33 protein-coding genes and 1 pseudogene are annotated in these 48,047 nt (G+C 65.3%); 16 read left to right on the forward strand and 18 right to left on the reverse strand.

Features of this window, described 5'->3' with window-relative positions; translation table 11 throughout:
• Window positions 1–72 precede the first annotated feature (72 nt).
• From RMO95_RS11275 to RMO95_RS11310, 8 genes and pseudogenes are all read right to left on the reverse strand, one after another.
• Window positions 73–1,866, reverse strand: a complete 1,794-nt coding sequence (locus tag RMO95_RS11275) for an ATP-binding protein (RefSeq protein WP_310450731.1) — start codon at window positions 1,864–1,866, stop codon at window positions 73–75.
• The gene (locus tag RMO95_RS11280) at window positions 1,863–4,457 is read right to left on the reverse strand and encodes a chemotaxis protein CheB (protein ID WP_310450732.1); all 2,595 of its coding nucleotides are present in this window, start codon (window positions 4,455–4,457) and stop codon (window positions 1,863–1,865) included. The genes RMO95_RS11275 and RMO95_RS11280 overlap by 4 nt, the downstream gene beginning before the upstream one ends.
• Window positions 4,458–4,653: 196 nt before the next feature.
• A pseudogene (locus RMO95_RS11285) lies at window positions 4,654–5,396 on the reverse strand (Crp/Fnr family transcriptional regulator).
• A complete protein-coding gene (locus RMO95_RS11290; RefSeq protein ID WP_310450733.1) occupies window positions 5,380–6,243 on the reverse strand; it encodes a response regulator in 864 nt (287 codons plus the stop codon). Before RMO95_RS11290 ends, RMO95_RS11285 begins: the two are co-directional and overlap by 17 nt.
• On the reverse strand, window positions 6,240–9,398 hold the full coding sequence (locus tag RMO95_RS11295; RefSeq protein WP_310450734.1) for a PAS domain S-box protein: 3,159 nt from the start codon (window positions 9,396–9,398) through the stop codon (window positions 6,240–6,242). Before RMO95_RS11295 ends, RMO95_RS11290 begins: the two co-directional genes overlap by 4 nt.
• Window positions 9,399–9,785: 387 nt before the next feature.
• On the reverse strand, window positions 9,786–10,613 hold the full coding sequence (locus tag RMO95_RS11300) for a M48 family metalloprotease (protein ID WP_310450735.1): 828 nt from the start codon (window positions 10,611–10,613) through the stop codon (window positions 9,786–9,788).
• Window positions 10,614–10,844: 231 nt separating this feature from the next.
• Window positions 10,845–12,266: a class II fumarate hydratase gene (fumC, locus tag RMO95_RS11305; RefSeq protein ID WP_310450736.1), complete on the reverse strand. Its 1,422-nt coding sequence runs from the start codon at window positions 12,264–12,266 to the stop codon at window positions 10,845–10,847.
• Between the two features lie 164 nt (window positions 12,267–12,430).
• Entirely contained in the window at window positions 12,431–12,625 is a 195-nt protein-coding gene (locus tag RMO95_RS11310; protein ID WP_310450737.1) for a hypothetical protein, read from the reverse strand.
• Between the two features lie 89 nt (window positions 12,626–12,714).
• On the opposite strand from RMO95_RS11310, the gene RMO95_RS11315 reads away from it, so the two are divergent.
• From RMO95_RS11315 to RMO95_RS11360, 10 genes are all read left to right on the forward strand, one after another.
• The gene (locus tag RMO95_RS11315) at window positions 12,715–13,689 is read left to right on the forward strand and encodes a cysteine synthase A (protein ID WP_310450738.1); all 975 of its coding nucleotides are present in this window, start codon (window positions 12,715–12,717) and stop codon (window positions 13,687–13,689) included.
• A 237-nt stretch (window positions 13,690–13,926) separates the two neighbouring features.
• Window positions 13,927–16,767 carry an aconitate hydratase gene (locus tag RMO95_RS11320; protein ID WP_310450739.1) on the forward strand — a complete coding sequence of 947 codons (2,841 nt, stop codon included), beginning with the start codon at window positions 13,927–13,929 and terminating at the stop codon, window positions 16,765–16,767.
• A gap of 698 nt (window positions 16,768–17,465) precedes the next feature.
• The gene (locus tag RMO95_RS11325) at window positions 17,466–18,143 is read left to right on the forward strand and encodes an esterase/lipase family protein (protein WP_310450740.1); all 678 of its coding nucleotides are present in this window, start codon (window positions 17,466–17,468) and stop codon (window positions 18,141–18,143) included.
• Window positions 18,130–19,209, forward strand: coding sequence for an aminopeptidase (locus tag RMO95_RS11330; protein ID WP_310450741.1), 1,080 nt, complete (start codon window positions 18,130–18,132; stop codon window positions 19,207–19,209). The genes RMO95_RS11325 and RMO95_RS11330 overlap by 14 nt, the downstream gene beginning before the upstream one ends.
• Window positions 19,210–19,417: 208 nt before the next feature.
• Window positions 19,418–20,602 (forward strand): ATP-dependent 6-phosphofructokinase, encoded by a 1,185-nt coding sequence (locus tag RMO95_RS11335; protein ID WP_310450742.1) that lies wholly within the window; start codon window positions 19,418–19,420, stop codon window positions 20,600–20,602.
• Window positions 20,603–20,858: 256 nt separating this feature from the next.
• Window positions 20,859–21,689, forward strand: coding sequence for a CAP domain-containing protein (locus tag RMO95_RS11340; protein ID WP_310450743.1), 831 nt, complete (start codon window positions 20,859–20,861; stop codon window positions 21,687–21,689).
• A gap of 122 nt (window positions 21,690–21,811) precedes the next feature.
• On the forward strand, window positions 21,812–23,176 hold the full coding sequence (locus tag RMO95_RS11345) for an AsmA-like C-terminal region-containing protein (RefSeq protein ID WP_310450744.1): 1,365 nt from the start codon (window positions 21,812–21,814) through the stop codon (window positions 23,174–23,176).
• Window positions 23,177–23,356: 180 nt separating this feature from the next.
• Complete coding sequence (locus RMO95_RS11350; RefSeq protein ID WP_310450745.1) at window positions 23,357–23,554, forward strand: type II toxin-antitoxin system VapB family antitoxin; 198 nt, start codon at window positions 23,357–23,359, stop codon at window positions 23,552–23,554.
• Entirely contained in the window at window positions 23,551–23,922 is a 372-nt protein-coding gene (locus RMO95_RS11355; protein ID WP_310450746.1) for a type II toxin-antitoxin system VapC family toxin, read from the forward strand. The genes RMO95_RS11350 and RMO95_RS11355 overlap by 4 nt, the downstream gene beginning before the upstream one ends.
• Before the next feature lie 56 nt (window positions 23,923–23,978).
• A complete protein-coding gene (locus tag RMO95_RS11360; protein WP_310450747.1) occupies window positions 23,979–24,227 on the forward strand; it encodes a transposase domain-containing protein in 249 nt (82 codons plus the stop codon).
• 126 nt (window positions 24,228–24,353) lie between these two features.
• On the opposite strand, the gene RMO95_RS11365 is transcribed toward RMO95_RS11360, so the two are convergent.
• The 7 genes from RMO95_RS11365 to RMO95_RS11395 all read right to left on the reverse strand — a co-directional run bounded on the left by RMO95_RS11365 (window position 24,354) and on the right by RMO95_RS11395 (window position 30,640).
• Window positions 24,354–25,721: a B12-binding domain-containing radical SAM protein gene (locus tag RMO95_RS11365; RefSeq protein WP_310450748.1), complete on the reverse strand. Its 1,368-nt coding sequence runs from the start codon at window positions 25,719–25,721 to the stop codon at window positions 24,354–24,356.
• Window positions 25,697–27,010 carry a B12-binding domain-containing radical SAM protein gene (locus tag RMO95_RS11370; RefSeq protein WP_310450749.1) on the reverse strand — a complete coding sequence of 438 codons (1,314 nt, stop codon included), beginning with the start codon at window positions 27,008–27,010 and terminating at the stop codon, window positions 25,697–25,699. Before RMO95_RS11370 ends, RMO95_RS11365 begins: the two co-directional genes overlap by 25 nt.
• 109 nt (window positions 27,011–27,119) lie before the next feature.
• On the reverse strand, window positions 27,120–27,956 hold the full coding sequence (locus tag RMO95_RS11375; protein ID WP_310450750.1) for a class I SAM-dependent methyltransferase: 837 nt from the start codon (window positions 27,954–27,956) through the stop codon (window positions 27,120–27,122).
• Complete coding sequence (locus RMO95_RS11380) at window positions 27,953–28,801, reverse strand: 2OG-Fe(II) oxygenase (protein WP_310450751.1); 849 nt, start codon at window positions 28,799–28,801, stop codon at window positions 27,953–27,955. The genes RMO95_RS11375 and RMO95_RS11380 overlap by 4 nt, the downstream gene beginning before the upstream one ends.
• Window positions 28,798–29,418 carry an AAA family ATPase gene (locus tag RMO95_RS11385; RefSeq protein ID WP_310450752.1) on the reverse strand — a complete coding sequence of 207 codons (621 nt, stop codon included), beginning with the start codon at window positions 29,416–29,418 and terminating at the stop codon, window positions 28,798–28,800. The genes RMO95_RS11380 and RMO95_RS11385 overlap by 4 nt, the downstream gene beginning before the upstream one ends.
• Window positions 29,418–29,684: a hypothetical protein gene (locus tag RMO95_RS11390; protein ID WP_310450753.1), complete on the reverse strand. Its 267-nt coding sequence runs from the start codon at window positions 29,682–29,684 to the stop codon at window positions 29,418–29,420. Before RMO95_RS11390 ends, RMO95_RS11385 begins: the two co-directional genes overlap by 1 nt.
• A 419-nt stretch (window positions 29,685–30,103) precedes the next feature.
• A complete protein-coding gene (locus RMO95_RS11395) occupies window positions 30,104–30,640 on the reverse strand; it encodes a cbb3-type cytochrome c oxidase subunit I (RefSeq protein ID WP_310450754.1) in 537 nt (178 codons plus the stop codon).
• On the opposite strand from RMO95_RS11395, the gene RMO95_RS11400 reads away from it, so the two are divergent.
• The 3 genes from RMO95_RS11400 to RMO95_RS11410 all read left to right on the forward strand — a co-directional run bounded on the left by RMO95_RS11400 (window position 30,627) and on the right by RMO95_RS11410 (window position 33,435).
• Complete coding sequence (locus RMO95_RS11400; protein WP_310450755.1) at window positions 30,627–31,286, forward strand: hypothetical protein; 660 nt, start codon at window positions 30,627–30,629, stop codon at window positions 31,284–31,286. The two genes, RMO95_RS11395 and RMO95_RS11400, sit on opposite strands and share 14 nt — an antisense overlap.
• A gap of 201 nt (window positions 31,287–31,487) precedes the next feature.
• Window positions 31,488–31,769 (forward strand): hypothetical protein, encoded by a 282-nt coding sequence (locus RMO95_RS11405; protein ID WP_310450756.1) that lies wholly within the window; start codon window positions 31,488–31,490, stop codon window positions 31,767–31,769.
• Between the two features lie 10 nt (window positions 31,770–31,779).
• Complete coding sequence (locus RMO95_RS11410; RefSeq protein ID WP_310450757.1) at window positions 31,780–33,435, forward strand: diguanylate cyclase; 1,656 nt, start codon at window positions 31,780–31,782, stop codon at window positions 33,433–33,435.
• 203 nt (window positions 33,436–33,638) lie between these two features.
• Here RMO95_RS11410 and RMO95_RS11415 read toward each other — a convergent pair whose 3' ends face one another.
• Together RMO95_RS11415 and RMO95_RS11420 are read right to left on the reverse strand one after the other, a co-directional pair.
• Complete coding sequence (locus RMO95_RS11415; protein WP_310450758.1) at window positions 33,639–34,535, reverse strand: amino acid ABC transporter substrate-binding protein; 897 nt, start codon at window positions 34,533–34,535, stop codon at window positions 33,639–33,641.
• Window positions 34,532–36,553, reverse strand: a complete 2,022-nt coding sequence (locus RMO95_RS11420) for a TolC family outer membrane protein (RefSeq protein ID WP_310450759.1) — start codon at window positions 36,551–36,553, stop codon at window positions 34,532–34,534. The genes RMO95_RS11415 and RMO95_RS11420 overlap by 4 nt, the downstream gene beginning before the upstream one ends.
• Window positions 36,554–36,757: 204 nt before the next feature.
• Between RMO95_RS11420 and RMO95_RS11425 the strand changes: the two genes are divergently transcribed.
• The 3 genes from RMO95_RS11425 to RMO95_RS11435 are packed head-to-tail and all read left to right on the forward strand — an operon-like array spanning window position 36,758 to window position 39,932.
• On the forward strand, window positions 36,758–37,429 hold the full coding sequence (locus tag RMO95_RS11425; protein WP_310450760.1) for a transglutaminase-like cysteine peptidase: 672 nt from the start codon (window positions 36,758–36,760) through the stop codon (window positions 37,427–37,429).
• A gap of 35 nt (window positions 37,430–37,464) precedes the next feature.
• On the forward strand, window positions 37,465–39,399 hold the full coding sequence (locus RMO95_RS11430) for an EAL domain-containing protein (protein ID WP_310450761.1): 1,935 nt from the start codon (window positions 37,465–37,467) through the stop codon (window positions 39,397–39,399).
• Window positions 39,396–39,932 carry a hypothetical protein gene (locus RMO95_RS11435; RefSeq protein WP_310450762.1) on the forward strand — a complete coding sequence of 179 codons (537 nt, stop codon included), beginning with the start codon at window positions 39,396–39,398 and terminating at the stop codon, window positions 39,930–39,932. Before RMO95_RS11430 ends, RMO95_RS11435 begins: the two co-directional genes overlap by 4 nt.
• 75 nt (window positions 39,933–40,007) lie before the next feature.
• Here RMO95_RS11435 and RMO95_RS11440 read toward each other — a convergent pair whose 3' ends face one another.
• Window positions 40,008–48,032, reverse strand: coding sequence for a tandem-95 repeat protein (locus tag RMO95_RS11440; RefSeq protein WP_409574945.1), 8,025 nt, complete (start codon window positions 48,030–48,032; stop codon window positions 40,008–40,010).
• Window positions 48,033–48,047 lie beyond the last annotated feature (15 nt).

The following is a 48,047-nucleotide window of genomic DNA, read 5'->3' on the forward strand; positions in this document are numbered from 1 at the left end:
CTATCGCGAGCAAGCTCGCTCCTACATCCATCGGTTTCAACATGTCTGCTTACTACTGTGGAGCGGCATGACTCATGCACGACGGGCGTCGCTGGCTGCTCGCGTCGCGGCGAACTTGAATGCCGTGTCCAGCGCATCCATGAATTCCTCGATCTTGATCGGTTTGGTGAGGTAGCGGTAGAACCCGGCTTGCAGCGCATATGCAATGTCGCCGGGCAGGGCGTTGGCGCTCAGCGCGATGATCGGGATATGCGCCGTCGACGGATCGGCGCGCAGGGACTTCATGACATCGAGCCCGCTGATGTCGGGCAGGTTGATGTCCATCACGATCACCTGTGGCTGATAGGCGAGGGCGAACTCCATCCCGAGTTTGCCGTCCGCCGCAGACAGCAGGCGCAGTTCCGGACGGCGTGCCACGAGTTGCTCGACCAGCTCCAGATTGGCCGGATTGTCTTCGACATACAGCAGGGTGCCGGCCAGCGCCCTCTGCGCAAGCTCCGGCGTCGATGCCGCCGCGTCAGCCGGGGCAAACGCCGGCGCGCTGGCCAGGCGCAATTCAACCCAGAACTCGCTGCCCACGCCGACGCTGCTGTTCACGCCGATACTGCCGCCCATCAGTTCCACCAGGCGCTTGGTCACCACCAGGCCGATGCCCGTGCCCTCCTCCGCGCCGGCTTCCTTGCCCAGGCGATTGAAGGGCTGGAACAACTGCCCCAACTGATCCGCAGTCAGGCCCTCGCCGCTGTCCCGGATGCCGATGCGCAGCGTATCCGTCGAGGCCGGCCGACACTCGACGGTAACCGTGCCGTCCGGCCGGTTGTACTTGATGGCGTTGAACAGCAGGTTGATCAGAACCTGCTTGAGCCGGGTGCGGTCGGCATCGACGAACCAGGCGCTGTCGCGCAATGTAAATGCCATGGTGATGCCGCGCTGTTGGGCCTGAGGCTCGACCATGGCGCGACACTCGAGCATGACGTCGACCAGCGAGACCGACTCCTGCGACAGCATCGCCTTGCCCGATTCGATCAGCGCCAGGTCGAGAATCTCGTTGATCAGCTCCAGCAGGTACCAGCCCGCTTTCAGGATCCGTCCCAGATCGCGTTGCTGGCCAGCCGTCGGCGGCGGTGCGGAGGATTCCATGAGCTGGGCGAAGCCGAGAATCGCATTGAGCGGCGTGCGCAATTCGTGACTCATGCTGGACAGGAAATCGGTCTTGGCGCGATTGGCTTTCTCGGCGGCGGCCATGGCTTCCTGCAGCCTGGCTTCGATGCCCTTGCGCACCGAAATGTCGGTCAGGGCGATGATCACTTCGAGGGGATTTCCCACGCTGGGAATCACCGCGGGATTCGCCGCATTGTCAGCACCAACTCTGTGGCGTATGCAATCCATCAGGGCGTAAAACTCGGTGCCGTCGGCGCGCTGCAATGCCAGTTCCATATTGCGTTTTCCGTCCTGCGTTTTCACGTTGGCGAGAAACCCGGCCCAGCGCTCGCGGTCCCCGGGCACGACGAAGGCGGCGAAACGCTTCAGCAGCAGATCCCGCCGCGCCACCCCCAGCAGCGTGGCGCCGGTAAGATTGACTTCCGCAATCAGGCCGTCGTAGGTGAGAGCCAGGTAGCCGACCGGGGCGAAGTCGTAGAGTTCGGTGTAGCGGGCCAGCGCCGCCTCGCGCTCGGCACGCGACTCGCGCAACTCGCTGTTCTGCATTTCCAGCTCGATCTTGTGTACCTGCAGTTCATGCACCAGCCGCAGCAGATCGGCATCGGCCCGCGCCGCCGGCGCCGCACCGGCCGCACCGGACGTAGTGGCCGCCTGCAGACGCGCTTCGGCGGCTTCACGCAGGGTGGCCGGGTCCTTTCCTGTCATGTCGTCTCCTTGTGCTTGACGGCCAGCGCCCGCAGTTCGGCCTCCAGATTCTTGGCCACACCGATGTCGTTGAAGGTGATGACGACGCCATCGATGACGTTCTCCATGGTGCGGTAGGGCATGATCTTGACCTGGTACCAGCGCGCGTCGCCGGTGGCGATCTCGCGCTCGACGAAGGCCAGCGTGCGCAGCACTTCCCCGGCATCCGTGGCCAGGCCCGGATAGGCCAGGTCGGAAACGATGTCCGACAGCGGCCGTCCGACGTCGCCGGCCTTGAGGCGGAAGATCCGCGTCGCCTGGTTGGTGAAGCGCCGCAGGTGCAGCGCGTTGTCGAGGAACACGGTGGCCATGTCGGTGCTGTTGAGCAGGTTTTCCATGTCGTTGCTGGCCAGCGACAAATCGTCCACCTTCGATTGCAGCTCGACATTCACCGTCTGCAGTTCCTCGTTGAGCGACTGCATTTCCTCCTTCGAGGTGGTCAGTTCCTCGTTGGTCGACTGCAGTTCCTCGTTGGTCGACTGCATTTCCTCGTTGGACGATTTGAGCTCTTCCTGCGTGGTCTGCATTTCCTCGCGCAGGGCCTGCGCTTCCTGCCGCGCATGATCGAGCGCATGCTCCAGCTCCCGCACGCGCGGGCTGCCCCGCGCCGCACGCTTGCCGGGGGCGACCGGCTCGACCGGCGGCGCCTCGATATCCTTGAACACCACCATCGCCATGCCGCGCAGGGCTGCCGGCTTTTCGATCGGCTGCACCGTGACATCGACAATCTGGGTGCCGCCGTTGGTGCCGACCCGAAGATTGGCGCAGGTCACCGGCTCGCCGCTGCGCAGCGCCTTGGGCAGCGCCAGGGCCAGCTCGTAGGCGAGGCCTTCGCGGGCCATGACATGAATGTTCCAGTTGGCCTTGCCGGCCGCCGGCTCCAGGTACTTGCCGGTGCGCCCACTGGTATAGAGCACATCGCCGGCCGCGGTGACCAGCACGGCGGCCGGCGAAAACTGCTGCAGCAACAGGTGGTCGGCGAGGCTCTGCAGGTTGGCGGAACCCGGCTCGGGCTCGGCCGGATTGAGCGCTTCGATTTTCGCCGGCGCATGGCGGCTGGGAAATTCCAGATCGGCGATGCGCAGCGAATTGTCGCGGCGCCGATACAGGCGCGCCGCGGCGTCCTGCGGCTCGAACAGCTCGGTGTTGTTGCCGATCGACTCGGCGCTGCCCAGCATCAGGATGCCGCCCGACTTGAGGCTGTAGTGGAACAGCGGCAGCAGCCGCTGTTGCAGTTCGGGACCGAGGTAGATCAGCAGGTTGCGGCAGGTCAGGATGTCCAGATTGGTGAAGGGCGGGTCCATGACGGCGTTCTGCGTGGCGAATACCACGGTCTCGCGGATTTCCTTGCCGACCCGATAGCCCTCGCCGTCCTCGACGAAGTAGCGCTTGAGGCGTTCGGCCGTGACGTCGGCCACGATATTGGCCGGGTAGACCGCGCGCCGCGCCTTGGCAATCGCGTCCGGGTCGAGGTCGGTGGCGAAGATCTGCAGCGCAAAACGGCCGGCCGGCTTCTGCTTCTGCTGCATTTCGCGGAAGGCCATGGCCAGCGTATAGGCCTCCTCGCCGGTGGAGCAGCCCGCCACCCAGGCACGCAGCGTGGCGCCCGCCGGGTAGGCCGCCAGCAGTTGCGGCAGCACCTGCGTCTGCAGGGCGTCCCAGGACGCCGGGTCGCGGAAGAAGCTGGTGACGCCGATCAGCAGTTCCTTGAACAGCAGCTCGATTTCCTGCGGGTTCTCGCGCAGGTAGTGCACGTAGTGCGCGATGCCGTCGATCTGGTGCAGGCCCATGCGGCGCTCGACGCGGCGATACACGGTGCTTTTCTTGTACAGCGAAAAATCGTTGCCGGTGCGCTCGCGCAGCAGGATGCAGATCTTGTCGAAGGCGCTTTTCTGCGCCAGGGTCTCTACGGCCTGTCGCATCGCGCCGGCGCCGCCCCGCGAGACATGATGCAGGGTGTCGGCAATGCGTTGCGGCAGCTCTGTCGCGGGGGCGACGATGTCGACCAGGCCGGTATCGATCGCGCTTTGCGGCATGCCGTTGAACTTGGCCGAAGCCGGCTCCTGCACCGCGACCAGGCCGCCGCGTTCCTTGATCGCACGCAGGCCCAGCGCCCCGTCCGACCCCATGCCGGACAGGATCACGCACACGGCCTGGTCCTGGCGGTCGTCGGCCAGGGCGCGGAAGAAGGAGTCGATCGGCAGCCGCAGGCCGCGCGCGGCCACCGGTTCCAGCAGATAGAGGCAGTCGTGCAGGATGGACAGATCCCATTTCGGCGGAATCACATAGACGCAGCCGGGCTCGACCTTCATGCGGTTCCTGGCCTGCGTCACCGGCATGGTCGTGGCCCGCTGCAGCAGCTCGGGCATCATGCCCTTGTGGTCGGGATCGAGATGCTGGATGACGACGAAGGCCATGTCGCTGCCGGCCGGCACATTGCCGAGGAATTGCTCGAGGGCTTCCAGCCCGCCGGCCGAAGCGCCGATCGCGACGATGGGGAAAGGCGCGGCCGGGCGCCCGACGCCGGGCGGTTTGGCCGACGCGCTCGGCACGGCTGAACTTTTTGTTTTGCGCCGTTTCGTTGCGGAGAGCTTGTTCGCTTGCGCCTGGCTGGCCATGGGTTTCCTTGCAGATCAGGGATGAAGACGGGATAGTGCCCGAGCCGGGTCGATTCGGGGGCGGGCTGCAAACATCATGAACGCCGTGCCGCCAGCGCCAACTCTTGAGCCACGCGCCCTGGCCGCGCAATCAACGAGCGGCGGCCGCGGCCTCCTGGCGATACTGCCCATCCGACAGCAGGCGCCCCAGTTCCTTCCTGACCAGGGCGTAGCACTCGCAGCTGCGGGTCTCCAGTCCGGCGCGATCGAGCACGGCGATATGGCCGCGGCGGTAACTGATGCATCCGGCGCGCTGCAGGTTTCCGGCGGCTTCGGTGACGCCTTCGCGGCGCACGCCGAGCATGCCGGCGATCAGTTCCTGGGGATGACCAGTTCGCGCTGCGCGACGCGGTCCTGGGTCAGCAACAGCCAGCGGCACAGTTGCTGCTCCACCGAATGGTGCCGGTTGCAGGCCGCGGTCTGCGACATCTGCGTCATCAGCGCCTGGGTATAGCGCAGCAACAGGCGCTGCAGCAGGCCGGAGCGATTGAATTCCTGCAGCAGCCAGCGGCGGTCGAGCCGATAGGCGTGTCCCGCGGTCTGCACCACGGCCGAGCTGGTGGTGGTCTCGCCGCCCATGAACAGCGAAACGCCGACCACGCCTTCATTGCCCACCCCGGCCGATTCGGCCGATGCGCCCGACTCCATGACATGCAACAGGGAAACAATCGCCGTGGTCGGGAAATAGGCATGCTGCAATTGCCGGTCGGGCTCGTAGAGCATCTCGCCGAGCGGCAAGGCGACCAGCTCCAGGTGCGGCGCCAACAGCTCGAATTCCGCCGTCGGCAGCGCCGCGAGCAGATGGTTCTGATTCGGGCTAGGCGCTGCCGGCATGGCTATCCTCCCTGGCGGTGAGTTCGATGCCGATGCCGCGGTAGCCGATGAAGCGCAGCGACTTGTTGAACATCGGCTCGCCGCTGACCTGGTATTTCTGTTGCGTGCCGTTGGGATTGCTGCGGCTGAAGATCAGGTCGAGGAAGGGCTCGCGTGCCGCGATGGCGGCCTGCAATGCCGCCCGTTCCGTCTGGTTCCAGCCCTCGCTGCGCACATCGCGCACTTCGCGCCCATCACCCACTTCGCCCAGCAGGGGACCGACCTGGATGCCGAGCATCTCCAGCACCGGGCCGGAAACCTTGGTGAAATTTCCGTTCTCGTCCTGCTCCCAGTACCAGTCGGAGGCGAGTTCGGTCAGGCTGCGGTAACGGGCTTCGCTTTCGCGCAATTCGGCGGTGCGCTCCAGCACCGTCTGCTCCAGTTCCTTGCTGTAATTCTCCAGCTTCCGGTACAGCAGCCGCACTTCCAGCGTGTTGCGGATGCGCGTCCTGAGCTCGAGCAGGTCGAAGGGCTTGCTGATGAAATCCCGCGCGCCGGCCTGCAGGGCGCGCAGCTTGTGGCCGGGTTGCGCGGTGATCACCAGAACCGGCAGATAGACGTCGGCGTCGTTGGTCTTGAGCCCTTCGATGACCTGGAAACCATCCATGCCGGGCATCTGCAGGTCGAGCAGGATCAGGTCGTAGTGGTTCTTGCGATGCAGCGCGCAGACCTCTTCCGGATTCATGGTCGAGCTGACGCGGGTATAGCCGGATTCGCCCAGCAAACGTTCGAGCAGGGCGATATTCGATTCCTGATCGTCGACGATCAGGATGCTGGCATCGAGGATGTCGGCTTCGGCAAGCTTCATAGGAGCTCCTTTTGTGCCATGCGACTGTTGGCAGTTTGCGCAATGTTGAGGGCCACGTCCAGCGTATCCATGAACAGCTTGACCTTGATCGGCTTGGTCAGATAGTCGAAGAATCCCGCCTGGAGTGCCTTCTCGATGTCATGCGGCACCGCGTTGGCGCTCAGCGCGATAATCGGAATATGCGACGTCGACGGGTCGGCGCGCAGGACTTTCATGGCTTCGAGGCCGCTGATGCCGGGCAGGTTGATGTCCATCAGGATCACCTGCGGCTGATAGGCGCGGGCAAACTCGATGCCGGTCTTGCCATCGGCGGCGGAAAGCAGGCGCAGCTCGGGGCGGCGCGCAATGAGCTGCTCGACCAGTTCCAGGTTGGCCGGATTGTCCTCCACATATAGCACCGTGCGCTGCGGCGCGCCGGCCGGCTCCGGCGGCCGCACCCATGCCGCCTGCTCGGCCTCTGCAGTGGAAAGCAGCGGCGCCGCGGTCAGGCCCAGCTCGAACCAGAACTCGCTGCCCACCCCGGCACTGCTGTTCACGCCTATGCTGCCGCCCATCAGCTCGACCAGGCGCTTGGTCACCACCAGGCCGATGCCGGTGCCCTCCTCGGCGCTGGCTTCCTTGCCCAGGCGATTGAAGGACTGGAACAACTGGGCGACCTGCTCCAGCGTCAGGCCGGCGCCGGTGTCGCGCACGCTGATGCGTATTGAATTGGGCGGACTCAGGATGTACTCGACGGCGACCGAGCCTTCGGCCCGGTTGTACTTGATGGCATTGAACAGCAGGTTGATCAGGACCTGTTTCACCCGGGTCCGGTCGGCGCTGACGAAATAGGGCAATTCGAAACGCGGAAAGCTCATGACGATGCCGCGCTTGTGGGCCTGCGGCTCGACCATGGCGCGGCACTCGGTCATCACCTCGACCAGCGATACCGGCTCATGCGACAGCGTCGCCTTGCCCGACTCGATCAGCGCCAGATCGAGAATCTCGTTGATCAGCTCGAGCAGATACCAGCCGGCCTTGAGTATCTGGTCGAGATTGCGCTGCTGGGCCGGCGTCGGCGGCGGAGCGCCGGATTCCATGAGCTGGGCAAAGCCGAGGATGGCATTGAGCGGCGTGCGCAATTCATGGCTCATGCTGGAGAGGAAGTCCGATTTCGCGAGGTTGGCCTTGTCGGCGACCAGCCGGGCGCTCTCCAGCTCGACGTTGCGATCCTGCAGCGCCTGATCGAGCTGGGTGCGCTCGGCTTCGATCTGCTTGCGTGCCGTGTTGTCGGTACCGATCAGCAGGTAGCCGATGATGGCGTCCTGCTCGTCGCGCAGCGCGGTGACCGAGACCACCGCCGGGAAGCGGCTGCCGTCCTTGCGGATATAGGTCAGCTCGTAGATGTCCTCGATGCCGCGCGAGGCCTTGAACACCAGGGCCTCGAAACCCGGCGCGATCGGCGTGTCCAACTCGAGGGTCAGCGCCCTGGCGCGCACGATGACTTCCTGCGGATCGGAAATGTCGGCTGGGGTGATCTTGTTCATCACCTCGGCCGCCGTGTAGCCCAGCATGCGCTCGGCGCCGACGTTGAAAATCTGGATCACGCCCTTGGCGTCGGTGGCGATGCTGGAAAAATTGGCGCTGTTGAAAATCGCGCTTTGCAGCGCACCGGCCTTCTGCAGCGCCTCCTCGGCCTGCTTGCGCGCGGTGATGTCGCGCAGGATGCCGGTGAAGTAGCGCTGGCCGCCCAGCCACATCTCGCTGACCGCGATCTCCAGCGGAAAAATGCTGCCATCCTTGCGCCGGCCGACCACCTCGCGGCCAAGGCCGCTGGCACGCGCTTCATCGCTCGGACTGTAGTACTCCAGCGAACCCTCGCGCTGGTCCGGATCGAGCTCGGGTATCAGCAGGCTGAAGTTTTGTCCGGCGAGTTCCGCCGCGCTATAGCCGAACATGCGTTCGGCGGACGGATTCATGGTCTCCACCATGCCGCCCCTGGCATGGATGGTGACGATGCCATCCACCACGGTATTCAGAATCGTCTGGATCTGCGCGGCACTGTCGCGCAGGGTTTGCTGCGCGGCATATTCCTCGGACACGTCGCGGAACACCAGCACGGCACCCACCACCTGGTTGTCGCGATTGCGGATCGGTGCGCAACTGTCGGCAATCGCGCGTTCATTGCCATCGCGGGAAATCAACAGGATGTGATTGGCGAGTCCCTGCACCGTGCCGTTGGCCAGGGTATCCATGACCGGGATAGTGGCCGGTTCCCGGGTTTCCTGGTTGATGATGCAAAAAATCTCCTGCACCGGGCGGCCGGCAGCATCCGCCTGCAGCCAGCCGGTGAGCTGTTCGGCAACGGGATTGATGCGCGTCACCCGCGCCTCGGCATCGGTCGCGATCACTGCGTCGCCGATCGAGTTGAGCGTCACGGCAAGCTTTTCCTCGCTGTCGCGCAGGGTGTTGTTGGATTGCTGCAGTTGTCTGTTGGTCTGGTCCTGAAGCTCGAGCAAATGCTGGGTTTCGACATGGACAAGATTCTTCAGCTGCTGCCGGGTTTCGCGGAAAATCAGATAGGCGAAGCCAAGCGCCAGCAGCAGCGCCAGCAGGGTGGTGGTGATGACGATGAAGAACAGTCGGCGCATGCTGGCCTGGAACTCCGCTTCGCGCTGCTTCAGGACAGCCACCTCGATGCTGCCGAAGCTGCCGATCTCGGCGCGAATCGAATCCATCAGACGCTTGCCCTCGCCGCCGCGATCAAGCGCCAGTGCCTCTGCCCCCCCCCGGCTGCGACGCAGTTCGATGACGTCCGACATGAAGGCCAGCTTGGCGTCGATCAACGGCGCCAGGGCGTCCAGGTGTTGCCGGGCCGCAGCGACCAGGGTGATCTCTTGCAGGCTTTTCAGGACATCGCGAATGCGCTCGTGCTGGACGCCATAGGGCTGCGCCAGACCGCCATCGCCCGTGGCCGAATAGCCATGCTGGTCGGACTCGGCATCTTTAAGTGCCGACAGCAAATCGTCGGCGCTGTTGATCACGGCGTTGGTGTGCGTGCGCACGGCAGCTGACTCCTCGACCTGGCGCAAGGTCCAGAACGATGCAATCACCACCAGCGCGCTCAGCAGGATCGCGGCGGAAAAGCCGCCAACCAGCCCACGAGAAGTTTTCAAGGGGCTCTCCCGGGTTTACTGCCAGTTGCGCGGCTGCCGAGCGGAAAACCCATTGTTGCGGACATGCAGAACCTCACTTTGGCCTCAAATTTGCAGGGCGACGCGGAACCGCCGGTGATCCCAGCCCCTGGTTTTCCTCTTTTCCCCTCCGGCATGACTGCGCAAGCCTTTGAATGCATGGGCCGCCGCAGTGCTTTCGAACCCCTGGAACAATTCAGAATCCGATGGTCCGATGATGATGCCTGGCGCGTCGTGCGTATGTGCGCTGCCGCACATACGCGCGCGAGAAGCCGACATTCCGTTGCCCATGACCTTCCTTGGGAACATGGCCTGTGGGTAGCGGCGAACACGCCAAGTCCGTGGCTGATCCCGAAGTGACCGGCTTTGCTATCTCGCCGCCGCCACGGCGAAACTCGGGCTCCGCTCGGCGACATCCGAGCGACGGACTTCGGCAATGAGATAGCGCGAAGAATTCCTGAAACTCGTCGACCAAGGGCCGTCGTCAAGCTGCACGGGGTCGAGCAGCAGGGTCAGGTAGATATCGCGCATGCGAAAGCCGGCTTCCTGCAGCAGTTCCAGCGCGATGAGGTCGGCCTCCAGGGCCTGCACTTCCTGCTTGCTCCTCGCGGCAATTTCCGCTCCGCCCGCGGACAGCAGGCTTTTCAGCAGGCTGCTGCCCGGAATCAGGATGTTCATGAGCACCGAGGTAACGATGCTTGAAGCGGAATTCTCTTCGTGGTGGCGCGCGATCACATGCCCCATTTCGCGTGCGATGACGAAAGCCATCCAGTCGTCGTAGGGCATATGGGCGCCCAGTGCGGCGGTGAGCGCAATTCGTCCATTGGCGCTGGAAGCGCTGCCGGGCTGGTCGCCCTCGACGACATGGACGTCGAACTGGCTGCCGACCATTCCCGGGACGCGCTGCGCCAGATTCGGGAACAGGCGCTGTGCCCCATTCTGCAAGACGGCGGCGACCCGCGCCACCTGCAGCGCAAAGCGCTGTGCGGCGTCCCGGTCCGCCGCCGTCGGGCAGCCGCTGTCGCCTTCGCAGGCGGCGTATTGCCTCGCCCCGGTGCTCATGCTGAAGCTGAGGTCGGCGTGGGTCGAGGCCAGCGGCATGTCCAGCATTCGCGTCCGCTCCTGGTTGGGAGCCGTCGCACAGCCCGACATGCCGAGCAAGGCGGCAGCGACGAACAGCAAGGAGGCGCACGACATGGACAGCCGCCGCGAGAACCAACGATCGATTCTTGCAACATCGGCTTGCGGCCGGCGACGACAGTGCTGTGACATGCGAGTCCCTCGAATTGCGTTCCTACCGCCCAAGGCAGCGACAATGCCCCCAAACGCGCCCGCGCTCCGTTCGCTGGCGTACATAAAGCAGCTCCGCCAGCCATGGTCGGATGTCGCCCGCGATCGGGATGCGGGTGTCCATCCGCCGGGGAAATCTCAAGGCGCGTCGACGGCGCCCTCAGGCGGCGTCCTTGCCCCGACCATGTCGACCGGCCTCACCCAGCGGTCGAATTCCGCCCCCGTGAGGTGCCCCAGTGCCAGCGCCGCCTCACGCAGCGTGCTGCCGTCGTGATGCGCGCGCTTGGCGATCTCGGCCGCGCGGTCGTAGCCGATGTGCGGCGTCAGCGCGGTCACCAGCATCAGCGAGCGCTCCAGCAGTTCGGCGATGCGGCCGTGGTTGGCGACGATGCCGCGCACGCAGTGGGCCTCGAAACTGCTCATGGCGTCGGCAAGCAGGCGCACGCTTTGCAGGAAATTGTGAGCGATCAGCGGCTTGAAGACATTGAGTTCGAAGTTGCCGGATGCGCCGCCGATGCCGATCGCGACGTCGTTGGCCATGACCTGGCAGCAGACCATGGTCAGCGCCTCGCACTGCGTCGGATTGACCTTGCCCGGCATGATCGAGCTGCCGGGCTCGTTTTCCGGGATGCTGAGTTCGCCGAGCCCCGAGCGCGGCCCCGAGGCCAGCCAGCGGATGTCGTTGGCGATTTTCATCAGCGCCACGGCCAGCGTCTTGAGGCCGCCATGCGCGGCGACCAGGCCGTCATGGGCAGCCAGGGCGGCGAACTTGTTGGCGGCGCTGACGAAGGGCAGCCCGCTGCTGCCGGCGAGTTCCGCCGCGACGCGCGTGCCGAATTCCGCATGGGCATTGAGGCCGGTGCCGACAGCGGTGCCGCCGAGCGCCAGCGGATAGAGCGAAGCCATGCTGCCGGCGATCACCGCCTCGGCATGGTCGAGCTGGGCAACGTAACCGGAGAACTCCTGGCCCAGCGTGAGCGGCGTGGCGTCCTGCAAATGGGTGCGGCCGATCTTGACGATGCCGGCAAACGCCGCCGCCTGCGTCGCCAGCGTGGCGCGCAGGCAGGCCAGCGCCGGCAGCAGGCCGCGCACGATGCCGAGGGCGGCGGCCAGGTGCATCGCGGTGGGGAACACGTCGTTCGACGACTGGCCCAGATTGACCTCGTCGTTGGGATGCACGCGACGACCGGCGCCGCGCTCGCCGCCGAGCAATTCCGAGGCGCGGTTGGCCAGCACCTCATTCATGTTCATGTTGCTCTGGGTGCCGGAGCCGGTCTGCCAGAGCGACAGCGGAAACTCCTGGTCGTGGCGGCCGAACAGCACTTCCTCGGCCGCCGTGGCAATCGCCTGCGCCTTGTCCGCGGGCAGCAGGCCCAGTTCGCAATTGACCCCCGCGCAGGCGGCCTTGACGGTGGCCAGCGCAAGCATGATTTCTTCCGGCATGCGTTCGCAGGAGATGTCGAAGTGCGCCAGCGAGCGCTGCGTCTGCGCCCCCCAGAGTCGGTCGGCGGGAACTTCGATGGGGCCGAAGGAGTCGCTTTCGATACGCGTTGCGCTCATGGTGTGCTCCGTCATGGTGGTTGCCGTCAAAGCCGGCGCTGCCTGCCGCTGCCATCATAGGCCCAATGCCGGCTACTTCAGGCGGGGCCGGCAACGCGGCGCTTCCGGGAGGAACTATCGAACTGAAAAATCGTCGAATTGAAAGCTTCAAGAAGGTGTGATTGTCATGAAAGACAAGCGATGGCAAGGCATGTCGAGAGGAGGTGATCAGGATGCAACTTGAACTCGACGTTCAGGAACAGCAAACGCTGGCGGAAGTCTTGCGCTGCTATCTGACCGAGCTGAAAACCGAGATCAGTCACACTGACCAAAAGGTCTTTCGAGATCAGCTCAGGCTTCAGGATCAGCAGCTCAGGCATATCCTGAGCCAGGTGGATAGAGAATAAACCGCTCCCGGCTCGCGCCGGCCGGTGCCCGTCCCGCCCTGCCTTTTACGATGAGGTCCGAAATGAAATTTGCGGACGGTTTCGTCGGCTTGATCGGCAACACGCCGCTCATCCGCTTGGGCAGACTAAGTGCCGAGACCGGCTGCGATATCCTGGGCAAGGCCGAGTTCCTCAACCCCGGCGGTTCGGTCAAGGACCGCGCCGCGCTCTACATCGTTCGCGATGCCGAGCGGCGCGGCCAGCTCAAGCCGGGCGGCACGGTGGTCGAGGGCACGGCCGGCAATACCGGCATCGGCCTGGCGCACATCTGCGCAACGCGCGGCTATCGCTGCATCATCGTGATTCCCGAGACCCAGTCGCCGGAAAAGATGGAACTGCTGCGCGTGCTCGGCGCCGAGGTGCGGACGGTGCCCGCGAAACCCTATCGCGATCCCGACAACTACCAGAAGATCGCCGGGCGGCTGGCGGCCGAGTTGCCAGGCGCAATCTGGGCCAACCAGTTCGACAACATCGTCAACCGCCAGGCGCACTTCGAAACCACGGGGCCGGAAATCTGGCGCGACACGCAGGGCGGCGTCGACGCCTTCGTCTGCGCCACCGGCACCGGCGGCACGCTGGCCGGCGTCGCGCGCTACCTCAAGCAGTGCAATCCGCACCTGCGCATCGTGCTCGCCGACCCGCGGGGCAGTGCGCTCTACAGCTGGGTCAAGACCGGCGAACTTGCATCCTCCGGCAGCTCGATCACCGAGGGCATCGGCACCACGCGCGTCACGGCCAACCTGGAAGGCACGCCGATCGACGACGCCGTGCAGGTCGACGACCAGAGCTGCGTCACCATGGTCTATCGCCTGCTGCGCGAAGAAGGCCTGTTCCTCGGCAGTTCCAGCGGCATCAACGTCGCGGCGGCGGTGCAGGTCGCCCGCCAGCTGGGGCCCGGGCACACGGTGGTGACCCTGCTCTGCGACCGCGGCGGCCTATACTTCAAGCGCCTGTTCAATCCGGACTGGCTGCGTGAGAAAGGACTCGTAGCCGGATAACGCAACCCGAAACAGCCGTTCCGACGTGGGGCGGATGGTTGGGCGGACTGTAGGGCGGACTTCAGTCCGCCATCCACCGCCGGTCGACTGAAGTCGGCCCTACAAGGCCATCCACCTTTGGCCGACTGAAGTCGGCCCTACAAGGCCAATCACCGCCGGCCGACTGAAGCCGGCCCCAGAGAAATCACAGCGGTGGTCACAAGCAGGCCACCGGCAAGCTTCAAGACGGAGGTCACCATGGTCCAGGATACATTCGGCGCACTGCAGGATTTCCGTCTCGCCTCGGGCAAATCATCCCGCTTCTATTCGCTGGCCGCGCTCGAAGCGGCGGGGCTCGGCAGGATATCGCGGCTGCCGGTGTCGCTGCGCATCGTGCTCGAAGCCGTGCTGCGCAATTGCGACGGCCGCAAGCTCACCGCCGAACATGTGCACCAGCTTGCCGCCTGGCAACCGAACGCACCGCGCACGGCCGAGATTCCCTTCGTCGTCGCCCGCATCGTGCTGCAGGATTTCACCGGCGTGCCGCTGCTGTGCGACCTGGCGGCGATGCGCGGCGTCGCGCAGCGCTTCGGCAGGAACCCGAAGATCGTCGAGCCGCTGGTGCCGGTGGACCTGGTGGTCGATCACTCGGTGCAGGTCGACCACTATGGCGTCGCCGATGCGCTCGACCTCAACATGCGCCTGGAATTTCGCCGCAATGCCGAGCGCTATCGCTTCATCAAATGGGGCATGCAGGCCTTCGACAGCTTCCGCGTGGTGCCGCCCGGCATCGGCATCGTGCACCAGGTCAACCTCGAATACCTGGCGCGCGGCGTGCTGCACAAGGACGGCATCACCTATCCCGACACGCTGGTCGGCACCGATTCGCACACCACCATGATCAACGCGCTGGGCGTGGTCGGCTGGGGCGTCGGCGGCATCGAGGCGGAAGCCGGCATGCTCGGCCAGCCGCTGGTGTTCCTCACGCCCGACGTGGTCGGCGTGCATCTGCACGGCCGCCTGGCGGAGGGCGCCACCGCCACCGACCTGGTGCTGCATGTCACCGAACGCCTGCGCCAGGCCCAGGTGGTGGGCAAGTTCGTCGAGTTTTTCGGCGCCGGCGCCGCCTCGCTGAGCCTGCCGGATCGCGCCACCATCGCCAACATGGCGCCCGAGTACGGCGCGACCATGGGCTTCTTCCCGCCCGACGCCGAGACCGTGAAATATCTGGCCGCCACCGGGCGCAGCGCCGAGGAGATCGACGCCTTCCAGTCCTACTTCACGGCGCAGGGCCTGTTCGGCATGCCGGCGGCCGGCGCGATCGACTACAGCGCGGAAATCGACTTCGACCTGGCCGCCGTCCGGCCCGGCGTCGCCGGCCCCAAGCGGCCGCAGGACCGTATCGACCTGGAGCAACTCGGCCGCCGCTTCGCCGAACTTTTCACCCTGCCCGTGGCGCAGAACGGCTATGGCCGCAGCGCCGACGAAATGGAGCGGCGCCATGCGCTGGGCGCGCCGGCGGCCGCGGTCGTCGCGCCCGAAGCCGCACCCGCTGCCGGGCGCACGCTGCGCAACGAAGTCGAAATGGCCGACCACCCGCGCGCCGCCGTGTCGCCAGCGCCAACTCTTGAACCGCCGCCGACGCCCGCCGCGGCCGACATCGGCCACGGCGACGTGCTGATCGCCGCGATCACCTCCTGCACCAACACGTCGAATCCCGGCGTCATGCTCGCCGCCGGCCTGCTGGCGCAGAAGGCGGTGGCGCTCGGGCTCGCGGTCGGGCCGCGGGTCAAGACCTCGCTCGCGCCGGGTTCGCGCGTGGTCACCAACTACCTGGCCAAGGCCGGATTGCTGGGCGACCTCGAAGCGCTGGGTTTTCGCGTCGTCGCCTACGGCTGCACCACTTGCATCGGCAACGCCGGCCCGCTGGCGGCGCCGCTCGAAGAGGCCATCGCCGCGCACGACCTGGTCTGCGCCGCGGTGCTCTCGGGCAACCGCAATTTCGAGGCGCGCATCCATCCGGCGCTGAAGGCCAACTTCCTGATGAGCCCGCCGCTGGTCGTGGCCTTCGCCATCGCCGGCCGCGTCGACCTCGACCTGACGCGGGAGTCGCTGGGCACGGGCCGCGACGGCCGGCCGGTGATGCTCAGGGACATCTGGCCGAGCACGCAGGAAATCGCCGCGGCCATGCATCACGCCACCGATCCGGCCACCTACCGGGCGCTCTACGCCGATTTCGCGCGCGGCAACCCGCTGTGGAACGAGATCCCGGTCGATGCCGGCCAGGTCTACGTCTGGGAGCCGTCGAGCTACATCGCCGAGCCGCCTTTCTTCAAGGACTTCGCGCTGACGCCGGGCCGGGTGGCGACGATCCGCGGCGCCCGTGCGCTGGCGATTTTCGGCGACTCGGTGACCACCGACCACATCAGCCCGGCCGGCTCGATCAAACCGGATTCACCGGCCGGCCAATACCTGCTGGCCCAGAGCGTCGCGGTCGGCGACTTCAACAGCTACGGCTCGCGCCGCGGCAACCATGAAGTGATGATGCGCGGCACTTTCGCCAACGTGCGCATCCGCAACCTGATGCTGGCGGCCAATGCCGACGGCTCGCGCGTCGAGGGCGGGCTGACGCGCTTCCAGCCCGGCGGCGAAGCGATGGCTATCTACGCCGCGGCGATGAAATACCAGGCCGCCGGCACGCCGACCCTGGTCTTCGCCGGCGCCGAATACGGCACCGGCTCCAGCCGCGACTGGGCCGCCAAGGGCCCACGCCTGCTCGGCGTGCGCGCCGTGGTGGCGCAGAGCTTCGAGCGCATCCATCGCTCCAACCTGGTCGGCATGGGCGTGCTGCCGCTGCAGTTCCGCGCCGGCGACAGCGTGGCGACGCTGGGCATCGTCGGCGACGAGGAATTCGACCTGATCGGCATCGACGGCGAACTGCGGCCGCGGCAGGAAGTCGTGCTGGCGATCCGCCGGCCGGGAGGCGGGCGGCAGAAGCTGATGCTGGAATTGCGCGTGGACACGCCGGTCGAAGTGGACTACCTGCGTCACGGCGGTATCCTGCCCTATGTCCTGCGCGGGCTGCTGACGGCGAGCTGAAGCAAGAGGAATCTGCCGACCGATCCATGCGCGCCAGCACACGGAGTTGCAGGCGGCCTTCGTCCAGTAGTCAGTCAACAAGGAAAAGGCGCAAGGAAAAGGCGCATTCCCTGTAGGAGCGAGCTTGCTCGCGATAAGCCGTTGTCGCGAGCAAGCTCGCTCCTGCATCGATCGGTTTCAACATGTCTGCGTACCAGTGTCGTGGCGAACGGTGATGTGCCGAGCCGCCGAGCCCCGATCGGGTCTTTGCCAATCGAATACGGAAGCGTTGATGCAGTGGCAATGGCCTGATCTGCCGACGCCGCCTATTTGCGCCAGAAGCTGATCGACTCTGGGGAGTTGCTCACATCGACGTGGGTGGTTCCGGTACCGCACATAGAAGGAATCATCATGAAATACACGAAGCTGACTATTGCAGCTTTGATGGCGCTCTCCTTGAGCGCCTGCTTTTCGCTTCCGGCCGGGCCGCCCGGACCGCAAGGCGCAACCGGGAACACGGGCGCCAGGGGAAGTACCGCCGACACCGCGGTAATCGTTCCGGCGCGTTAAGCACGACTGAAGCGAGTCATGGCTTGCACCCGCCAGGATTCGCTGCTGCGGGCCAGGTCGCGATCGGGTAGGCTTGAAAGCTCTGCATTTCCGGGGCTTGGTCGGTGAGCGACGCAAAGGCGGATTCTCCCGCCGCACAGGAACAAAACTTGAAACGCAGCGTGCCGCAATCGCCGCAGGACACCGCAGCGACCGTGGTCCTGGTGCATGGCTTGTGGACCCCGGCGACGGTATTCCTGCCGCATGGCCGCTGGCTGCAGGGCCGCGGCTACCGCACGCTGCGCTTCGCTTACCCGAGCGTGCGCGCCACGCTCTCGCAGAACGCGCAGACCCTGCGCCGCTACATCGCAGCGGCCGACGGGAGCGAGATCCATCTGGTCGGCCACAGTCTCGGCGGCCTCATCATCCTCGACATGCTGAAGCAGGAATCCGATCCGCGCCTGCGCCGGGTGGTCCTGCTCGGCACCCCCTGCATCGACAGCCACTGCGCGCGGCAACTGGCCGGCCTGCGCGGCATGCCGGCCCTGCTCGGGCGCTCCATCGGCGAATGGCTGGGGCGCGGGCCCGCGGCCGCGCTGGCGCCCTCGCCCGCCGTCGCGGTTGGGGTACTGGCCGGCACCCGCAGCCTGGGCCTGGGCCGCGTCGTGCCCGATCTGCCGCGCCCCAACGACGGCGTGGTGAGCGTGGCGGAGACGCGCCTGCCCGGCGCCGCGGACTTCATCGCGCTGCCCGTGGCGCACTCGGAAATGCTCGCCTCGCGGCGCTGCGCCGAGCAGATCGCGGCCTTCCTCGCAACCGGGCGTTTCCGGCACCATGCAGCGGCTTAGAAATTTTCTGCTATCGCTGCTGCTGACCATGGCGCTGGCCGGCTGCAGCAACATCGCCTACTACGCCCAGGCGATGGGCGGCCATATCGAGCTCATGCGCGCGGCGCAGCCGATCGGCGAGCTGGTCGAGCGGCCCGCCGGCGATCCGCAACTGGGCAAGCAACTGGCGGAGGTGGCGGCGATACGCGACTTCGCCAGCCGCGAGCTGGGCCTGCCCGACAACAACAGCTATCGCAGCTACGCCGACATCGGCCGCCCCTACGTGGTGTGGAACGTCTTCGCCGCGCCCGAGTTGTCGCTGGAAGCCAAGCAATGGTGCGTGCTGCTGGTCGGCTGCGTGAACTACCGCGGCTACTACGATCAAAAGGATGCCGAGCGCCTCGCCGCGGAACTGCGCGAGGAAGCTTACGACACCTTCGTCGGCGGCGTTGCGGCCTATTCCACGCTCGGCTACTTCGACGATCCGGTACTCAACACCTTCATGCGCCGCGGCACGCTGGAAGTCGCGCGCATCGTGTTTCACGAACTCGCGCACCAGGTGGTATACGTCAGGGACGATACCGCCTTCAACGAGTCTTTCGCCACGGTGGTCGAGAACGAAGGCCTGCGGCGCTGGACCGCGGCCCAGGCCACGCCCGCGCAAAGCGCCGCCTTCGCGGCGCAGCGGCAGCGCAGGGCGGATTTCGGCCGGCTGCTGCAGGATTACCGCCAGCGGGCGCGCGCCCTGTATGAAACCGGAGGCGCCGCGGAACGGCAGCGCAGCGCCAAGGCCGAGCTGTTCGCCGCCCTGCGCCGCGACTACGCCGCATTGAAGGCGAGCTGGGGCGGCTATGCCGGCTACGACAGGATCATCGGCGCGGATTTCAACAACGCCGGGCTGATCGCCTTCGGGCTCTACAGCGAACTGGTGCCGGCCTTCGCCGCCCTGCTCGCAGCGGAGCAGCACGATCTGCCGCGCTTCTACCGGCGCGTGAGCGCGCTGGCCGAACTGCCCAAGGATGCCCGGCGCTGCGCGCTGGCCCGGTTGCTGCCGGCCGCCGATGGCAGACCGGCGCAGTGCTTGTGAGAGCCGTTCAACCGCAGGGCAGGCCGCAGGGCGGACTTCAGTCCGCCATCCACCGCCGGCCGACTGAAGTCGGCCCTACAACGCCATCCACCCCCGGCCGACTGAAGTCGGCCCTACAACGCCATCCACTCCTGGCCGACTGAAGTCGGCCCTACAGGAACCGATTTCTCCCCATTCATCGTCCTGACCAGCTGAAGCCGGTCCTACAATGTTTGCGGCGCATGCGCAGCACACCACCAACGACACCACTTTCCAGCGAGCGACGACCATGAGCAAATACATCGGCATTCTTACCGCGGGCGGCGACAGCCCGGGGCTCAACGCCGCGATCCGCGGCGTCGGCAAGGCCTTGCTGGGCCATTACGGCATGCACGTCGTGGGGTTTCGCGACGGCTTTCGCGGCCTGATGGAAAACCGCACGGCGACGCTCGACGGCGGCCAGCTCTCGGGCATCCTGACCGTCGGCGGCACCATCCTCGGCACCAGCCGCGACAAGCCGCACAAGATGCCGGTGGGCGGCAAGATCCTGAACATGCTCGACACCATCGCCGACAACTACCGCGCCAACCGGCTCGACTGCCTGGTCTGCCTGGGTGGCGGCGGCACCGTGAAGAATGCCCTGCGCCTCAAGCAGATGGGCTTGAACGTCATCACGCTGCCCAAGACCATAGACAACGACGTGGCCGGGACCGACGTCACCTTCGGCTTCGATACCGCGCTGGGCATTGCCACCGAGGCCATCGACCGCCTGCACAGCACGGCGCACAGCCACCACCGCATCATCGTGGTCGAGATCATGGGCCACCGCGCCGGCTGGCTGGCGCTGGGCGCCGGCATCGCCGGCGGCGCCGACGTGATCCTGATTCCGGAAATCCCCTACGACGTCGACAGCGTGGCCGAAGCCATCCGCGCGCGGGCCCGCGGCGGCAAGCCCTTCTCCATCGTCGCCGTGGCCGAAGGCGCCATCTCGAAGCAGGATCTGGCCGCGATCGCCGCCGCGCGGGCAGCGGGCAGGAAATCGGCGAAGCAGAAGGACGCCCGCAAGGCCGACGATCAGGAGGCCGATGCCGCGGAACTGCTCTATGCCGATCGCACGCTGCGGCTGGCCAAGCGCCTGGAGGCGCTGACCGGCCTCGAAGCCCGCGTCACCATTCTCGGCCACGTGCAGCGCGGCGGCGCACCCTCGGCCGCCGACCGCCTGCTGGCGACGCGCCTGGGAACGGCCTGCGCCGACCTGATCGCCAAGGGCACTCACGGCGTCATGGTGGCGGCCAAAGGCGAGGACACGCAGCCGGTCAGGCTCGAAGACGTCGCCGGCAAGGTCAAGACCGTGCCGCTCAAGCACTCGTGGATCGGCAGCGCGCGCCGGGTGGGCACGAACTTCGGCGACTGAGCGACGAACACCTGTCGTGTGTCTGCTGCCGCACAGACCCGGCGCGGCGCGAGGATAAGCTGGGGCAAGCGCTACCCGAGCGATGAATCTGCAAAAAGCATTTGATCCGCAGATTTCGCCGATTGACGCAGATGGATCAGGGCGTTACCTGGTCAAGTCGTACTACGAGCCGGGTGAGCCGTGGGCACCGACCACTTGGCGGTTCGCTCTGCGTAATCTGCGTCATCCGCGGATTGAACTGAGGTAATTTTTGATCATGCGCCTGCCTATTCTTTCCTGTCTGCTGTTGCTTGCCATCGCTTTCGACGCGACGGCGAGCGATGTTTACGGCACGATCAACCGCTTGCGCCAGGGTGAGGGCAGTTGCGAGGCGAAAGGCCTGGCTCCGCTCAAACGGCAGGCGGCGCTGGACCGCGTCGGCCGCGATCTGGCGCGCGGCAGCGAACTGGAACACAGCCTGGAGGCGGCCCGCTATCGGGCGACGCGGGCCAAATCCATAAAATTCGGCGGCAAGGGTATCGCGGCGCGGGTGGCGGGGCTGCTGGCAAGACCCGACTACTGCGAGAAATGGCAGGATGCCGCGATGACCGAGGTCGGCATTTACCAGGATGCGCGGCAGGTCTGGATCGTGCTCGCAGCGCCGTTTGCGCCTGCGGCGGCGATGGACGAGGACGCCGGAGAGCGCGTGCTCGACTTGGTCAATCAGGCGCGCGGCACGCGGCGCCACTGCGGCAACACGGCCTTCGCGGCAGCACCGCCGCTGCGCTGGAACCGGACGCTGGCGAAGGCCGCGCAGCGCCATTCCGACGATATGGCGCGCCTCGACTTCCTCAGCCACGACGGGCGCGACGGCTCCACCGCGGCGCGGCGCATCGAGCGCGCGGGCTACCGCTACCGGGCCATGGGCGAAAACATCGCGGGCGGCCAAACCCAGCCCGAGGATGCGGTGACGGGCTGGATAGACAGCCCCGGGCATTGCGCCAACCTGATGAATCCGGCATTCACCGAAATGGGCGTCGCGGTCGCGGTGAATCGCAAGAGCCGGATGGGCGTGTACTGGACGCTGGAGTTCGGCACGCCGCGCTGAGTCATGGGATACGCCGGGCAGCGGCGGCTGCTGCGGGTGCAGCGGGTGCAGCGGCGAAGATCGCGCGAGCTCTGCAATAATGTCGGGCACTTCATCAATGATTCCGAGCGCCGGCAATCGATATGACATGGCTAAAGCGCACCCTGCTCGCCCTGGCGGTACTGATCGCACTGGCAGCGGCATTGCCGTTTTTCATCCCGCTCGACGACTACATCCCGCGCATCGAGGCTGAAGCCTCGGCCAGGCTCAGGCAGCCGGTGTCGGTCGAGAGCATCCGCTTTGCGGCGCTGCCGCTGCCGCATGTCACGATCGGCGGCATCGCGATCGGCAAGGGCGACGACCTCAGGCTGGGAAGCGTGAGCGTGACTCCGGCGCTGCTGTCCTTGCTGCAATCGACCCGGGTCATCGACAGTATCGAGATCGATTCCCCGGTCGTGACGCGGCAGGCGATCGACTTGCTGCTGGCCCTGGCCAAATCCGACCCCGCCAGGCCGCCGCAGGCAGCGACGGTGCGCGTCCTGCGCATCCGTGTCGACAACGCCGTGGTCCGGCTCGACAAGACCGACTTCGGTCCCTTCGATGCGCAGCTGGGCCTGGACGACGAGGGCAGACCCGCCGACGCGACGGTGAGCACCCGCGACGGCAAGCTCAAGGTGCTGATCAAACCCGACGGCGCGAACTATCTGATCGACGTCGGCGCCCGGGCCTGGACCCTGCCGGCCGCACCGGCGCTGCTGTTCGACGAACTGGAGATCAAGGGCGTGGCCAGCCGCAAGGACTTGCGGCTGGATGCCATCAGCGCACGCCTGTATGGCGGCACGGCCACCGGGAAGATGAGCGTCGACTGGCAAAAAGGCCTGCGCGTGAACGGCGATCTCGACATCAGCGAACTGGAGCTGCGCCAGGTCGCCGCCATGCTTTCGCCGGGCGCCCGCGTCAGCGGCAGGCTCAGTGCGAAGCCGACCTTCTCCGCCGCAGCGCCTGCCGCCGGCCAACTGGCGAACGCCTTGCGCCTGGAAAGCGATTTCAGGGTGCGCGACGGCGTGCTGCACGGCGTCGATATCCAGCAGGCCGCGACGCGCCTGCTCAAACAGGGTAGCAGCGGCGGCGAAACGCGTTTCGAGCACTTGTCCGGGCATCTGCAGGTCGCGCAGGGCAGCCGCCACTTCACGCAGCTGAAAATCGCCTCGGGCGTGCTGGCCGCCGACGGCAAGCTCAGCATCACACCGGAAAAGGCGCTGTCGGGGCGCATCAATGCCGAGGTCAAGGCGGTGGGTACCAGCGCCAGGGTGCCGCTCAACGTCGGCGGAACGCTGGGCTCGCCCCTGCTCTATCCGACCGGCGCAAGCATGGCCGGCACGGCGGTCGGCACCGCCATCATGGGCCCCGGCTTCGGCACCTCGGTGGGGGCAAAGGTCGGCGGCTGGGCCGAAGGCCTGTTCGAAACCAAACCGCAGCAGACACCAAAGCAGACGCCAAAACGATAGGGGTATCCGGCACCCGGCCGCAAGAGTTGGCGCTGGCGGCACGGCGCGACGCGGCCAATTCTGGACAATCGAGGTTTTCATTCCATTCACTTGTCAGGACGGTACGCAGACTCAAGCTGGGCATCGTTTATGGCATCGATTGATGCTATATTGTGATGCACTATCGTAAGGAGTCACACTATGCGGACTACCGTCACGCTTGATGAAGCCCTTCTCAACCGGGCGCAACTGCTCTCTGGCGTTCAGGAACGCAGTGCCCTGCTGAAGGAGGCGCTGAACGCGCTTATCCAGCGTGAAAGCGCCCGTCGCCTGGCTCGGCTGGGCGGTACCGAGCCCCAGCTGGAAAGTGTCGCCCGCCGCCGCGAAGGCAAGCGGTGATCCTGGTCGATACATCAATCTGGATCGATCACTTGCGCAGCGGCAGTCCAGCATTGGCTGCGTTGCTGCAAAACGAGGCCGTCTGTACCCACGACTTCGTGATCGGCGAACTGGCTTGCGGCAATCTGCGCAACCGGGCGGAAGTGCTGGGCCTGCTTCAATCGCTCCCACGGCTGTCAGCCGCCACCGAAGACGAAACCCTGTTCTTCATCGAGCAGCAGCACCTGATGGGGCGTGGTATCGGCTATGTCGATACCCACCTGCTGGCCGCTGCCGTGATCCGAAACATCCCGATCTGGACGAAAGACAAGCACCTCATGGCCATTGCCGAAGAAAAAGCCTGGGCCCATGCGCCAGGAGCACACTGATGGCCGTGTGCGGACCGGCGGTTCGCCGACCACTATCTGGAATCAGTACATCGGCTATGTTCGCGCAGGCAGCGTTCCATCACGGAGAGGAAAATGCGCAGCACCGTGCCTTGCAGGGCTGTATCGCGCTGAAGGAAATAGCGCAGCCGCTTGGGCAACTCTATTCGCTCATCGAGACGTGCAAGGCGAACGGCATCGATCCGTATCGCTATCTCGTCGGACTGTTCCGGGCAATTCCTCTGGCGAAATCGGCAGACGACTACGAAGCCTTGCTGCCCTGGCGTCCGGCAAAATCCGTGACTTGATCTGAATCTCGGTCGGCGACCACCGCGTTGGCGCCGTCAAGGGCGTCCCTCATAGAACGCTTACCATGCTGAATCCCCGTCGGCGAACTGGCCCAGGTCGATTTCGGCGCCGGTACATCGACCGGGTCAGTAGCTGCCGCCCGGTGGCGGAAAGATCCAGAAGAACTGCCCGCTGCGCCCCCCGTCGCGCTGCGCGCAGCGCGTGACGAAGTCGCATTCCGCCTGCAGCAGGCGCTCCGTCCATCCCAGACAGGAGCGCATCTTCAGCGTGACCGGGTCGTAGTCCATGGCGTCGCTTTCCGGCGCCCTCACCATCAGCGCCGAAGGCAGCACCACGCAATGGTAGACGCGCAACGCGCACGGCAGGCTGCGCGCGCGTTCGAAACTGCGGCGGAAATTCTCCGGCGAATCGCCGGGCAATCCCAGGATGATTTCGACCGCCACGGCAGCGACCGATTTCAGTTCGTACATGGTCTGCTCGAACCGCGCCTCGTCGTACGACCTCTCCACGTGCGCCAGCACATCGTTGTCGAACGACTGCAGGCCGATTCCGACCAACGACTGCCCGATCGAGCCGAGGAAATCGATGTGCTCCTTCTTCACCTTGGCGGGGTAGACCTCGCAGATCAGGTTGCGGTTTTCGAGGAACCCGTGCCGCTGCGTCGCCTCGCGCAGGTTGCGGAACGAATGCGGGTTGAGGTTCAGCCCCGCGTCGACCAGGATCGCTCCGTCCACGGGCTGGCGCGCCATGCCGTCGAACTCCCGGCACAACTCTTCCACGCCGCGCACGCGCCGTGGCGACTCGAGCGTGCCCCATTCGCAAAACGAGCAGGTGAACGGGCAGCCGCGGTAGGTCTGCAGCACGGCGAGCCCGCCATGCGTCACCAGGTCCATCGCGTAGGGCGAAGGCATCTCGTTGAGGTCCACCGCCGGGCGTGCGGGCGTTTCCATCCATCCCGCGGAGGCGGGCAGCGCTATGCCCTGTACCTGCGCCAGCGCCTGCGGGCTGCGATCGCCGCTCGCGACAATCTCGGAAAAAGTCAATTCCCCGTCATTGATCACGAGCGCATCCACCCAGCCACGCGCCGCGCGGAACGGCGCCTGGTTCAGCATGCTGGGCCGGGCCGAGGGGCCCCCGAACACGATGAGCCGGCCAGGATCGTCCTCCTTGACCAGCCGGGCGACTTCGACGAAGAACGGGAACGACCAGATATAGGTCGAGAATCCGACCACGTCGGGATCGAAATCGATGATTTCCTGCGCGAGTTCCCCGACGCTGGCCTGCTCGAGATCCCAGATACGCAACTCCAGCCCGTCGAGTTCCGCGCATCGCAGTGACGCCTCGACCATCCGCATGCCATGGTTGGAGATGAAGGTCGGCATGGCGCGGTCGCGCTCGGGATAGCGCGCGAGCAGCGCCACCCGGCGCCCGGACCGGCGCGGCCCGGACTTCGCAGGGAAACCCGGCTTCAGGGCTTGCGCGGGAACGACCACCAGTACTTTCCTGATTTTCCGCCGCAGGACGCCGTCTCCAGGTCGAGCTCGGCGCGCATCGACAGGATGTCCTCCTCGCCCCACCCCAGGCACGAGATCATGGCCAGGTTCACCGGGTCGTAGCGCATGTCCCAGCCGGGCCGCCCGCGCGACATCAGCGCGTCGGGCAGGACGAGGCAGTGATAGGCCCGCACCGCCACCGGGAAGGTACGCGCGTAGGCGAGCGTGCGCCGGAAGCCCTCCGGCGTGTCTCCGGGCAGCCCGAAGATGATCTGGATCTCTGCCGTGGTGACCGAAGTGAGCTGGCCCATGGCCTTCTCGAAACGGCCCCGGTCGAACGGCCGGTCGTGCAATTTGAGCACGGCGGGGTCGAGCGACTGCAGCCCCACACCGAGGTAGGACGTGCCCACCTGCGAGAGGAATTGCAGGTGCTCCTCCTGGACATGCGTCGGGTAGATTTCGGCCCAGAAGAGGGACGATTTGAGGAAGCCCACGCGCGACTCTGCGGCGAGCAGGTTGCGAAAGCCCTTCGCGTTGAGGTTGAGGCCTGCATCGAGCAGGAACACCGAAGGCGCCCCCTGGCGCGCGAACGCCTCCAGCTCGCGAACGATGTAATCGGTGGAAAACACGGCCTTCGAGGATTCGCTCGCGCCCCATTCGCAGAACCGGCAGGAGAGCGGGCACCCACGGTAGGTTTCCAGATACGCCACCGAGCCGGCCGGCATCAGGCCGAGCTGGAACGGCGAGGCGATCGCGTCGAGGTCGGCGGTGGGCGCGCGGTGCCCGGTCTGCAGCCAGACCCCGGAGGCCGGCAGGTGCAGGCCCGGCACGGAGCGCAATCCTGCGCGCGTAAGTTCCGGCAGGCGCGCAATCTCGCGGAAGACCGCCTCGCCCTCTGTGCTGACGACAGCATCCAGATAAGCCTGCGCGTTGGCGTACGGCGGCAGGTCGAACAGCTGAGTGCGCGCCGAGGGGCCGCCAAAAACGATCAGAGCTTTCGGCAGCCTCTGCCGGATGCGCCGCGCGACCTCGACCATGCAGGGGGTGGACCAGACGTAGATCGAGAAGCCGATCAGGTCCGGCTCGAATCCGGCCAGCGCTTCGACGTAGGCGTCCACGTCCGCGCGCCTGTAATCGATCAGCGCCACCTTGGCGGCTGCCAGTTCCGGATCGGCGACCACCGTGGCGAGGATGCGGCGTATGCCGTAGCTCGGCAGGTCGAGGTGCCCCAGCTCGTTGGTGTCGGGCTCGGGCGTCATGCACACGAGCGCGATGCGCTGCGCGCTCATTGGACTACCCTCCCCCCAGCCCCCTGCCCAAGGCAGGGGGTGACGGTGGTTCGCCGCTGCGCGGCTCCGGCTTGTGGCTTGCGCCCCTTCGGACGGCCGTGCGGGGCGCTCATGACGGATCCATCGCGGGTTTGTCGAAGCGGAACAGCCAATAGCGCAGGTGCCCCTCGCGATGCAGCCAGCGCAGCATCAGCGCCGCGCGCAGTGCCGCGTTGCCGGTGTCGCGGCTTTCGTCCGCGTCGTGCGGCGCAGTGTACCCGTGGCTCGGCAGCGTGTTGGCCGTCGCATCCTGCAGCGCCGCCACGCGCAGGCCGGCGGCGTCCGCCAGCGCCGCGTGGTCCGCGTCGTCGCTCCAGAAATCCGGCCACGGCCCGTAGCCGTCCTGCAAGGGCGCCTCGATGCAGAATCCCGGTACTTCAAGGGTCTGCGCGGATAGCGCAATCGTGATGTCCGAACCGATAAGCGCGCCGCCCGGCTTCAGCACGCGCGCCGCTTCAAGGAAGAATTCCCGGCGCGAACGGAAATGGAACATGGCTTCGATGCACAACACCCGGTCGAAGCTCTGGTCGGGAAACGGCAAGCGGCACGCATCGGCCTCGTGCCATTCGAACCGGTTGCCGCTGGCGGGCTGCTGCATCCGGCAGATGTCGAGCTGCCGGCGGTCGACGTTCACGCCCGCGAGCCGCATTCCCGACAGCTGCCGGTTGAGCCTGCCGAGCGTGCCGCCGAACCCGCAGCCGGCATCGAGGATCGCCTGCCCGGCTTCGAGGCCGGCCATGGCCGCGAGTTTCTCGTCCAGCCGCTGCTGCGCGGCCGCGAAGCTCTCGCCAGTCGCACTTGGCGAGGCACTCCAGTACCCGAGGTGCACATAGCGGCCGGCTTCCCCGCGATGGAAGGCGTCTATGAGGTAATCGAAGTAGGCCGGCACCTGTCCTTGCACGATCATCCCCAGCAGTACATGGCGTCGCGCTGTCGCGACAGCGCCATGAAGCTGCACGCGGTCCAGCGCTTGCGCTTGCCCTCCACGGGCGACACGCGGTGCAGGAAGCGCCCCGAGTCGAGCACGATCATCGCACCCGGCGGGATCCGCAAGGACACCGCGGCAAGTCCCTCAAGCTGCGGCTTGGGCGCGCCATCCAGGCTGATGGGCACGGCGTCCGCAGGGTCGCATCGATGGTCGTAGATCTGCAGTGCACCGCCGGATTCAGCCATCTGCAGCGTAAGCACGAAGGACAGCATGTGCAGGTCCACCTGGCTGCGCAGGTGCGCGTAGGAAGGACGCAATGCCTGCTCGTTGTCGAAGTGCGCCGGGATGTAACCGCCCTCCTGGTGGGCGCGCAGGGTGGTGAACATGTAGCGCTGCCCGGGCCGCGGCCCAGGCGCCGCAACGAACGGCCGGCCGTGATCGAGCGACGCGAGCACGCCGGCAACGCGCGCGGCAATGTCTTCCCCCGCCGGGAACAAGGTCGCGAGTTGCCGCTCGAATTGCGCCGCCTCGTCGAAGTAGCCGGTGAGCGAAGGCTCGGCCAGATTCAGGTTGCGGCCGTAGAACCACGAGCGGAATTTTTCCGGGAACCAGGTCTGCAGGAAGGCCGGCTCGTTGCGCTCCAACTGTGAGACGACGGGCGTGAGGGCGGCCGGGGAATAGACCCCGTTGACGATGACGGCCTGCAGGTCGCCGGCGCGGATTCGATCGAAGGTGTTCGCATGCCGGACGGCTTCGTCCGCATCGATTTCGATCAGGCGCAGGAAGCCGCCCAAGGTCTTCACTCCGGTTTTGGTTTCGATCACGGCAATCTTTCCCGCACCAGGCGCGCGATTTCCTGCTGCAGAGCCGATACTTCGCGTCCGCCGTCGACCACCACGTCGGCACCCGCGCCCACCGACTCCTTCTGCATCCGGAGCAGCCCGGCCACGACATCGAGATAGTTGCCCAGGTAGCCGTGCAGCCAGGCGCCGAACGTGCGTGTTGCGGCGGGATCGCTCCCCTCCAGCGCCGCGGCGAACTGCCGGACCTTGCGCGCGAGCGCCACGTCGAGCGGCGTGTCCACCCAGATCATCAGGTCGATGTGCCGCCCTGTGGCCGCATGGCGCCGGCCGAACTGGGTCTCGAACAGGATGTACTTGCGGGACGGGATCGTTGCCCCGGTCATCGGATCGGTCACGGCGCGGCCTGCCTTGAGCGCCTGCAGCGCTTCGGCCAGTCCCGGAATGGCTATCGCGTCGAGGTCGGCGCCGCCTTGCATCCAGTCCCGGACCTGCTCGATCGACTGCTCGGTGATCCGCTCGTAATGGTCGAACTGGAGCATCGCCGCATCGGAGAGCTCGTGCGCGACTGCCTGTGCAAGGGTGGTCTTCCCTGCGCCTACCGGCCCCGCGATCGCGATCACGTAGGCGCCATTGGGCATCAGAGGCTTTCCACTGGGTAATACAGCGTCAGGAAATCGCTTACTTCGCGATTGATGCCGTCGGACAGGTGGCCGAGTGTGCGATGCCTGATCCGTTGGTACAGGGCCTGAAATTGGTGCGCTGCAATCACGTACCGCGCACAGGCTTTCGCCAGAAGGTCCCGCATTTCCTCAATACGAATCCCGGCCGCGTGCAGGTTCAGGTCGAACGATTCGTTCGTCAGCCTTGCCGCAATGGCGTCGAAGCTTAGGGAATTCAACCGCATGAGCGGAGTATCCCTGACGGACGAAAACAGGTCAATGCAAGCTTTCCCGGACTCTCGCCGTAAAGCCGCTCAAGTTTTTCCGCAATCGCCCGCGTGATGCCTGGAAATTCTCGGTGTGGCATCGTCAATCCGGCACTGCCCGCCCCAGCCGCGCAAACGTCGTCAGTGGTGGGCGAAAATCACTCGTCACCATGAAACACTCTGATGGCCGCAATGGACAGAGGAGCGGCCGTTCAGAAAACCGCCTTCAGCGAGCCTCGTTGCACGGATCATATTCCTCAGTCATCAAAACTCATCGGCCGGTTACACTTCATTGCGGTCGTTGGCTGAAAAACCCCGAGCGGCACCAACAATGCGTATTGCCGCCGTACATCAAAGCACGAGTAAAAAGTTCGGGATTCCGGAACAGACTGTCCCCGTCAACCACCCGGGATGGGCAAGCCGGCCTTCTCGGTGAACGCGGGTGTCCTGCCCGGCAATCCCAGCACCACCTGCAAGGCCGCGGATACGGCGCCGACGATGAACACCACGTCGCCGAAAGTTCGCACCCAGCGCAGTGTTTGCAGCAAGGGCTGCTGCATGAACTCTTCGCTGCGGACGTACCAGAGGCCCTGGCTTACGCTGGCGTGGAACTGGATGAAGCCGATCGGCAGCAGGCTGCTGAAGATCATCAGTGCCAGGCCCGCATTGAGCCCCCAGAACGCGGTCATCATCAGACCCTGGTGCAAGCGGTAATGCGGCCGGATATAGCGCAGCACCAGCAGCGTGAATCCCAGGGCAAGGAAGCCATAGACCCCGAACAGCGCGGCGTGTGCGTGCACCGGCGTGGTATTCAGCCCCTGCAGGTAGAACAGCGCGAGCGGCGGGTTGATCATGAAGCCGAAGACGCCGGTTCCCAGCATGTTCCAGAAGGATACGGCGACAAATAACAGCAGCGGCCAGTTGAGTTCCTCCATCCAGGGCGCCCGGGCCTGGACGCTGCCGGCCGCACCGGCGCAGCTGTTCGGCGAACTGGACATCAAGGGCGTGGCCAGCCGCAAGGACTTGCGGCTGGATGCCATCAGCGCCCGCCTGTATGGCGGCACGGCCACCGGGAAGATGAGCGTCGACTGGCAAAATGGCCTGCGCGTGAACGGCGATCTCGACATCAGCGAACTGGAGTTGCGCCAGGTCGCCGCCATGCTTTCGCCGGGCGCCCGCGTCAGCGGCAGGCTCAGTGCGAAGCCGACCTTCTCCGCCGCGGTGCCTGCCGCCGGCCAACTGGCGAACGCCTTGCGCCTGGAAAGTGATTTCAGGGTGCGCGACGGCGTGCTGGCCGCCGACGGCAAGCTCAGCATCACACCGGAAAAGGCGCTGTCGGGGCGCATCAATGCCGAGGTCAAGGCGGTGGGTACCAGCGCCAGGGTGCCGCTCAACGTCGGCGGAACGCTGGGCTCGCCCCTGCTCTATCCGACCGGCGCAAGCATGGCCGGCACGGCGGTCGGCACCGCCATCATGGGCCCCGGCTTCGGCACCTCGGTGGGGGCAAAGGTCGGCGGCTGGGCCGAAGGCCTGTTCGAAACCAGACCGCAGCAGACACCAAAGCAGACGCCAAAGCGATAGGGGTATCCGGTATCCGGCCGCAAGAGTTGGCGCTGGCGGCACGGCGCGACGCGGTCATAAACCACCGCTCAGGGCCCAATATCGCTCGCGTTCCCAGGGACCGCGGCCATGGGCGCGATCCACCGGTAAAAGAGGGCCCGAGACCTTGGACTGGCGTACCATGCGAGCCGTAAGCAAGCTTTCCTGATTCAGGGAGGTTCCATGGCTATCGACGAGCAAGCCCCTCGCCGCAACATGACAGGCGCGAGTTGCGTGGCTGCCCGGCCGGCTTGCTTCCACGCCCAGCTTGAAGCGCGGGAAGTTGCCGCCGCTGGTTTGCCGTCCATCGACAATGCCTTGCGCCAAGCCGGTGAGATTCGCAACTCCCGCGACACCCCGCGACACCCATTCGATCCGAACGGCCTTGCAGATCATCGAACCATCGCAAACACCGTAACTCTGTGCGATGCTTTATGCTCCTCGTATCTTGATCAACCCAGATAGTCAATAAGCGATGACCCTGAGAAACAAGATTCTTATGCTTGGCTTTGTCGCCATCCTGGGCATGTTCTTCGCCCAATGGCTCCAGTACCGGAGCTACGCGACACAAGCACGGGCCATCGAAACAGTGACGCGCAACGTCACCGAAGTCGGAGCGCTGTCCCAAGCGACTCACGAGTTGCAGAAGGAACGGGGTCTGGCGACGATCAAGCAGTTCTCCGCAAGCAATCAGGCGCTCGCCGAACAACTTCGCCGCACGGACGAATCGCTTTCCAGGCTGGCTGCAACGCTCATCCGCGTTGCCGGCCTTGATGACTCTCTCGTTCGCTTGCGCGCCGTGGCGGCGTCGGACAGCGCCGCCCTGCTGACAATCCGGGATGGATATACGGGCTTGCTCCAGAATATTTTCGACGAAATGGGCCGACTGACCCATGAGCCGGAGGCATCCGTGCCCAGGGTAGATGTCACCGCGCATGGCCATCTCATGAAAGCGAAAGAGTATCTGGGGCAGACGCGTGCGACCCTGGGTTACGGGATCGGACTCAAGCACGACGACCCGGCTGTCATCAGTGGTCTGATCCGACTCAAGAGCCTTTACGACGAAGAAATGCGCATGCTCGAATTGGCGCCCTCGCCGGAACTGCACGCGGCGACGGCCGCCCAACTCTCCGGCAACGAGGTTGCGCGGACACTGAGAGTCGTGACGCAAATCGCCGCTACCGGCGAGTTGCCGAAGGAACTTGATGTGCAGACCTGGTGGTCGTTGGCTACCGCAGCCATCGACCGCCTGAAGCGCGCCGAGGACCATTCGCTGGAGTTGATCGAACAGAAAGCGGAAGGGGAACTTACTCGGTCCCGTAACGCAATGCACTTGGGAGTGATCATTACCTTGGGTGTTGGTTTGGCAGCCTTCATTTTGGCTCTGTCGACAACCGCCACCTTGATTCGCGCGCTTGATAGAGCACTGGCGAGCATTGAATATATCTCGATCACCAAGAATTTCAGAAGCCGTCTGCCTGTTCAGTCGCCGGATGAGATCGGACGCATTTCCCGGAGTTTTAACCGACTGCTGGATGTCGCGGAAAAGTTACTGAACGAGAAGGACTCCCTGGCAACTACCGACACGCTGACGGGCATCCACAATCGGATGCGGTTCGCCAAGGTTCTTGATGAGGAAGCGGACAGGAAGCGCCGCAACAAGATGCCGATGTCGCTGATAATTTTCGATGTCGATCATTTCAAGCACATCAACGACGAACACGGCCATAACGTTGGCGACGAGGTTCTGAAAACCTTGTCGAACCTGGTGGGCAAGGAGACTCGTTCCACCGATTTCTTCTGCCGCTGGGGTGGCGACGAGTTCATCTTGCTGCTCAAGGATGACGACTGCGATGCGGCTATCGCCGCAGCCGAGAAAATCAGAAGCCTTGTCGAAGCCGCGGATTTTCCCATCGTCGGCAAAGTGACGTGCAGCTTTGGCGTTTCTGCCTGGACGCCGGGCGACACGGAGGGCAATCTTGTCGTACGCGCCGACAAGGCGCTTTACGAATCGAAGAAAGAAGGCCGCAATCAGGTCCGATGTCCCCAGGGCGACTGGAAGATCTGCCGTGGTCGCGCGCAATGTTCCCAATTCGGGAGCACCGGTTCGATGGGTGCCGCCAACACCTGACTGAACGCGGCATGGCCTTGAGCAAACATCAATAATGCCAAAACCATCGTCCTGCAAAGAGCGCGAAAAGGTCGAGGCAAGCCTGAAAGTTGGCGCTGGCGGCACGGCGGGGACGCGGGCTTGGGCAGTGCGTCATGTGTGCAAAGACGATCGAAAGGAGATCGATGTCGCCCCCACGACCGGCCTCGCCAGCCAGGGAAACCTCAGATGCCGGTGTCGTTGGGGTTTGCCAGCAATTCCCTCAGCATGTTGCTCATGGGAATCTGCAGATTGACCTGGTTCGGCGGGATCGGCGACAGGAACCACTTGGCGTAGAGCTTTTCCACTTCGCCGCTTTTCATCATTGCCCGCAGGGTGTCATCCACCAGTTGCTTGAATTCCGGGTCGTCCTTGCGCAGGGCGAGGCCGTAGGGTTCGAAACCGAAGTTTTCCTCCAGCAACTTCAGCCTGGCTGCGTCCGGCGACATCGCCAGCAGGCCGGCCAGCAGTGCGTCGTCGAGCACGAAGGCATCGGCCTGGCGCGACAGCACCATGGACAGGGATTCCGGATGCGTCCTGGCGGACTTGGCGCGCACCGACGTATTGCGCGTGGCCATCACCGTCCTGACGACGCGCTCGGTGGTGGTTCCAGCCGTGGTCACCACCACCTTGCCGTTCAGGTCGATGATGCGCTCGATGCCGGTATCCCGGCGCGTCAGGGCCTTGACGCCGGACACGAAGCTGGTGAGGCCGAAGGCCACCGACTGCTGGCGTATCCTGGTATTGGTCGTCGAACCACATTCGAGATCGATGACCCCGGTCATCAGCATCAGCAGGCGCGAGGAACTGGTGACCGGCACCCGCACCACCTTCAGTGCCGGGTCGCCCAGCCGGGTCTTGACCGCCTCGACGATCCGGTCGCACAGATCCATCGAATAGCCGACCGCCTCGCCGCCCACCATGTAGGAAAACGGAATCGAGGCTTCGCGATGGCCGACGTAGATGGCGCCGTAATCGCGGATCTTTTCCAGGCTGGGCCGGGTCATGCCCTGCGCCAGCGCAACGGGCGCGGCAAGCAGCAGCGCCCACAGGCCGCACAGCAGTCGTCCCCAGGGTCTCATTGTTCCGCCTTTCGCCGACTGGCGACACTCGCCGCCAGCGGGCGCGCGGTTTCCTGCTGGATCAGCCATTGACCGCCCAGCCTGACCCACTTGAGCGCCTTGCGGGTTCTGTCGCTGTAGCTGTCGGAACGGTAGTGCTGCTCGAATTCGGCAATCGCGACGTCTTTTGCCACTTCCTTCAGCCGGAAATTGCTGATCTCGACCGCGACCTGAGCCGGCCGGGACAAGCGCTGTTGCCTTTGCTTTGCCCAACTGTCGCGGCTCGCTCCGTCGGCCGGGACGAATGTAGGTGCGTAGAAATCCGCATAGGCCGTATAGGCCTGGGCAGACCAGGCGGCAGCCCAGGCCTGTACCCGTTCGCCCAGCAGCTTGCGCTGCGCTTGCCCGGGCTGCGCGGGCGCAGTGCCGGGCAGCTTGTCGGCGACAGCCAGCGCCAGGGGCGGCATCTCCGGGGAGGACGGCGCGACTGCCGTCACGGCGCCGGGCGCGGACGGCGGCAAGACAGGCGGCGTCGGCAGTTTGACGGCAGCCGACACGGCCGGGGGACGCGGTGCCGGCGCAGGCGCCGCGGAAGGCGCAGGCGCTGGTGCCGGGGAACGCGGCGGCGCCGAGTTCGACGGGCCGGGCGATGAGGTCGCCGGGGCCGTATCGGCGGCCGCTGGGCGGGATGCCTCCATCAGGACCATCGCTCTTGCCGTGAGGGCTTCGAGATCGACCAGATAGCTGCCCGGCGCTTGCGGCGGACAGATCTCGGATTCGACGATGGTCGCCAGCTCATTGGGGTCCGGCTTGTCCTGCTCGTCGATCCGCTTCAAACCGAGAAATTCGAGCAGGCGCCCGATTCCCGCCTGGGTGCGCAGATAGGCCAGCGCCAGATCCATGTCGGCATTGACGGCGGTGCGGCGGGCGTTGAGCAGTTCGTTCTCGGTATCGAGCAAGTCGAGCAGCGAGCGCTGCCCGATATTGAACTGGGCCTTGTAGGCGTCCCGCGTCTTTTCGATCGAACTGACCTGCAGATCGAGGTTGGACAACTGGGCTTTCAGGCGCACCACGTCGTTGTAGGCGATCGACAGGGTCTGGCGCAGGTCGCGGCAGGATTTTTCGCGCAGGTCCAGGGCCAGGTTCTTGCGCTCGGCATAGATACGCTGGCGCGCCATGTCGGCGCCGCCATTGAACAGGTTGTAGCTGAGAATCACTTCGGCGACGTTGTTCTGGCGCGTTCCGGTCACGCCCTGGTAGTTGCCGATGTTCTCGTTGCGCATGCGCAGATCGAGCTTGGGGTGAAACGCGCTGCGGCGCAATTCGATATCGTGCTGCGCCGCTTCGACATTTTCCACCGCGGCGCGCAGCGCCGGATTCTGGCGGAAAGCCATGCGCAAGGCCTCCGGCTCGCTGACCGGGTAATCGGCGGCGAGGCCCGCCGGGCCGAACAGCACGGCCGGCGGCCGTTCGCCGACCATGCGCATGAAACGCGCCATCACGTCGTGCAGATTGGCCGCCTCGGTATTCAGGTTCAATTCGGCCAAGGCCAGGCGGCTCGCGGCGTGTTCCACATCGACCCGCCGCCCTGCTCCCGCCTGCGCGCGGCGCAGCAGTTGCTCATAGCTGGCGCGGTGTTCGATGTAGTTGTTCTCGGCCAGATACATCAGCAGGCGATAACGCATGACGTCGTAGTAGGCGCGCCCCGCTTCCAGCGCGGCGAGTTCCGCGGCATCGAGCAGTTCGAAATAGCGCGTCAGGCGCGCCTTGTCCAGACGCTTGACGTCGCTGGCCGTGGCGAAGCCGTCGTACAGCATCTGGTTCAGCGTCAGCGTATAGCCGTTGCGGCTGTATTCGCGATCGGCGGCACCCGGCTGGCGCAGCGTCTCCTTGCCCACCCCGGTGGTGTAGTCGAGCTTCGGATAGAAACCGGCGCGCGCCACATCGACGTCGCCGATGGCCGACTTGAAGGCATGCCACTTCGACAAAACCTCGGGATTGTTGAGCACGACCTTCTGCGCCACCTCCTGCAGGGTCATATGGGCGGTCGCCTGCGGGGCGGCCGCCTGCGCTGCGCCACCGCGCAGGAAGAGCAAAGCGATTCCCAACAGCAAGGCCTGCCGCGAAACTCCCATCCGGATGATCACAATCCAATTTTTTGATTGAAGACGTGCGATTATATTCATTGTCATGCATTTCGCCGCGCCAAGATCATAGCCTGCAAAACCGCCCATTTCCGCTTCGTGTCACGATTCCACTACGTCTGGCGCTGCCTGCTGCTGGCCCTGGCGGTCTCCGTAGTGCAAGCCTATGACTTCGACCGCCTGCAGCGGCTGCTCGGCGAGCGCTTCGGTCCGGCCCGGGTTGCGTTCCTGCGCGACTGGCAACAGACCCTGGCCGAAACCCGATCCCGCTCCATGCCGGAAAAGGACAAGCTGGTCAGGATCAACGATTTCATCAATCGCAACATCGGTTTCGAGGACGACCTGTCGATATGGAATCAGAGCGACTACTGGGCCACGCCGCTGGAAACCATCGGCCAGGGCCGCGGCGACTGCGAGGACTTTTCGATCATCAAGTACTACTCGCTCAAGGATGCCGGGGTGCCCGTGGCCAAGCTGCGCCTGGTCTACGTCAAGGCCAGGCTCGAAGGTCCCGCCGGTCCCTATCTGCAGGCGCACATGGTGCTGGCCTATTACCCGACGCCCAACGCCGAACCGCTGGTGCTGGACAACCTGGTGCCGGAGATCAGGCCGGCCTCGCAGCGCAAGGACCTGCAGCCGGTGTTCAGCTTCAACAGCGAGGCGATCTGGAGCGGCGTGGCCGGCAATGCCGCCAAGGGCGCCGGCGGCACCGGCCAGTTGTCGCGCTGGCAGGACTTGCTGCAAAGAGCCCGCGGCGAAGGATTCGATTGACCATGCAGAACACAGAAAGTTAAGGGGGAACCGTCATGTCGATGTATCGCCAACTATGGCTTGCCATCATCCTCAGCATGCTGCTGGCGCTGGCCGGCAGCCTGTTTGCCTCGCTGCTGTCGGCGCGCGCCTATCTGGAGCAGCAACTGAGCATCAAGAACGCCGACAATGCCTCGGCCCTGGCGCTTTCGCTGAGCCAGCAGAACCCGGACCCGGTGACGGTCGAACTGGCCGTTGCGGCGCTGTTCGACAGCGGCCATTACGAATCGATCCGCATCCACGACCCGCAGCGCAAGCTGATGATCGAACGCGTGGCGGCGGCCGGCGATGCGGGCGCGCCCGAGTGGTTCGTGCAGCGCCTGCCGATCGAGTCCACTCCCGGCGAGGCGCAGATCACCAGCGGCTGGACCCAGTTCGGCACGGTGACCCTGGTCAGCCACAGCCGCTTTGCCTACGAGGCGCTATGGACCAGCACCCGCGAAATGATCGCGGCGCTGGCGCTCGCCAGTTTCATCGGCGGCTATCTGGGCAGCCTGATCCTGCGCCGTTTGCGGCGGCCCCTGCAGGCGGTGATCGACCAGGCCACGGCGATCACCAATCGCCGTTTCATCACCATCCCGGAACCCGCCGTTCCCGAGCTGCGCCAGCTCGCCAGCGCCATGAACGCGACTGTGGCGAGGCTCAAGACGATGTTCGAGGAAGAGGCGGCGCGGCTGGAAACCGTGCGCCGCGAAGCGAATTTCGACCCCCTGACCGGCCTGATCAATCGCGAGTTCTTCATCTCCCAGCTGCGCTCGTCGCTGGAGGGGGAAGACTCCACCGGCGGCACCCTGTTCCTGATCCGCGTCGCCGATCTGGTGGGCCTCAACAAGCGGCTGGGGCGCGAGGCCACCGACGAGCTGTTGCGGCGCGTGGCCGAGAAAGTTGGCGCTGGCGCCACGGCGAATCCGGAGGCCCTGGCTGCGCGCATGAACGGCGCCGACTTCGCCCTGTTGTTGCCGGACCAGAAGGCCGGGCGTGAAGTCGCCGAGGCGCTGCTGCAAACGCTGATCGTTGCCATGGAAGCCTTCGTGGACGGCAGCGCTTCGGCCTATATCGGCATGGGTGTGTTCCGCCGCGGCACGGAGTTGCGCCTGCTGCTGTCGCAGGTCGATGCGGCCCTGATCGCCGCCGAGGCCGACGGCGTCAATGGCGTTCGTGAAGCGGCGATCGAGGCCGATGACGACGTGCCGCGCAGTGCCGACGAGTGGTCGCTGATCATCACGCGGGCGCTGCAGCGCGATTGGCTGCGCCTGGTCTCGTTTCCGGTCGTGGATATGCAGGGCCGCCTGCTGCACGACGAGTGCCCCTTGCGCCTGAAGCTCGATGCGGACGCGGAATGGCTGCCGGCCGGGCGCTTCCTGCCGGTTGCCGAGCGGCTCGGCCGCACGCCGGAACTCGATCTCGCCGCACTGGCCCTGGGGCTGGCGACGCTGGAGCAGCAACCGACATTGAGCGGCCTGGCGATCAACCTGTCCGCCAGCTCGATGGCGACCGCGGACTTCCGGCAACGGCTCGGCGTCCTGCTGCACAAGCATGACAAGGCCGCCGGCCGACTGTGGATCGAGGTTGCCGAAACCGGTGTGCTGAAACACGTCGATGCCTTCCGCAGCCTCTGCGCCCTGCTCCGCAGCCATCGCTGCCAGGTCGGCGTCGAGCACTTCGGACGACAGTTCAGCCAGATCGGACAGTTGCATGACCTGGGGCTGAATTACATCAAGGTCGATGCCAGCTTTACCCGGCGTCTCGACAGCAACCCGGGCAACCAGGCCTTCCTCAAGGGCGTCAGTTCCATCGCGCACAATATCGGCCTGCTGGTGATCGCCGAAGGCGTGGCCAGCGAAGCGGAATTCGCCGTGCTCGGTGCGGTAGGATTCGATGGTGCAACCGGCCCTGGGGTAAGGGTCGCCGACGGCAGACAGGGATCATGACCAAACCACCGCGACTCGAACAGTTCAGCGCCAGCTACGATTCGGGGCAGGACCGGATGTTGCTGCGCATCCGCAGCAACGACGATGCCGAATACCGCTTCTGGCTTACCCGCCGCTACCTCGCCCTGTTGTGGCCCATCCTGATGAAAATGGCCGACGACTTCAGCGCGCTGAAGACGAGCGATCCGCTGACGCGCAACACCCTGGCGGAACTGGCGCATGGCGAAGCCGTCGGCAAGGCCGATTTCGCCAGCCAGTACAAGGAAGGGTCGCTGTTTCCGCTGGGCGACGAACCCGTGCTGCTGGCCCGCATCACGGTCAAGCCCCTGCAGGGCAGCACCCAGACCCTGACGCTGTTGCCGCAGCAAGGCCAGGGCATTAACCTCGATCTCGACGAACGGCTGGTGCATGTGCTCGCCCGCCTGCTGCAGCAAGCCGCCGTCGTCGCGGAGTGGAACCTCAGCCTCGACGTGACGGCCGGCGCCGGGGCCATCAGCGAACCCCTGCAGTCAGCGCCGCGTCTGCTGCACTGAGCACTGAGCACCGAGCGCTGAGCGCCGTGTCGCCAGCGCCAACTCTTGCGGGTCGGCGCCGGCGTGTTCCTGGCGTCAGTCGGTGATCAGCTTGCCCTTGGTCAGCAAGTCCTGAATGATCTGCTGATCGGTGGCATTGCTGCCGACGAAGGCGTACAGATCGACATCCTGCAGGATCACCGTCTGGTCCTCGGCCGCCGGCGTATAGCCGCTGCCGAAGCCACCGCTGGAACTGATGTGCACCATGGTGTCGCTGCCGCTCTTCTCGAAGTGCAGGAAGCTGGCCAGGTTGCCGATGCCGGCGCCCTGGTTCTCGCCCGACAGCAGATCGCGCAGGTCCAGCACATCGCCGCCGGAAGGCGCCGCCGCGGCATCGAAGTCGGTGATCGTATCCACCGCCGGCGCCCCCTTGGCACCGGCGTCGGCCAGGGTCCATTCGAAGGTGTCGGATACCAGATCGCCCAGTCCGCCGGAGAGGGTGTCGTCGCCGGCGCCGCCGCTCAGGGTGTCGGCGCCGGTGCCGCCCGACAGGACATCGTCGCCTGCCCCGCCTTCGAGCCGATCGTCGCCGGCGTCGCCGTTGAGTATGTCGGCGCCGTCGTCGCCGCGCAGCACGTCGTTGTCGGCGCCGCCATGCAGCGTATCGGTTCCGGCGCCGCCGGCGAGGACGTCGCGGTCGGCGCCGCCGTACAGCAGGTCGTCGCCTTCGCCGCCGAGCAGGATGTCGTTGCCGAGAGCGCCATCCAGCACATCGTTGCCGCCGCCGCCCGAGACCTGGTCGTTGGCATCCGAGCCGGTGATGCTGTCGTTCACCGCGTCGGTGCCGGCATAACGGTTGGTGATCAGGCCGAGCGACAGGGTGGCGGTCGAGCTGTCGCCGTCGGTATCGGTCAGGGTGTATTGGATCTCCTCGATCGGAATCGCCGGCGCCGCCAGATCGACGGTGCTCGGCACGAACTCCATGGCCCGGATCGCCGCGCGTGGTGTGGCGTAGTAGGTATCGTCGCCGACCAAGGCGGTCACCCGGCCGATGTTGGCGTATTCCTGCGGCATGGTGAACCAGGTGGTCGCGTTGTTGATGCCGCCCACCGCCTTCTGCCCGATTTCCTGGCCGTCGATGTCGTAGAAGGTGAAGGTCATCGAAATCGCATAGCCGCTGGTGTCGGCGGTATACAACTGGAAGCGCATCTGCTCGACGCCGTGGGCATAAGTGGCCCGGTCGAAGTCGAACACCACGGTTTCGAGGTTGTCCATCAGAGTGTAGCTGTTGCCGGTGACGCCGACGCCGTTGGTGGCATTGAAGTTGACCGCCGCGGAGCCGATCACGGTGCTGTCGCGGGCCATGCCCTGCACCGTAATGCCGCTGCTCGCCGGGTCGGCAGTCAAGACCACCGTCGTCGGCGGGTTGGGATCGACGCCGGCGGTCTCGTTGTCGGTGATCGTCGCAATGCCGTAGGCATCGCCGAGGATGGCGCGGGCGGCGTTGCTGGTCTGCGTCAGTTGCACGTAGAAGGTCTCGGTGCCCTCGTATATCGCGTCATTCAGAATCGGCACCGTGAAGGTCTGCGGAGTCGCCCAGTTGGTCGTCGTGAAGTTGGCCGTGGTGCCGCTGCTCGCGGTGTAATCCGTCCCGCCCTGGGCCGAGCCGTCGGCCGTGGTCCAGGAAACCGTCACATTGTTGCCCGGTGACTTGGACAGGCTGATGCTGAAGCTGGCCGTGCCGGCCGCTTCGTCGATGGTGACGTCGCTGATGCTGGCCACTGCCGGGCTGGTCCCGCTAAACGAGTCGTCTTCGGTGATGACCGCGACGCCGGTGGAGGCGGTGTTGGAGGTGGTACCCGCCGTGCGCGTTGCCGTCAGCCGGAAATTCTCCACGGTGTTTTCCGTCGCGGCATCGTTGTCGATCACTGCAACCCTGGCCAGGATCGATGTCTGGCCGGCGGCGATGGTGGCCGAGGTGCCGGTGGTCCAGTTCGCCCCGCCGTTCGTGGAGTACTGGATTGTGTTCGAGTAGTCGGTTCCGGCGGTTGCCGTGTTGGTGCCGGTTCCCGACGACCCGGACAGCGACAGCGTGACAGTGGTAGCCGTGGCGCTGGCCGATGACAGGCTCACCGTGAATTGCGCGTAGCCGGCATTCTCTGCGACTGCCGGGTTCGATACCATCAGCACCGGCGCCACCACCGGCAGTTCGGTGGAAACGGCCGGCTGCGGAATATCGGCGCTCGGCGGCAGGTACTTGTAATAGCCGCCCTGGTCGAAGACCAGTTCGCTGCCGTTGCTGGCGTGGCTCCAGGTCAGCGTACCGCCGCTGATCGTGTAGCTGCCGCCGACCGCACTGCCGCTGCCGGGCGTGGTGAGGTCGAAGCTGGCGCCCTTGAACACGATGGAGGTGACGGTGGCGTCATCGCGGATCGAATCGACACCGCTGCCTTGCGGCGTGAAGGCCGTCAGGGTTCCGCCCAGCGATACGCCGCCGTCGGTGCCGATGCCGCTGATCACATTGCCTTCCATCAAGGTATCGAGACCACGCAGGGTATCGGTGTCGGCACGGGCGACCGGCTGGCCGTCGACGATCGAAACCGTCTGCACCGCCGAGGCAATATCGCCATCGGCGTCGCGGGCGACGAAGGTCATGTCGAAGCTGGTGCCCTCGATCGCGCCGAGCCCGGTGAAATAGGTGTAGTCGCCGGTGGTGAAATCGAACACCAGATCGCCGTAGGCGAAGCCCTTGGCGGCATCGAGCGCCAGCGTGCTGCCCGCCAGCGGGAAGCCCGCAAGCCAGGCCCCGGCGTCATGGCTGATCGAGCCGGATCCGGCAGGGTTGAAGGTGAAGGTGACCAGTTGTTCCGGCACAGAATCGGGATCGTTGCTGTCGAGCAGCAGGCTGATCGACTGGATGTAGCCGCCGTCGGCGCCGAAGCTCACGCCCTGGATGCCGCTGCCCGCCACCACGTTGCCGCCGTAGCCGGTCGGCACGGTAGCCAGCAGTTCTTCGTCGAGCTTGTTGATGTCCGGCACCAGGATGGCGGCGTCCTTGACGCCGTCGCCGTCGGCATCGACATTGTGGATGCCGTTGAGCGGTACCAGGTTGGTGATGCCGGTCCCGATGCCCACGGCGAACGACCGGACGCCGTTGCTGTTGACGTAGGTGTCGTAACCCGTCGCGCCAACCGGATCGACCGTGTTGCCGGAGGTGGGATTGCCGTCCGACATGAAATAGACGATTTCCTCGCCGCCCAGCGTGGTCGAATCGAGCGCGGTCTTGGTCAGGTTCAACGCCGCCTCGTAGTTGGTACCGCCGTTGGCAGTCAGGCTGTTGATGCCGGCGATCGCCGACTCCTTGGTGGTGTACCAGTTGCCGCCATTCAGCGTCGATGCCGTGGCCTCGAAGGCGACGATCTTGACCTCGACCTCGGGCGACTGGTTGAAATACTCCTCGACCAGGGCGATCAGCGAGGTTTTCGCCATTTCCATGCGCGTGGTGAGGGTGACCGTGCCATCCGCCGCTATCGAGCGCACGTCGTCCAGCATGCTGCCGGAGACGTCGACCGTCAGCACCAGCGAGAACTTCGGCACCACCGATTCGGAGACTTCGACCAGCTGATTGTTGACGATCGGCTTGTCGTCCTGAATCGTGACATGGAGTGTCGCGGAGGTGGCGACGTCGGTCGTGTAGGTGAAGTCCTGCAGGACTGCGGTGTCGGTACCGGAGCCCGGCGCGCCGTGTGTCGTGACGCCGTTCAGGGTGTAGCTGTAGGCGCCGGTCGCTGCGGTGACCGAAAGTATGCCGACTCCCGTATCGATGGTGATGACGCCGCCGGATGGCGTGTAATTGGTCGAGTTGTACACAATTCCGGTAATGCTCGAACCCAGTTCGCCGCCGGCCAGCAGGTTGCCGCTGGCCACGGCCGATCCGCCGCCCGTTCCCGACGCCAGCGCCGATTCATACACGGTGCCGAAATCGTCGGAGGCATCGACCACGTTCAATGTCACCGTCGCAGTTTCGGTCTGTCCGTCGCTGTCGGTGATCGTATAGACGAAGCTGTCGGACCCCACCCCCGTCGGCGTGTAGTCGTAGCCGGTAAGGACGCCGGAGGCATACACCGGCGTCAGGGTTCCGCTGGGCGAGGTAACGCCGGTGATGGCTGCCCCGTCGAACAAGGTGTCGTTGCCCAGCAGGGAGGCGATGCCGATGAAGGTCGTGGTGCCCGCCGCCACCGTGATGCTGTCGTCGTTGGCGACCGGCGTGCCGTCGGAAACCGGCGTGACGGTGATGCCGGCCGTTGCCGCGGGCGATGTCCCACCCTGATTGTCGGAGGCCGTGTAGGTGAAGCCGGTGCTGCCGTTCCAGTTGTCGAGCGGCTTGAAGTACAGCGTGACGGTCTCGCCCGTGGCGGCCAGCGTCGTTCCCGTGGGCGCCAGCAGGGTCAGCCCGGCATCGAGATACAGGGCGCCATTGACCGGCAGCGAGCTCAGCACGAAGCCGGTGACCGTGCCGTCGCTGTCAGTTCCGGTCAGGGTCACTGCGATGGCCGTATCCTCGGCGCCGCTGGCAGCGATGTTGTCGGCCACCGGCGGCGTATTCACGCCGACCATGTTGATGGTGGTGGTGGCGAGATTGCTGTCGCTCAGGCCATCGCTGACCTTGACCGTGACGGTCCGCGCGGTGAGATCCAGACTCGTGGTATCGAAGCTGACGGCCTTGATCGCGGTCTGGAAATCCGTGTAGAACGCCGGGCCGGTCAGCGTGACGACATTGCCGACGATCGAGGACGTGATCCCCGGCGGCAGACTGCCCACCGTGAGGAAATCGCCAGACTGGGCGTTGGTCAGCGTGATGGTTGCGCTCACGATGTTGGTGCTGTCGATGTCGGTGACGCTGACATCGGCATCCGCAATCGTGACCGGAGTGCCGGTGGCAGTGTCGAAATAGGTCAGGAAGCCACTGCCGCCGGCGGTGCTGTTGTTGGCATCCAGGTCCAGCACCGGCGCGGCCGCGATATTGACCGTCACCGTCGCCGTATTCGAGGTCAGTGTACCGTCGGTCGCCGTGTAGGTGAAGTCTGCAATGCCGTTGTAACCAGGATTGGGCGTGAAGGTCACCGTGCCGTCGCCATTCAATACCGCCGTGCCGCCCGTTCCGCTGGTGACGCTGGCGATGGTCAGCAGGCTGCCCTCGGGATCGCTGTCGTTGCCCAGCAGTTGTGCCGCGGTATAGGTCGCCGGCGTGCCCTGAACGGTAGCCACAGTGTCGTTGTTGGCGACCGGCGCGTCGTTGACGGGCGCGACATTGACCGTGACGGTGGCCGTGTTGGAAGTCAGGCTGCCATCGGTCACCGTGTAGGTGAAGTCTGCCGTGCCGTTGAAGTTGGCGTTGGGCGTGAAGGTCACGGTACCGTCGCCGTTCAGCACCGCCGTGCCGCCGCTGCCGCTGGTGACGCTGGCGATGGTCAGCGTGTCTAGATCGACGTCCGTATCGTTGCCCAGCAACTGGGCTGCCGTGTAGGTCACCGGCGTGTCTTCCGTGGCAACCAGCGTGTCGTCGTTGGCTACCGGCGCATCGTTGGTGCCGGTGACGGTGATGGTCAGCGTGGTGCTGTTGGACACGGCACCGTTGGGGTCCGTCACGGTGTAGCTGAATACGTCGTTGGCGGTGACGCCGGTAGCCAGCGCGTCGGCCGCTGTCTGATCGGCGACGTAGCTGTAGCTGCCGTCGGCATTCAGCGTCAGCGTGCCGTAGCTGCCGGTCACCGTGGTGCCAACGCCAACTCCCTGGGCCACCCCGCCGATCCCGGCAGTAACGCCGCTGACCACCAGCGATGCCGTCGTGTTGTCGGCATCGGTGTCGGTGCCCACGCCCTGGATCACGCCATTGACGGTGTTCACGGTCAGTGTGGCGTCCTCATCGACCGCACCCGTGTCAGCCACTGCCGTCGGTGAGGCGTTGGTGCCGCTGGTGCTGATGGTCAGGCTGGCCGCCGAGGTCGAACCGTCGGCGTCGGTCAGGGTGTAGGTGAACACCTGGTCCGGCACTTCGGGAATTGCGTTGAGGCCGTTCAGGCGGTAAGTCGCGCCGGTGCTAGTGAATACGATGTGCTGGAACGAACTTGCGGTGGTGATGGTTGCGGCTGCAATGTTCGTTCCGTTGCCGGCAATCGTTCCCGTGCCAACATAGTTGCCTGAACTGTCGTAGGCATACCAGGTCGCTGTTTCGCCCGTCGCCAGATCGGTCAGGGTGACGGTGGCGGACTTGCTCGACAGATTCAGGTCGACCACCAACGCCTCGGCGTTTTCGATCCGGTTGGTGTTGCTGGTACCGGCAGCGGTCTCTACTCCGAGTCCATCGTTGTTCGTGCCGGCGTTGTCACGGAAGCGCACCTTGCCTACCGCCGTGGCATCGAGTGTCGCCGTATTGAGACCGTTGGCCGCGACTCCGCCGACATAGGGGTTGCTGCCGTCGAAGCCGAACAAGTCGACACCGGCGGCATTCCAGCCGGCAACATTGGTCGTGGCCGCCACCACCAGATTGGGCGTGGTGTCCTCGTAGCTGTATTCGCCCGTAAGCTGGTTCAGCGTCAGCGTGCCGCTGGCTGTGACTATCGTCCTGACGTCGCCGACCAGCGTATTGGAAATTTCCGTCCCGCCGAAGACGACGTTGCTGATCGCCACGCTGTCGGCGCCGAGCGTATCCGCCCCGCCGCCGGCGCCCGTGATCACATTGCCGTAGGTCGTCGCGCTGTGCCCTACATCGTCGGTATCCGCAACTGCCGTCGGCGCCGAGTCGGTGATATCCAGATTCACGGTGACCCAGCCCGAACTCAGGCTGCCGTCCGATGCCTTGTAGACGAAGCTGTCCTGAACGGCGGTCGGGTTGTTCATCTGCGCCGGCGCCGTATAGGTGAAGCTGCCGTCGGTATTCATCACCACGGTGCCGCCCAGAAGCGTCGTGACCGCATTGCTGCCATTGACCAGGCTTGCCGGCGATGCACCATCTGTAGCGAACTGGAATGCCGTAAGCGGGCTGCTCTCCACATCGGTATCGTTGCTCAGCACATTGCCCAGCACCGTGGCCACGCCTTCAGTTGCGGAATAGCTATCTGCGTTTGCCACCGGCGCGTCATTCACGGCATTCACCGTCACATTCACCGTCGTCGTCTCGGTCACCCCGGCCGGACTGGTCACCGTGTAGGTGAAGCTGTCGCTGCCGTTGTAGTTCGGATTCGGCGTGTAGGTCACCGCACCGGCCGCGGTGAAGCTCACCGTGCCGTTGCTGCCCTGGGTGACGCTGGTCAGCACCGGCGCGCCTTCGAAGCTGTCCGCGCTGGCACCGTTGGTGCCCGTGATCACGTTGGCCACGATGGCCGTGTCTTCATTGGTGGTCAGACTGTCAGCCACTATGTCGGCGACTGCGGTTACCGTTATCGCCACCGTATCGGTGTCGCTGAGGGTTCCATCGCTGGTAGTCACAGTCAGGGTCGCCGAACCGTTGTAGTCGGCGGCGGGCGCATAGGACAAGCCGTTCAGCGCGCCGTTGATTGCTGCCGCAGTACCGCTGATCGTGACGGTCCCCGTCCCATTGTTGGTAATCGTGGCGCCTGCAAAAGCGACCGCCGTGAGGGTGCCATTTCCAATGTCGACCGTCGTGGTGAGCGTCCCGCCATCCACGTCCGCGACTGTGACTGCGTTGCCGTTGGCATCGCTGAACACCTTGGCAGTATCTTCTGCAACAATCTGCGCGACGGGAACGGTGTTGACGGGAGGATTGTCGCTGGAATCAATCGTCGTCATGACGCTGCTCGCCAGCGGATTTGCCACCAATGATTCAAGGCCGCCACCGCTCATTCCCGCGATGCTGATCGTAAAGGTCTCCGCTCCTTCGGCCAGGGCATCGTCGATAGTATCGATATCGAAGCTTGCCGATGTGCTGCCCCCTGGAATCGTCACGGTGGTTACACCCGTGAAGTCGCTGCCGTCTGTCGCCGTGCCGCTGTAGCTGAGAGTCACGGTTACGTCGCTGAGCGGTGTGTTGCTCAATGCCAACTCATAACCGATCGCCGTTGCGCCTTCGGTCACGCTCGCCGCCGAGGCGGTCAGGGTCACGATGGTGGCATCGGC

Source organism: Sulfuritalea sp. (assembly GCF_031426875.1).
Taxonomy (GTDB): Bacteria; Pseudomonadota; Gammaproteobacteria; order Burkholderiales; family Rhodocyclaceae; genus Sulfuritalea.

Excerpts from the sequence above, each read along its gene's own strand:
- RMO95_RS11275 (WP_310450731.1), bottom strand. The coding sequence starts at position 1,866 with ATGACAGGAAAGGACCCGGCCACCCTGCGTGAAGCCGCCGAAGCGCGT.
- RMO95_RS11290 (WP_310450733.1), bottom strand. The coding sequence starts at position 6,243 with ATGAAGCTTGCCGAAGCCGACATCCTCGATGCCAGCATCCTGATCGTC.
- RMO95_RS11300 (WP_310450735.1), bottom strand. The coding sequence starts at position 10,613 with ATGTCGTGCGCCTCCTTGCTGTTCGTCGCTGCCGCCTTGCTCGGCATG.
- fumC (WP_310450736.1), bottom strand. The coding sequence starts at position 12,266 with ATGAGCGCAACGCGTATCGAAAGCGACTCCTTCGGCCCCATCGAAGTT.
- RMO95_RS11310 (WP_310450737.1), bottom strand. The coding sequence starts at position 12,625 with ATGCCTGAGCTGCTGATCCTGAAGCCTGAGCTGATCTCGAAAGACCTT.
- RMO95_RS11315 (WP_310450738.1), top strand. The coding sequence starts at position 12,715 with ATGAAATTTGCGGACGGTTTCGTCGGCTTGATCGGCAACACGCCGCTC.
- RMO95_RS11320 (WP_310450739.1), top strand. The coding sequence starts at position 13,927 with ATGGTCCAGGATACATTCGGCGCACTGCAGGATTTCCGTCTCGCCTCG.
- RMO95_RS11330 (WP_310450741.1), top strand. The coding sequence starts at position 18,130 with ATGCAGCGGCTTAGAAATTTTCTGCTATCGCTGCTGCTGACCATGGCG.
- RMO95_RS11335 (WP_310450742.1), top strand. The coding sequence starts at position 19,418 with ATGTTTGCGGCGCATGCGCAGCACACCACCAACGACACCACTTTCCAG.
- RMO95_RS11340 (WP_310450743.1), top strand. The coding sequence starts at position 20,859 with ATGCGCCTGCCTATTCTTTCCTGTCTGCTGTTGCTTGCCATCGCTTTC.
- RMO95_RS11345 (WP_310450744.1), top strand. The coding sequence starts at position 21,812 with ATGACATGGCTAAAGCGCACCCTGCTCGCCCTGGCGGTACTGATCGCA.
- RMO95_RS11350 (WP_310450745.1), top strand. The coding sequence starts at position 23,357 with ATGCGGACTACCGTCACGCTTGATGAAGCCCTTCTCAACCGGGCGCAA.
- RMO95_RS11360 (WP_310450747.1), top strand. The coding sequence starts at position 23,979 with ATGTTCGCGCAGGCAGCGTTCCATCACGGAGAGGAAAATGCGCAGCAC.
- RMO95_RS11370 (WP_310450749.1), bottom strand. The coding sequence starts at position 27,010 with ATGAGCGCGCAGCGCATCGCGCTCGTGTGCATGACGCCCGAGCCCGAC.
- RMO95_RS11375 (WP_310450750.1), bottom strand. The coding sequence starts at position 27,956 with ATGATCGTGCAAGGACAGGTGCCGGCCTACTTCGATTACCTCATAGAC.
- RMO95_RS11385 (WP_310450752.1), bottom strand. The coding sequence starts at position 29,418 with ATGCCCAATGGCGCCTACGTGATCGCGATCGCGGGGCCGGTAGGCGCA.
- RMO95_RS11390 (WP_310450753.1), bottom strand. The coding sequence starts at position 29,684 with ATGCGGTTGAATTCCCTAAGCTTCGACGCCATTGCGGCAAGGCTGACG.
- RMO95_RS11395 (WP_310450754.1), bottom strand. The coding sequence starts at position 30,640 with ATGGAGGAACTCAACTGGCCGCTGCTGTTATTTGTCGCCGTATCCTTC.
- RMO95_RS11405 (WP_310450756.1), top strand. The coding sequence starts at position 31,488 with ATGGCTATCGACGAGCAAGCCCCTCGCCGCAACATGACAGGCGCGAGT.
- RMO95_RS11410 (WP_310450757.1), top strand. The coding sequence starts at position 31,780 with ATGACCCTGAGAAACAAGATTCTTATGCTTGGCTTTGTCGCCATCCTG.
- RMO95_RS11415 (WP_310450758.1), bottom strand. The coding sequence starts at position 34,535 with ATGAGACCCTGGGGACGACTGCTGTGCGGCCTGTGGGCGCTGCTGCTT.
- RMO95_RS11420 (WP_310450759.1), bottom strand. The coding sequence starts at position 36,553 with ATGACCCTGCAGGAGGTGGCGCAGAAGGTCGTGCTCAACAATCCCGAG.
- RMO95_RS11430 (WP_310450761.1), top strand. The coding sequence starts at position 37,465 with ATGTCGATGTATCGCCAACTATGGCTTGCCATCATCCTCAGCATGCTG.
- RMO95_RS11435 (WP_310450762.1), top strand. The coding sequence starts at position 39,396 with ATGACCAAACCACCGCGACTCGAACAGTTCAGCGCCAGCTACGATTCG.